A 55,793-nucleotide genomic window follows, 5' to 3' on the forward strand; every position below is an offset into this window, starting at 1 on the left:
CTCTGGAGGTTCGGGCAGGCTTCAACAACCGCCCCGATACGCCGCCTTTCTCAAACCGTCATCACCCAGTTCCCGCCATAGCTCCGACCCAACGCGACCCGACGCCCCTGCCTGGAAGGCCGTGACAGCGACCTCGGATATTCGGCTGACGCAACCATCTGACGCCGTTGCACGCATCGAGGCGCCCCCCAAAGCGTTCCAAGAGCAGCGCCCTTAAAAAAACCCAGAGCCCGGCAGAGATACCGAAACAGGAAGTGGCAGCGAACTGGCACCGAGAGGCCGTAGAACAAAGTCAGGAAGGTAGCGTCGCGACAACCCTTCCGCTCTGGCAGCAAAAACTGCGGAACATACTAGCGCTTTTTTCGGGACCGCAGAGTCGACGCGATTTCTTCGCAGAGATTCTTTCTTGTCGGCGTGGCTACGTAGGTGGACGGAAGCCCTGGAGCCAACTGCAATGACTGATTTCATCTGTGTCAGGCAAGAATCGATAACCAACACGGCTGGTGCCGCCACTGGGGCGTCGCACGGTCGCCGCGCTTCGGAGGGCCGCGACCTCGGTCATTGCGATCCGGAACGCCGCAGTCTCATGTTGGCTGGAGCACCTAGACCTGTTGATCCGGCACGGGGGGCGGATCCCTTCGATGTCCGTGCTCGTATCGACGACGCGACAATGGCCACGAATGCTCAAAGGCGGATTGGTGCAGCAATTGCCACAGAACTGCTGTTCACGGTGACAGCAGATGCGCTCAAACGTACGGATGCTGCCGCAGATGAGGACGTTGCAAGTCCGCCGGCTGAAGCCGTTGATGGAGCAGCGATTCTGCGGCGCCTGACGATTGAAAATCATTGGAAATGTGAATGGCTTGACGACCTTCCCGCCGAAAAGGGGGCATCGTCGACCTCCAACCATAAACTGCAGCACAGATGGCCGGCACTGACGCGCATCGCAGGGGAAGAAACGCGGAGGTGGCTCGAAGCGTTCGATCCACATAAAGTCATGGCGTTCGCGGGGCTTGTGCTCGAGGCTTGTGTCTTGGACAAGCGCTGGCGCGTCGCTTGTTGGCGCCTCGATCTCGATGAAAAGACGCCTCATTTGTCGGTTTTCGTCGTACCGCTCAGGCAGAGCCTTTCGAAAACGGGTGAAGCAAAAACCTGGGTCAGCGTGCGTACACATCTCGGAAAAAGGCATCAGCTCAGCGCGCTGCAAGACTGGGCCGGGAAGGTTTGCGCTCCAATTGGCCTCGTCCGCGGACGGCCGTGGTCCGAGACAGGCGCACGGCACGTCTCGCCGAGCCGCTATCGATTTCAGGCGCTGAAGGCGGCAGAAGCAGACCTCGCCCAGCGCGAAGCTGCGCTTCTGGCGAAAGAAGAAGAGTGCGAAGCCAGACAGAACGCTCTCGATGCCCGAGACGCAGCAGCCGCGGCGCGCGAAGCTGCAGATCAGAAGCGGCAAGCAGCCCAGAAGCTCGCCGAACGTGAACTTTCGCAGAAGCAATCGCTGCTGGACGACGATATGGATCGCGCCGCGAATGCGATCCACGCAGCCGCGGGGATCCTGAAACATAGTCCATCCTCGGGGGCGGCTTCCTCGCTGTATCGCGTCCTCTCTGACTATTTGCGTAAGCGGCCGGCGTCCAAGGCCGACGAAATCGACGCGGTCTTTCGAGAATGGGTGCAGCAAACGAGTAACGTGGCGCAATCGTCGCAGCACCGCACACCCGAGAAGCCGATGCTTCCGACCTTGGTCTTCGATGAACCCGAACTGTCAAATAACGCTGGGGTCGATAAGGCGCGCCCGTAGAAGCTGTAAACAGGGCCTGCGTGGGCTGTCGCGCTTGCGCGTTCCTAACCAGTGGACGCCGCTTCGATCAAGCAGTTGCGTTTAAAACCCGTCGCTTCATCGGCACGGCCAAGCGGATTCGCAAGGATCCGCGTTTCTCCGACCCCGTAGTCGCGGGCCGCATGGATATGCCCGTGGATCCAGATCCGTGGCCGCCACGTTTCGATCGCAGGCTCGAGGTCCGACGCGTAACAATGGTCCAGCGGATCGTGCGGAAGCGCCAGGGAGCGCAGGCTCGGCGCATGATGCGTCACCACGATCGTACGACGTGGATCGATGCCGCCGGCGAACGCGTCGGCGAGGAACCGGAGCGAGGCACGGTGCCAGGCAAGCGTCGTTGCGGGCGTGATCCGCCGCGAGCGCCGGGTCGACGAGGCGCGGTGAACGAAGCGGTAGTCGTTCATTCCGCGTCGTGCCGCCGCATGGGCCTGCGCGCGGCTGACGTGGGAGTCCGACCGCAGATCGGTCCAGAGCGTTGCGCCGAGGAATGTCAGGCCATTGATCGTCGCGGCCGCGTCGGACAGGAGCGTGATCCCGAACCTGGCGGCCAGGTCACGACCGGCCTGAAGCTCGTCCTCGACGGTGAAGCCATACGGCGAGCCATCGCGGTACCAGTCGTGATTGCCGGGAACATAGACCGTCGGCACCCCGGCAAACCGCTCCTCCAGCCATTTGATCGAGGCCGTCAGCCTGCCGGCGCAGTCGCCCGCAACGATGGCAATGTCGAACGGCGTGGTGATCTCGTTCGCCGGATCGAAGGAGCGGCCGCCGTCATTCTGGTGAAGGTCCGACAGTACGAGCAGCCGGGTCATGCGGGGCCTCCATGGTCAGGATCCATGAAGCCATGGCCTCTTGCGAAGTCCAGGAGTGCCGCCCGTCCGAGAACACGACGCTCGAGAGCAAGATCGGCGAGCGCTTCGATCGCGGTCCGGTGCCGTCGCACGAGAACGATCGTCTCGGCATAGAGCCGTGCCAGCCGACGGTGGACGGCCGCGCCGTCGATCTGTGCGCCATGCACGAGCGTGCCGCCGAACCCGAGGGATGTCTCCGCGTTCGCAACGATGCGGGTCACCTGGGCAAGGTCGGAACTGCCAGAGCCACCGGCACCGGCTGAGGGCGAGCCAAGAATGACCTCTTCGGCGGCACGACCCGCGAGCATGCAGACCGCCTCTTTGACGACATCACCGGGAAGGCCCTCGAACGACGCCTCGTCGACGTCGAAGACGACCGCGCCGCCGCTGTGTTCCGTCTCGACAAGAGAAAGTGACGTCGGCACCTGCCCGAAGTGCATCCGGGCAACGGCGTGGCCAGCCTCATGGATGGCAATACGCCGGCGGACAGCCGGCGCACGCTCGTCGCCGGGAACGGCAACTGCGATCACATCCTCGGTCTGGAGGGACCGACCGGCAAGGCGCGCCCGGCGCCGGGCATCGCGGGCAATGCGGACGACATCGGCCCCTGACAGCGTTCCGGCGAACAGCGTCGCGACCCGATCGATTGCGGACGGGTCGATGCCGTCGCCAAGATGGTGGCGGAAGATGCCGGCCAATGACGCTTCGTCGGGCAGGTCGATCCAGAACCGCCGGTCGAGGCGTCCCGACCGGACCAGCGCCGCATCGAGGTTTGCATCGTCATTGCAGGCCGCGATGACCACGACGCCTTCGCGCCGACCAATCCCGTCCAAACACTCCAAGAGGCAGGTAACGATCGCCGTGAACCAGGCGTCGGCGGACCTGTCGGATCCGCCGCGCCCCTGGACCGTATCGATCTCGTCGATGAAGACGATCGCCGGCAGGTTCTTCGCGGCCGCCTCGAACACGGCACGAATGGCCTTGGTGACGTCCCCCAGATGACCGGACCGGTTCGATTGCCATTGGGCATAGCTCGTTGCGATGAAGTGGACACCGGCAGAGTTTGCGATGGCCTGGGCCAGCAGGGTCTTGCCCGTCCCGGGCGGGCCGACGAACAGCGCACCGGCATCGACGTCCTCCCAGCCAATCGTGCCCTCACAATAGGCGGACATGTCGGCAACGAGTTGCAGGGCCCAGCGCCCGGCCTCACCATAGCCATGCAGGTCTTCGATGCGCGGCCGCGCTGCGCCGGTTGTGCCAGCGGGTCCTGCACCGGAGCGCGCTTCATCCGCCAACCGCAGTTCACGGATCTCCTGCAGCAGGCACAGACGCTCAGCAGGGGAGCGGCCGCGCCCGACCGCAAAGTCGAGTTCGAGCGGCCTGTAGGCCGAGCCCATCGTGCCGTCCGGCAGATGGGACAGCGCACCACCCAGACCGAGCAGGCGTTCGATATCTTCACGCACAGGATCGGCGATCTCAACGACAGCATCCGAGATGGCACGCAGCATCTCTGGCGGTTCATGGTCCGGCGGGAAGAGGCAGAGGCAGGGTGACGCCTCGGCCAGCATCTCGGGCAGACGCTGAAGCTCGAACGGATAGCCGTGCTCGAGGCGGCTCTCGGACGTTGCCGTCAAAACGGTGATCGTCAGGTATTGATCGGGCCATGCGGCGCGGATCGACGCCTTCACCGCTTGCCGCGCCGTGTCGAGCCACTCAGACGAGAACACGCTGACGGTGATAAGGAGCGTCCGCTCCCCTAGCGAGCGTGTGGCGGCCGCCACGTTGCCGTCGATGGCATCGAACAACAGGCGCGCGGACGGGCTCAGCGCCGCGACGATCCGATCCCTGTGCGAACCCGAATCCGCAATGTCGTCCAGTTCGCCTTGCATGACGTATTGTTCCCTTCGCGCGCGCTCGCGCAGCTGTTCGAAGCCTGTTCGCAGATCTGTCGGCATCGGGGCCTTCCTCGCGTCTTCGGGCCCGTCGGCACGGCACGCCGGTTGCTGTGATCGGAGAGGGAGGAGAGCGCTGATGGCAGCGCCCTCCCCTCTGGTGTGTCGGCACATCACCCAGTGCTATCCGGTGGCGCCGTTGGTCACGGCGTCTGCCTCGTCCGGATACGCCGCAACTGCTCGAGATGATCGGCCAGGACCGCGGCCGTTGGATCATCGACCTGGCGAAGCCGACCGATCAGCGATGCGATCTCGCCGCGCGCCGCACCGGCGCGGCTGCGGCGGATGGTGTAGGCCACCAGGGTGGACGCCGGCATGGCGCAGATCCGCGCCGGCACCGCAGCCGGATCGCGCCTGTCGCGCGAACCCTGCCGGTCGCATCGGGCAAACGGCACCACGGTCATGTCCGGCCCCGGTGCCGGGAGCGACTGCCGCTTCCAGACACCAGTGCCAGCCGACGGCGTTCATGCGGACCGATCAGGCGCTGCGGCAGACGGGGAGCGCAACCGACCGACCTGACGGACCTGGGTGACCTGACCGTGAGTTCCCTCGGTGCTTGACCATCGCTCTCGGTCCACTCGTCCGCGCCGCCTTGTGTCACATCCGGCGTGTCGAACACTCGGCCAACCAACCGCTGCATCTCGGCCGAGTAACCCGTTGCGATCGTCTGGTTGAACAGCTCGATCAGCGGCGTGATCGGAACATCGAAGAACGTGTTGATCTCGGCGCCGGACACGCAGCGGTCTTCGGCAAAACCGGCGGCCCCTCCAAGGTCGATGATCCCCCATGACGCCGAGGCGATCGAGACCTTCAACCGGAGAAGGGCTGCAGGCGCGGTGAGTGCACAGGCTGCCATGGCAGTGCACAGATCGAGGCGTGCCCTCGAGGAGTAGAGGGCACTGCCGCGCTTGACGTCGAGCAACGTCGCATGGCCGGTGGTCCGGTCGATGACGATGAGATCGACCGCAAGGTACCGGACGGGTCGCTCCTCATCGCCAAGGACGACATCCCTGGCCGTGTCCTGGTCGCCGATGGAGAGTGCGGTTGCTGTGATGGGCAGGCGCGTTTCCTGCAGCACCTTCAGCCGCGGATCGGCTTCAAGGCCGATGGCGATGACGCCCGGCAGCGCCTGGCCGGTGCGGGTCGTGACCGAAAGCCCGAAGGCCTGCAGCGGCGTCCATGCACCGAAGCATGGATCTTCGGGGGTGGGGCTTGCAGCGGCGGCGGCCGCCTTGGCGACGATATCGAGCGCGAGCTTTTGCACGCGCGCTTCCGGTGTCGACGCGGTGCGGGGTTCATCCTTGGCCTGCCGTGAACGGCGGCCGTCTGGTTTGCTGGTTCCAAGTTTGCTGGTTCTGGGCATAGCGGTTCCTCCGCGTCCGCGATGACGATCGGCGGACGACGTGTCTGGAATGATGAGATGAGCGTGAGCAGCGCCGACCGACACGCAACACGTGACGATCGCGCGTCGGCCACCCCGCATGGCGGGATGGTCAGCGTCGGCTGTCTAGGCGGAGGTGACGATGATGCCGAACGGACCGGCGTCGACCCTGCAGATCACGCGGATCCGCGCGAGCCTGGTCAACAGACCGCCGTCGATGACGCAGCCGGGGGCCTTGATCCCCTCGGGCGGGACCAGAAACAGCTGCTCGTCGCGCAGCGTCCTCAGCAGCCACCGTGTTGCGGTGATCTCACTGGCGGAGAACACCGGGCCGAACGGCGCGGGGACAAACGCGGCCGCTCGTGCTTCAGGGACGCGCTCGTCGGGGATAGATCGCGGAGCGGCCGCCGGCGAGCGTTCCAGTTCGCAGGGAGCGTTGGCCGGGCCCGCCCTGCCCTTCACGATGCTCGGCACCGTCGCGCCGGCAAATGCTGCCGGGACCACCGGCGGCTCATCACACGGATCGAAGGGATTGCGCTGCGCGGAAGTCGTGTCGCCGAGCGACACGGCATGGCGTGGGACGTCAGGCCTTGGCGCCAGGCTTGCCTGATGCTGAAGGGGCGAACCGATGGTGATGGGTGGGGTATTGCAAGACGCGCGGGTGCGCGGCATCACGGTGTGAGCCATTCTGATCTCCTAGTACGAGTCAGTGATGGTCAGGCTGCTGGGGGAGCGCCAACTCCTCCGGTAGCCGCTCTACGAGCTACCTGCATTCCGACCGATGTTCCGACCGCGTGATTGCGGGCGTATCAGCGATATTGGCGCGAAATCGTGGATGACAAGTAAACTTCGGAAGTATTTTTGACTCACTCCGGCAGATGTCACGCAGTTTAATAAAACTCGATCGAAATATCGATCCAGACGTATAGCGTCCAGTCGCGTAGCGATTGTCACCCATGCCCGTTGTGGACGCCACTTAAGCGCCACCCCAACAGCACGCCAGCCAGCACACAATGTGATATCGGCCCTTTAAGCCTCCGCCCGGCTTTGCGGGAAGCTCTCTTGTGTGAAATCTTCCGCAAGTCTCCTTGGCAACAGACTGCTCTTCTTTGCAAACGGACAAAGGCATCGCGTTCGACGCGAACGACGGAATTGTGCAACTCAGGTCAACAGCCTACGCGTATAAATGTTGTATTGTCGTCTATCGTTCTCGATACACCCCCACTAACCGTTGCCCAATTTATCCCGACGCAGGGCGCGGGCGAGCCGGCGGATCCGGATGGCGCGGTTGAGCTCGCCGCCGAAGATCAGCACCAGGGCGGCCAGGTACAGGAAGTACAGCGCCGCGATGATCCCGGCGAGGCCGGCATAGTAGCTGGCGTAATTGGCGAACTGGCCGATATAGACCGAGAAGGCTGCCACGAGCGCCGACCAGGCGCAGAGCGTGAACAGGATGCCCGGCCACATGTTGCTGAAGCGCGAGCGCCGCGCCGGCAGGAAGACATGGGCGACGAACAGAGCCGTCGTCAGGATCGCCGCGGTCGCGGGATAGCGCACCAAGCTGGGCGTCACTGAAGAGGGCTGGAAGCCCGGCATCAGCTGGTGCAGGAACGATCCGGCGCGCGGCGCCAGGACCAGGAGATAGCCGACGACGACGAGCACCAGCCCGGTCAGGACGACGGTCAGCACCTGCAGGAGATAGAGGACGATGGTCGAGCGGGTCTCGCGAATGTCATAGGCGCGGTTCAGGCCGACACGGACGCCGTCGACGCCGCCGATAGCAAACCAGATCGTCAGGAGAACGCCGACGCTGAGCACCCCGCCCCGCCGTATGGTGACAATGTTCATCACCTCCGACACCAGCGGCTCGGCCAGGGCCGGTGGAACGATGGCGATCAGGAAGGTGACGAGGCCGTCGGCCATTTCGCGATTGCCGATGAAGGCGGTCAGCGAACTGGCGAAGATCAGGAACGGAAAGATGGCGAGGACGGCGCGGAAGGCGATGTTGCCGGCCAGCCCCATGGCGTCGTCGTTCCAAAGGCGCAGGATCGCTTCCCGCAGCACCGCCCAGACCGCTCGCCAGCCCGAGCCGAAGAGGAGATCCTCTGGATGCTCGCTCAGGACTCCGTTTGGCCGGCGCTTGTCGCGCGCGGTTTCGTTTTCGGCCTTTGCGTCCATTCAGCCGCTCTCGCACAGGCTTGCGTCCGCCGCAATCTCTCCTGCGGGGTCGGGCGGCACAACGCGGGACGCTGCCTCTGGCTCCGCGACCGCAGACCGGTCAAAGCCCAGTGGGCGGATCAGCGCGACCAGCGGGGCAGATGGCGCTTCCAGCGTTCGCCGGCGCGCAGGCCACCGGTCCGCTGGCGACGGCGGCCCGCCGGGCGTGCCTCGGTCGCGGCCGTCTCGATCTCGGCGAGGCTGGTTTCAGCCGTCTGCAGTTCCGCCACCGGCGCCGGAGCGACCGGTGCTGCGTCGACGGCCGGGGTGCGGCTCCAGTCACGCTCGATTTGCGGTTGCGACTGGCTCTCGGCCTCGACTGCGACCGGACGCTGCTGTGTCTCGGCGACCACCTTGCGCGGCCGGCCGCGACGGCGCACCGGACGCTCGACCGGCTCCAGGTCGGCTTCCGGCTCGGCCATGACGGGTTCGCTCGGCCGGCTCTGGAGAATGCGCGGCTGGCGGGCCGGTGCCGCGTCGCTCTTGCCCGCTGACGGCTCGGCCTTTGCCGGCGCCTTGGTGGCGGCAGCGGCGGGTGCCTCTTCCTCGTCACGGGCAAGGTCGCTCTCGGCCGCGGCGATCAGATGCGAAACATCCGACCAGACGGACTTCTTCTTGCCCTCTGGCGAAAGCTTGCGCCGTTTCACGGCGACGGTGAACGGTTTCGACTGTGGTTTCATCGTGCTCGTAGCTGTGTGCATGGAGACCGGCCTCAGCCGGCGGTATATGCAAGGGATCAGGTGAATCACGGCCGCAACGACCGTGTCGCCTTATAGATATGTGCTGACAGGCGACTTGCCAATAAGGTTTGCCAGAATAAGCGCGGGAAAACTGTCGCGGCGGAGACAATTGCGTAACTTTCCTTGCCGCCATCATGCGGTGTCTTGTCCTGAGCGCGCCAGCAGACAGATCGGAATGCGTGATGGCAAGTGACGGCAAGTTTCCGCAATGAAACGCCAAATGGCAGGCGCCGCGAGATCGGCAGGACGCGCGGCGCGCCTGCCCTAGAATGGCAGGGATGGAACGGATCGCCGACGCAGGATCACCGGACATCGGCGCAACGCATCGGCGCGCGCTCATCCGCGCCTGGCCGGCGGCGCTCGGCATCGCCATTCTGGCGGGCCTGTGGCTCAGTCCGCTGGTCGAGATGAGCCGGCGGGCCTTTTCCGCCCACATGATCCTGCATCTGGGCATCGTCACCCTGGCCGCGCCGATGATCGTCATCGGGCTGCGGCGGATCGGCATCGGCCTGCACGTCATCCGCCCGGGCATCGGCTCGGCGATCGCCGCCTCCGCCTTCGACATGTTCGTCATCTGGGGCTGGCACACGCCGGTGCTGCACGAGGCCGCGGCGCGGGACGGCGGCGTCTTCGTGGTGCAGCAGGTCAGCTTTCTCGCCGCAGGCCTCCTCGTCTGGGCGGTCAGCTTCGCCGGCCGTCATTCCGGCGACGCGGCCATCGGCGCCTTCGCCATGCTGGCGACCTTCATTCACATGACCATGCTGGGCGTCCTCCTCGCGCTGGCGCCGGTCCTCGTCTACGCACCCGATGTCTGCGTCGGCGCCTTCGGCTTCGAACGCCTCGACGACCAGCGTCTCGGCGGCATCCTGATGGCGGTGTTCGGCGGCCTTCCCTGCCTTGTCGGGGGCCTTGTGCTGGTGCAGCGGTTGCTCGGGTCCGACACCGCCGCGGCGGGCAGGACGGACGGTCCCGGCCTGCGCTGACCGCGACATGATGTCAGGGTGCCGTGCCGCACTGTTTACGGCGGTTTGATAGCCGGCGACCTTTTACGCCGCGGCCGTGGCCCTATCCTGCTGACCCTCGCTGCCTGCAACGCCTGCGGTCGCGGCCAGGGAACAGGATCGAGGAGCAGGGTTTGCATCGCAGTATTGCCGACTACGCCATGATCGGGGACTGCGAAAGCGCAGCCCTCGTCTCCAAAGACGGTTCGATCGACTGGCTCTGCCTGCCGCGCTTCGATTCCCGCGCCTGCTTCGCCTCGCTGATCGGCACGCCGGAGAACGGCCGCTGGCGCATCGCGCCGAGCGATCTGGAGTTCACCTCCTCGCGGCGCTACCGCGACGGCACGCTGATCCTCGAGACAACGTTCAGGACGGCGACCGGCAGCGCCATGCTCATCGACTTCATGCCGCCCCGCGACGGCATCGCCAACGTCATGCGCATCGTTGTCGGCCTCGAAGGCAGCGTCGATCTCGATTTCGACCTCGTCATGCGTTTCGACTACGGCCGGACGGTGCCCTGGGTGACGCGCGTCGACCGCGACACGATGACGGCCGTCGCGGGACCGGAGATGCTGGTGATGCGCGCGCCGGTCAATCTGCATGGCGAGGACATGCACACCAAGGGCCGCTTCACCGTCTCGGCGGGCGAGCGGCTGGCTTTCACCCTCCTGCACCAGCCGTCCAACCAGGAGCCGCTGGCGGGCACCGACCCCGAGGCGGCCCTCGCAGACACCGAAGCGTTCTGGACCGCCTTCTCCTCCCGCTGCCCCGAGGTCGGCAACTGGACCGAGGAGGTGCGCCGCTCGCTGATCACCCTGAAGGCGCTGACCTTCCGGCCGACCGGTGGCATCGTCGCGGCCGCGACGACGTCGCTGCCCGAGGAGATCGGCGGCAGCCGCAACTGGGACTACCGTTATTGCTGGCTTCGCGACGCCACGCTGACGCTGATGGCCTTCATGGATCTCGGCTATTACGAGGAAGCTGAAGCCTGGCGCGAATGGCTGATGCGGTCGGTCGCGGGCGATCCGGCGCAGATGCAGATCATGTACGGCGTCGCCGGCGAGCGGCATCTCCTGGAATGGGAGGTGCCGTGGCTCGAAGGCTTCCGCGAGTCGCAGCCGGTGCGGGTCGGCAATGCAGCCTCCGAACAGTTCCAGCTCGACATCTATGGCGAGGTCGCCGACCTCCTGGCCCAGGCGCGCACGGGCGGCCTCGCCCCACATCCGCGCTCGGCCGCCCTCGCCCATTCGGTCATGCCCTTCTTGGAAAAAGCCTGGCGCCGGCCTGACGACGGCATCTGGGAAATCCGCGGCGAACACCGGCATTTCGTCCACTCCAAGGTCATGGCCTGGGTGGCCTTCGACCGCGCGTCGAAGATGGCCGCCGACATCGAGGGCGGCGAAAACTATGCCAAGCACTGGCGGCGGGTGGCCGACGACATCCATGAGGACGTCTGCAGGAACGGCTATGACGCGGAGCTCGGCTCCTTCGTTCAGGCCTATGGCTCGACGGCGCTGGACGCCAGCCTGCTCCATATCCCGCTGACCGGCTTCCTGCCGGCCGACGATCCGCGGGTGAAGGGCACGGTCGCGGCGATCGAGCAGCGCCTTTTGCGCGACGGTCTGGTGATCCGCTACGACAATGGCGAGACCAGCGATGGCCTCGAGGGCGAGGAAGGCGCGTTCCTGGCCTGCTCGTTCTGGCTGGCCGACGTCTACGCCCTCCTCGGACGGTTCGACGACGCGGTGGCCCTCTACGAGCGTCTCTGTAGCCTGAAGAACGATGTCGGCCTGCTGGCGGAGGAATACGATCCGGTGGGCGACGAGATGCTCGGCAATTTCCCCCAGGCCTTCAGCCATGTCGGAGTGATCATCACGGCGCTGAATCTGGCAAGGGCCAAGGGTCCGGCCAAGGAGCGCACCGATACGAATGGCCAGCCCGTCGCCTGACCGGCCCGCCGCGGGGCTGCCCGGCCTCGGGGCGGATCAGGGCGGCGCGGGCGCTCGCCAAGGTATCGGCGACGGCCGTTCATCAACCATTACGTGATCGGCCTGATCGTTCAGGAGCCATTCAGCTTCCCGGACGTTCAATGGAACAGGATGGAATCTGTCGCCCGGAGGTCGGTATGAAATTGTTCAAGTCGTTTGCGGTCAGGTCTATGGCCGTTGCTCTCGCGCTGGCGGTGGCGCCGGCCACCCTGCCGGCGGGGGCCCCGCTCGGCATCGCCCAGGCCCAGGCCGAGCCCTTTGTCGGCGCCGGCGTTCACCTGGTGGGCGGGCGCCATTACGGGCGTCGCCATTATCGCGGCGGACGGCATTATCGCGGCGGGCGCCGCCATTATCGCCGCCATCGCGGCATCGATTCCGGTGGCGCGGCCGTTCTCGGCGGCATCATCGGCCTCGGCATCGGCGCGGCCATTGCCAGCCAGCCCCGCTATTACGACGCGCCGCGCCCGCTTTACCGCGTCGCGCCGCGCGGCTACGCGCCGGCCTATGGCACCGGCGAATGGTATCGCTACTGCGCCGACAAGTACCGGTCGTTCGACCCGCGCAGCGGCACCTACCAGCCCTATCACGGCCCGCGTCGCGTCTGCCGCTGATCGGCCGCAACGACCCGGCCATCCCCGCGCGTCCCGCGGGCAAGGCCTGCAACCGGAAGACCCGCCGCAATCCCTGCGGCGGGTCTTTTTCGTCTAGGGCGCCGTCAGGCGACGATCGGCCGTCCGACCGGACGCGTCGCCGCCTCCAGCCAGTCGCGGTCGGCCGCGTCGAGCCGCTCGCCGAGCGCCGCGCGCACCCGCCGATGATAATCATCCAGCCAGGCGATCTCGTCCGCCGTCATCAGCTCCGGCGCGACCAGCCGCGTGTCGATCGGGGCGAGCGTCAGCGTCTTGAAGCCGTGCATGGCGATGTCGCCGCCGCTGATCTCCGCCGCCGGTTCGGTCAAGATGAGATTCTCGATGCGAATGCCGAAGGCGCCTTCACGGTAATAGCCCGGCTCGTTCGACAGGATCATGCCGGCCTCGATCACCGCCATGCCACGCCGCGAGATCGACTGCGGCCCCTCATGGACGGCAAGATAGGAGCCGATGCCGTGGCCGGTCCCATGGGCAAAGTCGCAGCCCGCCTTCCACAGAGCGATGCGGGCCAGTGGATCGAGGTCGACGCCGCGCGTGCCCTTGGGAAACCGCGCCGTCGCAATGGCGATCATGCCCTTGAGCACCAGCGTGAACTTGCGGCGCATTTCGCTGGTCGGCTCGCCCACCGGCAGGGTGCGGGTGACGTCCGTGGTGCCGTCCTGGTACTGGGCGCCCGAATCCAAGAGGAACAGTTCGCCCTCGCGCAGCAGCCGGTCGGAATCGCGGTTCACCCGGTAATGGACGATCGCGCCGTTCGGGCCGGAGCCGGCGATGGTGTCGAAGGAGATGTCCTTCAGCGGAAAACCGTCCTCCTGCGCATGCTCGGCGCGTATAGCTTCCAGCTTTTCGGCGGCGGCGATCTCGGTGACCGTGCCGGGCTCCTGCCGGTCAAACCAGGCGAGGAAACGCGTTATCGCGACGCCGTCGCGCAGATGCGCGGCGCGCGCGCCGGCGATCTCGCCGTCATTCTTGATCGCCCGCGGCAGTCGCGCCGGGTCCGGCATTTTGGCCACCGTGCCGCCGGCGGCCTCGACGATGGTCGACAGGCGCGCCGCGGCAAGCTGCGGATCGAGACCGATGGTGCGCCCGGAGGCCTCCCGCCGGACCGCCGGCTCGAAGGCCTCCGGCGTGTCGATGTCGGACAGCGCCGCAAGATGGTCCTGCACCGCATCGTCCAGCTTGGCCGGATCGACGAAAAGCGTCGGGCGCCCGTCGGCGCGCAGGATGGCAAAGCCCAGCATCAGCGGCGTGTGCGCCACATCCGAGCCGCGGATGTTGAAGGCCCAGGCGATGGAGGACGGGTCGGTCAGGATCGTCGCATCGGCCTTCGCATCGGCAATCATTTTCGCCAGCTCTGCGAGCTTGTCGCCCGCCGGCTTGCCGGCGAAGCTCTCCGGATGGATGACGGCGCGACCGGCCGGCGGCGCCGGACGGTCGTTCCAGATCCGGTCGATCGGATTGGCGGCCAAAGCGACGAGTTCGCCGCCGACCGATTCCAGCGCCGTGCGCAGGCGCTTCGCCTCGCCCGCCGTATGCAGCCAGGGATCGAAGCCGATGCGCTTGCCCGCGGCTTCAGTCTTCAGGAAATCGGCCAGCGAGGTCTCGGCCGAGGCGACCGGTTCGAAGACGTCGAGATCGACCTGCTGGCGCACCTGCAGCGTATAGCGGCCATCGACAAGAATCGCCGCGCTGCCGGCCAGCACGACCGCGACGCCGGCCGAGCCGGAAAAGCCGGTCAGCCATTCCAGCCGCGCCGCCGAGGGCGGGATGTATTCGCCCTGATGCTCGTCCGCGCGCGGCACGATAAAGCCGTCGACGCCGTCGGCGCGCAGGCCGTCCCGCAGGCGGGCGACCCGGGCCGCGCTCTGGGAGAAGTCGGCGATCTCGTCGAAGCTCTGGAACATCGGTTGGCTCTTGAAAAAGGAGGAGGCCGCGCTGCGGCGCGCGGCGGATTGTCTGCGGGGCCGGAACATATGCATTTGGCAAGGAAGCGCAAAGGTTACCGGATTATGTCAGGCCGGCCGATGTTGCACTGCAAAAACGGGACGGACCTATGCAGTGCGGACTCTACCTGACGGGGACACGGCAACGCATATTGAGGTCACCGGGAGGCCACGAGCCGAACAGGAGACTTTCCATGGCGACTTCCACCTATACCGACGTATCCCTGCGCAATTCCGCCCGCTCCAGGGGCTTCATGCGCAACATGCTCGACCGGGTGATCGAGGCCCGCGAGCGCGAGGCCCGTCGCTATGTCGACAACCACTTCACGATGATGGGCCGCGAGGAATTCGGCTCCAACGCACGCGAGTCGCTCTTCGAGGGTCGCGCGCCCGAGCGGGGCTGAACAGCCCGGCCGCTTCACTGCAGCCATTCCGACCGAAACAGACGCCGGCCGCAGCCCCCTGCGCGCCGGCGTTTTCGTGTCCGGTCCGGTGCTGTAGGCTCGGCCCTGTCCTGTTCGCCGCGTGAGGCCGCCATGTGCCTGCAGTGCCTGAAGCCCGATGTGGTGTTCGTCGTGCCGGACGCCGTCTGGCGCGACTACGACGCCCTGCGCGCGCGCTGCGATCCGATGACCCTCCGGTTTCACCACGCATGCGAGCGCGAGGTGCGGGCGGCCGTCCGGCAACGCGATCTGAGAACCGCCCTGCACTGGCGCGCCGTCGATCGGCTTGCCCTGGAATACGGCCGGTCGCCGGTCAGCGCGCTGGAGGTCGGCGGAATACGGTTTCGCGAGACAGAGAAGCAATCCTTCCTGCGCTATCCCGACGATGCCGATTTGCGGCCGGTTCCGATCGGTGTCGCGCCAGCCGCCTGACGCCTAGCGCAGATGCAGGGTGACCCATTCGCCGCGCACCAGCGTGGCGACATGGTAGAGCCCCTGGTTGCGGAAGGCGGCGAGAACCGCGTTGCGCTGGGTGGTCAGGATGCCCGACAGGACGATGTCGCCGCCATGGGCGAGATGCCGGTGGAACTCAGGCGCGAGCTTCATCAGCGGCCCGGCCAGAATGTTGGCGACGATCAGATCGTAGGGCGCGCGCTCGCGGATCGCCTCGGCGCCGAAGCCGATGGCCGTGGCGCAATCGACGAAATTCGCCACGCCATTGGCCTCGACATTCGCCCGCGCCACGCGGACGGCCACCGGGTCGATGTCGGTTGCCAGCACCGGCACCCGCGCGAGCTTGGCCAGCCCGATGGCCAGGACCGCGCTGCCGGTGCCCAGATCCAGCGCGTTGCGCGGCTTGCGGCGGGTCGCCAGCCGGGCGATCGTCTCCAGGCAGCCGGCCGTCGTGCCGTGATGTCCCGTGCCGAAAGCCTGTCCGGCCTCGATCTCGATCGCCAGATCGTTGGTCTTCACCTTGTCGCGGTCGTGGGCGCCATGCACCAGGAAGCGTCCGGCGCGCACCGGCTTCAGCGCCGCCAGGACATCGGCCATCCAGTCCTTGTCGGGCAGGTCCTCGCGGCAGATCTCGCCGCCACCGGCCTCGGCGATGGCGCCGGCGAACAGGCGTTCGGCCTCCTCGCCATCGGGCGCGTCGACATAGGCCGAGACCTCGAAAATCGCCCTCGCCTCGTCGATCTCGGCCAGCGACACCGGCGTGCCGAGATCCTCGAAGGCGGTCTCGACGGCGGCGTAGCAGGCGTCGGCCGCGGCCTTGTCCGCGGTGACGTAGAAACGGATCTGCGGCATTCCTGCTAGCCCTCTTTCGGCTTCACGGCTTCGCTGGTCATGCGGGCCTTCTCGGCCCGCGCCTCGCGCTCGGTGGTCGTCGCCTTGACGATCTTTTCCTGGTCGCGCTGGGGCGGCTTGGGCCCGAAGGAGATGATCGTGTCCCCTTCGCCCGGCTCGCCGGAGCCCTCGTTCGACGCAAAGAGCAGATTGCCGGAGGGCCGGATCCACAGGATCACGTGGGTGCCTTCCGGGCGCGTCGCCGAAAAGCGCTCATAGTCGAACTCCTCGGTCAGCCGGGTCGCCTGGAAGTTCCAGCCGTCGACCACCAGATCGCGCAGTTCCGTGAAGGTCTTGGGCGGCTGGAACAGTGGCTGGCCGCCGATGGTGAAGTTCATCGAGCGCCGGTCGGAGCCCTCGATCTTGCCGATCTGGAAGACCTCGGAGCGGCCGATCTCGGGACCGAAATCGGTACAGACCAGCGCATTGTAGGCGTCGTTGTCGGTGGCGGCGACCATGTGGTCGAAGCGCGACAGGTTGAGATTGTGGTGGGCCGCCTCGGAGAGGATCTCGCCGTACCACACCTCGAGTTCGGCCAGCCGCGCCTCGGAAATGCGCGACCAGTTGGCGTCGGCGATGAGCACCGGCACGTCCTGGGCCTTCAGCCGGCGCGCAAAGGCGATGGTGAAGCGCGAGGCGCCGACGAACAGGATGCCTGGCCGGTCGGCCGACCGCAGGTCCAGCGCCCGGGCAAGCGGTCCCAGCGTGAAGCCGTGCAGGAGGATGGTCACCGCCACCAAAGCGAAGGTGTAGGCGATCATGCGGTCGGCATCGGCAACCCCAAGGCCGCTGAGGGTCGCGCCGAACAGGCCGGCGACCGCCACGGCGACGATGCCGCGCGGCGCGATCCAGCCGACCAGCAGGCGCTCCCGCCAGGTCAGGCCGGCGCCGAGCGTGCTGACGAACACGGCCACCGGCCGCACCACGAAGAGCACCGCCGCGAGGAAGCCGATGACGCGCCATTCGAGGCTCGCCAACACCTCGCGCTGCAGCGAGGCGGTGAGGATGATGAACAGGCCCGAGACGAGCAGCAGCGTGATCGTCTCCTTGAACCGCCGCAGGTCGCTCAGGCTGGCGATCCGCGTGTTCGCCATGGTGATGCCCATGACGGTCACAGTCAGCAGGCCGCCCTCCTCCAGCACCAGATTGGTCAGCGAATTCATGCCGACCACGGCCACCAGCAGGATCGGCGCCTTCAGATATTCGGGCGCCTCGCCGCGGGCGAAGACCCAGCTCAGGAAGCGCCCGGCCAGGAAGCCGCCGGGAATGGCGATGATGATCGCCAGGATGACGTTGAGGATCAGATTCTCGGCCTCATGGCCGGCGTTCAGGACCAGATACGTCTCGAAGGCGATCACCGCGAAGAGCGCGCCGATCGGATCGTTGACGATCGCTTCCCAGCGCAGGATCGAGGCCGGCCGGTTCTTCAGCTTGGCGTGGCGCAGCAGCGGCGTGATCACCGTTGGGCCGGTGACCACCAGGATCGCGCCGAGGATGATCGCGGTCGGCCAGCTCAGATTGCCGATGTAATGGCCGGCGAGTGCCGTCATCACCCAGACCAGCGGCCCGCCGATGATGACCATGCGGCGCACGGCGGTCGAGGTCTCGCGGATGTCGCGGAAATTCAGCGTCATCCCGCCCTCAAACAGGATGATCGCGACGGCGGTCGAGACCAGCGGCGTATAGAGGTCGCCGAAATCCTCGCGCGGATTCATGAAGCCGGTGATCGGCCCGAACAACAGCCCGACGCCGAGCAGGAGGATAATGGCCGGCACCTGGACGCGCCACGCCAGCCACTGGGCCGCGATGCCGGCAACGCCAATGAGAGCGAGCTGAAGGGCAAGATCATGCATGAAGGAGATTCCCGGGGCCGGGCGACACGGCCAATGCGGCCTTCACGACCACGCCCGTTCCGACCAATGTTCTGCGATGAGCCGAAACTAGTCCAGCGTGCCGGATCGGAAACCCCTGCACGCCGGTATTCGCGCGGGTTGCGTCAGACGCCGACGAGGCGCTCCAGCTTGGCCAGCGCGGTATCGGGGTTCTCGCCATAGGCCAGCGTGCCAGCGAGTTCCCCGGTCTCGTCGATCAGGAAGGTCGTGGCGGTGTGGTCCATGTTGTAGTCGTCGCCCTCGCCGATCTTGGCGGAGTAGACGCCCCAGCCCTTCAGCATCGCGGCGATCTTGTCCGGTGAGCCGCTCAGCGCGGTGATGTCCGGGGAGACCGCCTCGACATAGTTCTTCATCACCTCGGGCGTGTCGCGCTCGGGATCGACGGTGACGAAGACCACCTGCAGATCGCCGCCTTTTTCCGCCAGCTGCTTCTGGTAGCCGGCCAGCTCGTAGAGCGTCGTCGGGCAGACCTCGGGGCAATGGGTGAAGCCGAAGAACACCGCCGTCGGCTTTGCCCGCAGCTCGGCCTGGGTGAAGGGCTGGCCGGTCTCGTCGATCAGCGAGAAGTCCGAGCCGTAGGGCTCGCCGCTGCGGCCGGGGCCGCCCTGGGCGTAGATCAGCGCCAGGGCCACCGCCGCGCCCGCAATCAGCCCCACGATCGTCCAGAGCGCGGCCCGGAACATCTTCACTCCACTCATGTCGTCCAGCGGGCGCCGCATGCGGCCTCGCCCGTCCCCTGCTCGTGCATCTGTCGGTCTGTATTGCAGTGCCGATAGCACGGCGGGAGGCCGCTGCGCGACAGGTACGGTGCTGATCGACGTTCACGAAGGCGCCAATCGTCGCGGCGCCCGTGCCGACCTCGTGTCCTGTCAGAAGCAGGCTGCCCAGCCGGCCTCCAGGAGATGCAGGAAGATTGCTTCGCCATGCTGCGCCCAGCCGGCGACGGCCCCGCCCGAAAGAAGCGCCAGCGCGACGACCGCCAGGGCGATCAGCAGCGCAGTCCGGCCGCCATGTGTAGCGGCGCCCTGCCGTGGTTCCTCGATCGTTGGGACATCCTGCGTCATCGGTCCGTCCTGCGCGCCTTCGCTCCGGCCATCATAGCGCCGATCGGCCCGCCACGCACCTGGCGCCCGGCAACGCGCGACGAACCGGTGCCGCCTGCGCCGCTCAGGCCGCGGCGCTCGCCCCCTCACCGCGATCGGCGGCAAGATAATAGAGGAGCGCCGCGCCCGGCATGGCGATACCGATGACGCAGATGCCGGTCCAGCCGAAGGTTTCCAGCACCGGGCTGGTCAGGGCAGAGCCCAGCGCGCCGCCGAGGAAGAAGGTCGTCATGTAGACGGCGTTCAACCGGTTCCGGATGCTGGCATCGAGCTGGTAGATCTCGCGCTGGCCGAAGACGAGATTGGCCTGGACGCCGAGGTCGATGAGGATGCCGGCCGCGACCAGCGCGACCAGCGAGGTCTCGCCGAACAGGGCGGCGACGAAGGCAATGACGACGGTGGCGATGGCCGCGATGGTGCCGATGCGGGTATAGCCGCGATCGGCCAGCCGTCCGGCGATGGGCGCGGCGAAGACGCCGAGAACGCCGGCCAGCGCGAACAGCGCGACGCCACTCGGCGAAAAGCCGTAGGGCTCGCGCAGCAGGATGATCGGCGCCGCCGTCCAGAACAGCGAGAACGCCCCGAACATCGCCGCATGGTAGAGGCCGCGCCGGCGCAGCACTTTCTGGTGCACGAAGAGCTTGCCGAGCGAGGCGATCAGCGCGCCATAGCCGCGCGTGCCCTCCGGACGCCGCTGCGGCAGCAGCGCCAGCCCGGCGACCATCAGCACCGCCACCAGCCCACCGGACAGGCCGAACACGCCCCGCCAGCCGACATAGTCGGCCAGGAAGCTCGCCGCCGGCCGGGCGAGGAGGATACCGGCCAGAAGCCCGCTCATGACATTGCCGACGACGGCGCCGCGCTCGTCCGGCGGGGCCAGATTGGCGGCCAGCGGCACCAGCATCTGCGCGGCGGTCGACGAGACGCCGACGAACAGCATCGTCGCGAACAGCGCCGTCAGGCCCGGCGCCAGCGCCAGGCCGGCCAGTGCCACGAGATTGGCCGCCATGGTGACGAGGATCAGTCGGCGGTTCTCGACGACGTCGCCAAGCGGCACCAGCAGCACGAGGCCGATGGCGTAGCCGATCTGCGCCACGGTGACGATGGCGCTCTCCGCTGCCACCGACAGGCCGGTATCCTCGCCGATCAGCGCGACGAGGGGCTGGGCGTAATAGAGATTGGCCGCCAGCGCGCCGCAGGCAAAGGCGAAAAAGACGGTCAGCACCGGGCCGAGGCCGGACGGCCGCGCGTCTGTCTCAACCATATCCTCTGGCGCGCCTGCGATGGCGGAAGCCTGTGTCATCGTCTGATCCTGTCGGTAGGGCCGCGGCGGGTTCGGCGGCATGACGGAGACCGCCGCCGTTTCGCAGTTGCGAGATAGGGCAGGCCGGACGGTGATCATCCCCGTTTGACGGTGCGTTCGGCAAAGACATCTGCTGCGGCTTGCAAGTGCCCCGCCGGCCCTTATGGTTCCCGCGATTGCGAAGACGACGAACAGGATGACGCGCATGCGCTTTACCGGGACCGACGCCTATGTGGCCGGCAAGGACCTCACCATCGCGGTCAACGCCGCGATCACGCTGGAGCGGCCGCTGCTGGTGAAGGGCGAGCCCGGCACCGGCAAGACCGAGCTCGCCTTCCAGATCGCCGAGGCGCTGGGGCTGCGGCTGATTCAGTGGACGGTGAAGTCGACGACCCGCGCGGCGCAGGGCCTTTACGAATACGACGCCGTCTCACGGCTGCGCGACAGCCAGCTCGGCGACGAGAAGGTCAACGACATCCGCAACTACATCCGCCGCGGCAAGCTCTGGGAGGCCTTCGCTTCGGAAGAGCGCGTAGTGCTTCTGATCGACGAGATCGACAAAGCCGACATCGAGTTTCCCAACGATCTGTTGCAGGAACTCGACCGGATGGAGTTCGACGTCTACGAGACCGACGAGACGATCCGCGCGAAGCACCGGCCGATCGTCATCATCACCTCCAACAACGAGAAGGAACTACCGGACGCCTTCCTGCGCCGCTGCTTCTTCCACTACATCCAGTTCCCCGACCCGGAGACGCTGGCGCGGATCGTCGACGTCCACCACCCGCACATCAAGCAGGATCTGGTGCGCGCGGCGCTGACCCAGTTCTACGAGATCCGCGAACAGCCCGGCATCAAGAAGAAGCCCTCGACCTCCGAGGCGCTGGACTGGATCCGGCTCTTGGTCGCCGAGGACATCGAGGCCAAGGATCTGCGCGAAAGCCCGACGAAGGCGCTGCCCAAGCTCGCCGGAGCGCTTCTGAAGAACGAGCAGGACGTGCACCTCTTCGAGCGGCTCGCCTTCCTGGCGCGGCGGCAGGGGTGAAGGGCGACGGCGCCCGTCGAACGGAACGAACAGGAGCCAGCATGAAGGACGCGGTGCGGATTCGCCCGATCGGACCGGACGACGAGGCCGAATGGCGCCGGCTGTGGACCGACTATCTGACCTTCTACGAGGCGAGCGTGTCGGAGGAGGTCTATGCCACGACCTTCGCGCGGCTTCTGTCCGGCGACGACAACGAGTTCCGTGGCTTGATCGCGGAAGCGGACGGCCAGCCCGTCGGCCTCGTGCATTTCCTGTTCCACCGCCATTGCTGGCGGGTCGAGAATGTCTGCTATCTGCAGGACCTCTATGCCGACCCGGAGGTGCGCGGCACCGGTGTCGGACGCAGGCTGATCGAGGCGGTCTATGCGGCGGCAGACGCGGCGGGCTCACCGACCGTCTACTGGATGACGCAGGACTTCAACACCACTGCGCGCAAGCTCTACGACCGCATTGCGGCGGTGACGCCCTTCATCAAGTACCAGCGAAAGCTCCCGTGATGACCACCCTGCCGATCTACCAGGTCGATGCCTTCACCGACCGGCTGTTCGCCGGCAATCCGGCGGCCGTCGTGCCGCTCGAAGCCTGGCTGCCGGACGCCGACATGCTGGCGATCGCGGCCGAGAACAATCTGGCCGAGACGGCCTTCTTCCTGCCGGCCGGCCCGGCGCGCTGGGAATTGCGCTGGTTCACCCCGGCGATCGAGGTGCCGCTCTGCGGCCACGCGACTTTGGCCACCGCCTTCGTCCTCGCCGAATGCCTCGACGAGAGCGCGGCGACGCTGACTTTCGTGACGCGCGAATCCGGCGAACTGACCGTGACCCGCGGCGAGGACGGCTGGTTCGTCATGCGCTTCCCGCGCCGGCACGAGGCCGGCACCGTGGATGTCGCAGAGATCGAGCAACTGGCCGAGGCCCTCGGCGCGCAGCCCAAGGCCGTGATCTCCTATGCCGTGCCGAACGACACGTCGTGGCTGGCGGTGATGGACAGCGCGGCCGAGGTCGAGGCGCTCGTTCCCGACATCCGGGCGATCGCCGCCCTGCCGCCGCGCAACGTCATCGCCACGGCACAGGGCGCGCCCGGCTCCGGCCTCGACTTCGTCTCGCGCATGTTCGCGCCCAAGGCCGGCATCGACGAGGACCCGGTCACCGGTTCGGCGCATTGCTCGCTGGTGCCCTATTGGGCGGTGGAGCTCGGCGGAAGCGCGTTCACCGCGCGGCAGGTGTCGAGGCGTGGCGGCGATCTGCGCTGCCGTCTGGAGGGCGAGACGGTCGTCGTGGCCGGTCAAGCGGTGCTCTATCTGACAGGCGAGATCGCCGTTCCCGGCTGAGAGGGCATCAAGCGGTCAGGCCGATGCGCCCTATTCCGCAGCCTCGACGGTCTGGGCGGCATCGATGGCTTCCATCACCAGTTCCGGCCGCCGGGCCAGCACGTTGAGCAGCACCCGGGCCGGGCCGGTCGGATAGCGCCGCCCCTGCTCCCAGTTGCGCAACGTCGCGATAGGCACGCCGATCTTCAGCGCGAAATCCGCCTGGGTCAGCTTCAGCTTGCGCCGCAGCCGGGCGACGTCCGGCACCTCGATCTTGTAGCGATGGACGGTGACCTGCGAATCGTCGCCCTGAAACCATTTCAGCGCCTGCTCCAGCGACTCGAGCATATGGGCGTCGGCTTCTTCCTGGGTCTTTCTTGCCTTCATCACGCGCTCACAATCCGAACAGTCGCTTGATTGCATTGATCCGGTCGATCACGGCGAACACCTGCTCCAGAGGCTGCCGCTGCCGAACCGACTGGGGCCGCAACTCGAGAAGCACCAGCTTCGAAAAATCGCCGCTGATCGCATAGATCAGGTCGAACTCGCCAAAGCTCCATTGCCAAAGCGCCGCGTTTTCCACATGGGGGCGCCCGATCGCCGGGTCGTTCCCTAAAATATCCAGCGCGCGTTCCTTGGCCGCGCCGCCGAACTGGTAAAGCGCGCAGTCGAGTTCGAAACGCCGCGTCTCGGCGATCTGGATTTCCAGGCTCGAAGCCAATTGCCCCTCATATATACGCCGCTGGCGTAGCGCATTCAACTGCGGCAATGATAGGTTGCGCTTGTCGTCCAGACAATGACTTCCCGCCCCTGCTGCCCTATTCTCGCGGCCATGTTCCTGACCTTCTTCCTCAAGCTCAAGGCCGCCGGCGTGCCGGTCACGCTGCGCGAGCATCTCGCCCTGCTCGACGCCATGCGGGCCGATCTCGTCACCTACGATGTCGAGGGCTTCTACTATCTGGCCCGCGCGACACTGGTGAAGGACGAGCGCTTCATCGACCGCTTCGACCGGGTCTTCGGCGACGTCTTCAAGGGCGTGGAGGCCGTATCCGGCGAGGCCGGCGACGGCGTCGACGCGCGCGAACTGCCGGAGGAATGGCTGCGGCGGCTGGCCGAGAAGCACCTCACCGACGAGGAGAAGAAGCTGGTCGAATCCCTTGGCGGCTTTGACAAACTCATGGAGACGCTCAAACAACGGCTGGAGGAGCAGAAGGAGCGCCACCAGGGCGGCTCGAAATGGATAGGCACCGGCGGCACCTCCCCCTTCGGCGCCTATGGCTACAATCCGGAAGGCGTGCGCATCGGCCAGAAGGAAAGCCGCCACCGGCGGGCCGTGAAGGTCTGGGACCGGCGCGAGTTCCGCGACCTCGACGACAGCATCGAGCTGGGCACCCGCAACATCAAGGTGGCGCTGAAGCGGCTGCGCCGCTGGGTGCGCGACGGCGCCGAACAGGAGTTCGACCTCTCCGGCACGATCCGCGCTACGGCCGAGCACGGCTATCTCGACGTCAAGACGCGGCCCGAGCGGCGCAACGCTGTCAAGGTGCTGCTCTTCCTCGATATCGGCGGCTCGATGGACGATCATGTCCGCGAGGTCGAGGAGCTGTTCTCCGCCGCCCGCTCGGAGCTCAAGCACCTCGAATTTTTCTACTTCCACAACTGCCCCTATGAGCGGCTGTGGCAGAGCAATCACCGCCGCCATGCCGAGGCAATCCCGACCATGGACGTCCTCAACCGCTTCGGGCCGGAATACCGCGCCGTCTTCGTCGGCGACGCCTCGATGAGCCCCTACGAGATCGCCATGCCCGGCGGCTCGGTCGAACACTGGAACGCCGAGCCCGGCGCCGTCTGGCTCGATCGCTTCACGCGGCAATGGCCGAAATCGGTCTGGCTCAACCCGGTGCCGCGCCAGCACTGGGACTGGACCCAGTCCATCGCCATGATCCGCGAGGCCATGGAGGACCGGATGTTCCCGATGACCCTGAAGGGCATCGAGGCGGCAACGAAGACGCTGTCGCGCTGAATCGGTGGCGGACTGCCCGGTTTCCGCCCGTTCTGCATGCATAATTTTCAGGCAGGCATAGCGCGGCGATCCGGCATTCCCCATATTGGGCGGGACGCAACCAGACGGGAACCGACATGGCCAACCGCCTTCGCCTCGGCTCGCTTTTCGCGAGCCTTCTCTTTGTCTTCTCCTTCGTCGCGGTCGACTATGCCGACGCGCGGCGTGGCGGCAGCTTCGGCAGCCGGGGCTTTCGCACCTATCAGAGCGCGCCGGCGACCAGGACGGCCCCAAGCGCCGCGCCCGTGCAGCGCTCGATGACGCCCGGCCAGGCTACGCAGCCTGGCGGCAGCGCCGCGCAGAGCGCCGCCGGCGCCCGGCGTCCCGGTCTCTTCGGCGGCATCGGCGGCGGCCTTCTCGGCGGCCTGATGCTGGGCGGCCTGTTCGGCATGCTGATGGGCACCGGCTTTGGCGGCATGGGTGGCTTCCTCGCCCTCCTGGTCCAGGGCCTGCTCATCGGTCTTGGCGCGATGCTGCTGATCCGCTTCTTCCGTAGCCGCAATCCGAGCCCGGTCCGTGCCAACGGCTCCAGCCCCACCGAGCGCCGCGCCTATGAGGAGCCGGCGCAACCGGCCGGCAATGGCAGCTTCCGCATTCCCTCGATCGGCTCGGGCGCAGGTCTCGGCGGTGGCGCCGCGGCGGGCGCGGCGACTGCGGCGGCCGAACCGTCCGACGAGATCGGCATCACCGACGCCGACCTCGACACCTTCGAGCAGAAGCTGCACGAGGTTCAGGCGGCGTTCTCGCGCGAGGATTACGCCGCGCTGCGGACGATCACCACGCCGGAGATCATGTCCTATCTCGCGGAGGAACTGTCGGAGAACGCCACGTCCGGCCGCAAGAACGACGTTCTCGACGTCAAGCTCGAGCAGGGCGACATCGCCGAGGCATGGCGCGAGGGCGACACCGAGTATGCAAGCCTCGCCATGCGCTATTCGTCGATCGACGTGATGCGCGACCGGACCACCGGCGAGGTCGTCGAGGGCGATCCCGACACCCCGACCGAGACGACGGAATTGTGGACCTTCGTGCGCGACAAGGGCGGCGAGTGGAAACTCTCCGCCATCCAGGAAACCTGATCTCTCACGGGCCGGCTCTGCCGGCCCGTTTTCTTGTGGGGCTTCAGAAACCGGCGGCGCGGGCGAAGGCGACCATCGCCGTGCCGATCGCCACGGTGACGATCAGCGGCAGCCGCAGCGCCAGGACTATGCAGACCAGGATGGCGATGCGCTCGGGCCAGCCGCCGGAGACCAGCGCCGGAGTGACGATGGTCGTCAGCACCGCTGCCGGCACGGCGTTCAGCGCCGCATCGAGCCGCGGTGGAATGCTGCCGATGCGCGCCAAGAGCAGGTGCCCGCCGGTGCGCGTCAGATAGGTCAGGCCGCCGGCGAGCAGGATGATCCACCAGATCTCATCCATGACGGCCCTCCCCTTGCGCGGGTGCGGCCGCCGGCTTCGGCGGCATGAGGGCGGCGACCGCAATGCCGGCGAGACCACCCAGCGTCACGTGCCAGGGCGGCCCGAGGGTCAGATAGACGACGATGGACGCCGCCGCGCTGGTCAGGGCCACCGGGTAGAAGCCGCTACGGGCGCGAAACGTCATCAGCAGCGTCAGGAAATAGACCGGCAGGATGAAATCCAGCCCATAGCGCGACGGATCGTCGATCAGCGACCCGAACACCGCGCCGAGCGCCGACGAGGCGAGCCAGCCGACATAGAGCACGCAGCCATAGGCGAAGTAGAAGGTCTTGGTCAGCGGCTGGACGCTGGCCCGCGCTTCGGCCGCGCCGAACACCGGATCGACCAGGAAGAAGAAGGCCATCGCCTTCTGCAGGCCGGAGAAGCGATGCAGGTGCCGCCCGACCGAGGCCGAATAGAGCACGTGCCGGAAGTTCAGCGCCACCACGGCCAAGAGCACCGACCAGACCGGCGCGCCGAGCCCGATGAGCTGCAGCGCCGCGAGCTGCGAGGCGCCGGCATAGACCGTCGCCGAAAAGCCCATGGTCTGGGCAAAGCTCAGCCCTTCCGCCGTCGCGATCGTGCCGTAGACCATGCCGAAGGGCACGACGGCGAGAAGCACGGGCAGAAGCTCGCGCAACGCCGCGCGGATCTCCGATCGGGTGGTCTCGGTCACTGGACACTCGGGTTTGTGGATGGGCGCGCGCCGATTACTCAGCCCGGCTTATGCTTCTTCGATGCGCCGCACACAAGCCGTGCCCGGATGAACGGCGCGTCGCGCCCGCCCCCGGCTCAGAGCGACGGGTCGAGAATCTGCGCCTCGAACTCGGCCAGCGCGATGGTCCAGCGATCGAAGGCGTCGTTCAGCTGCGTACGGGTGACCCCGCCGCGCAGCGACAGGTTCAGCTCGACCACCGGGTACTGGTCCTCGGTCTGATACGCCTTGTGAAACGGATGCGTGCGGTTCCAGGCGTTCAGCGCGTCGAGCGCCACGTCGGGCCGGTCCCAGATGGCGTAGAAATTGGCGACCTCGCAGTCCGTCCCGTCGGTGCAATCGAGGAAGAACAGCTGGTAGGCGACGCCGTTGATGATGCCGGTGATCACCGGATCGCCCGTCTCGGTCGTCACGAGCTCGGCCTCGCCATAGCCCTGCGCGATGTCGAGGATGGTGTCGGTGTCGTCGGCGCGCAGGATGTCGGCGGTCATTTCGGCCGCCTCGGTGCCCGATTTCGCCGCCAGCGACCGCGACAACAGGCCCGGCTCCTCCTCGACGGCCGGCGGCGTCGAGACGGCGGTGGCCGAGACGGCTCCCGCAGAGATGGTGATCAGGGCGACGGCAAGACCGGTGCGCAAGAGGCGCGGCGGGCAGAGGAGCATAGGGATTCCTTGTTCGGACGCCGCCAATCTCTGCCTTGTATCAAGGACCTGCAAGCCGCGATCGGCGACGTGCTGCGGTTCTGGCGGCGACCGTGGCGGGGATACATCGTGCCCGCCCGGCGGCCCCGACGTCAGTTGCCGCGCGCGGCTCCAAACGATGGCGCCCCGCCGACGCCGGCCCGGCCATCACGCCGGCGCGCGAGCCCGAACCGGAGATTGTCGCGGCGAATCGCCGTCAGGCGTCGCGGCCGATCCGCACGAACCAGGCATCCTCGTCGATCACCTCGACGCCGAGCTCGGCGGCCTTCTTCAGCTTCGAGCCGGCGCCCGGCCCGGCGACCACGAGATCTGTCTTCTTCGACACCGAGCCGGCGACCTTCGCCCCCAGCCCTTCGGCCATCGCCTTGGCCTCGTCCCGCGTCATCTTCTCCAGCGAACCGGTGAAGACGATGGTCTGGCCGGAAACGGGCGACGTTGCCGCCGGCTGTTCGGCCGGCTGCACGTCGAGCTCGGCGACGAGGTCCTCGACCAGCTTCTGATTGTGGTCCTCGGAGAAGAACCGCGCCGTCGCGGTGATGACGGCCCCGCCGATGTCGTCGAGCGCGTCCATCTCGCCACTCGCCTCCTCGTCGCCGGCCGCCACCTTCAGCGCCGCCTCATGGAAGGCCTCGAAAGTGCCATAGGCCCGCGCCAGCGTCTTCGCCGTTGTCTCCCCGACATGGCGGATGCCGAGGGAGAAGATCAGCCGGTCGAGCGGAATGGTGCGCCGCGCCTCGATCGCCGCGAAGAGGTTCTTCGCCGAGACCTCGCCGAACCCCTCCTTGTCCTTCAGCTTCTTCAGCCCCTCCTGATTGCGGCCATGCATGCGGAAGATGTCGGCCGGCGTGCGGACCTGAAAATCGGGATCGTCGTAGAACAGGTCGATCTGCTTGTCGCCGAGCCCCTCGATGTCGAAGGCCTTGCGCGAGACGAAGAGCTTCAGATGCTCGCGGCGCTGGAAGGGACAGGCGAACTCGCCGGTGCAGCGGCGCACGACGCTCTGGGCGCCCGAGGCGGTTTCCTCGCGCACCACGTCGGTCTTCAGCTCGCAGGGACAGGTCGTGGGAAAGGCGAAGGGCTCGGCGCCCTCCGGGCGCTTGTCCGCGACGATGCCGAGCACCTGCGGAATCACGTCGCCGGCCCGCTGGATCTGCACCGTGTCGCCGACCCGCACATCCAGCCGCTCGATCTCCTCGGCATTATGCAGCGTCGCGTTGGCGACCATGACGCCGCCGACATTGACCGGGTCAAGCTTGGCCACGGGCGTCAGGGCGCCGGTGCGGCCGACCTGGATCTCGATCGCGCGCAGCACCGTCGTTGCCTGCTCGGCCGGAAACTTGTGGGCGATCGCCCAGCGCGGCGAGCGCGAGACGAAGCCGAGGCGCTTCTGCAGCGCCAGGTTGTCGACCTTGTAGACCACGCCGTCAATGTCGTAGCCGAGCCCGGCCCGGTTCTCCTCGATCGCGTGGTAGTGCGCGATCAGCCCCTCGATGGTCTCGAAGCGCTTCATCCGCGCGTTCACCGGGAAGCCGAAGCCTTCGATCGCCGCGACGACCTCGGTCTGGGTCTCGCCCGGCACCTCGCTCGCCTCGCCCCAGGCATAGGCAAAGAACTGCAGCTTGCGGGCGCGGGTGATCCCGGCGTCGAGCTGGCGCAGCGAGCCGGCGGCGGCATTGCGCGGATTGGCGTAGACCGGCTTGCCCTCCTCGGCCTGGCGGGCATTGAGGTCGGTGAAGGCGGCATGGCTCATATAGACCTCGCCGCGCACCTCGAAGACCTCCGGCGCCCTGCCCTTCAGCCGGTTCGGGATGTCGTCGATGGTCCGGGCGTTGCGGGTCACGTCCTCGCCGGTGGCGCCGTCGCCGCGGGTGGCGGCCGAGACCAGTTCGCCCTTCTCGTAGCGCAGCGACAGCGACAGGCCGTCGATCTTCGGCTCGGCGGTAATGGCCAGCGGCGCGTCGTCGTCGAGCTTCAGGAAGCGGCGCACGCGCTTGGCGAAGTCGGCAACATCCTCGTCGGAAAAGGCATTGTCGAGCGACAGCATCGGCACGGCATGGCGGATCTTGCCGAACTTCTCCGACACCTCGGTCCCCACCCGCGCGGACGGGGAATCCTCGCGGATCAGCTCGGGAAAGCGGGCCTCGATGGCGGCGTTGCGCCGGCGCAGCGCGTCGTATTCGGCGTCGGTGACGGTCGGCGCATCCTCGCGGTAATAGGCCCGGTCATGTTCGGCGATCTCGCCGGCCAGCCGCTCCAGTTCGGCCGCCGCCTCGTCCCTGTCCAGCGTCTCGACCGCCTTGTCGCTCATCGCCCGTCCGAATCCCTGCTGTTTGTCCGGCCCGTCATAGCCATTCGGGCTGCGGCAGGTCGAGGCCGAGAATGCGGTCCGCGATCCGCCCGCGCAGCCCTGGGGTCCACGCCGCCAGCGGCATCAGATAGCGCATCGCCAGGAGCGCGGCTGGTGGCGGCGCCGCGATGAAGTCGGTGCCCCGGCGGGTCGCATCCATGACGGAGCGCACGGAGGGGAGCCGGCGCATCTCATATTCGGTCTCGCGGGTCTCGCTGGCCAGGAAGGCCAGGGTCGCCGCGTCCCAGATGCCGAGATTCATGCCGCGCCCGCCGACCGGCGAATGGACATGGGCGGCATCGCCGGCGAGGAACACCCGGCCCTTGGCCATGCGCTCGGCGTGGCGAAAGCTGACATGGAAGCGCGAAGCCCAGGTCACGGATTCGATGCCGGGCACATCGCCGATCAGCGCTTCCGTCGACGGCGCGATGCCGACATAGCGGCCGCGCCGGGCGCCCAGCGGCAGCATGGCGACGGCGCCGCCGGGATCGGCCGATCCGCTGCGCAGGTCGATGCGCCCGACAGCGGGATCGACCGGCTTGTCGAAGACCACGTCGGCCAGGGCGAACTCCGCCGGATAGCCCGCGCCGCTCCACGGAATGCCGACATCCTCGCGCACCGCCGAATGGGCGCCGTCGGCGCCGACGACGATGTCCGCCGGGATCGTTTCGCCGGTAGAGAGCGTGACGCGCGGGGCGTGGGTGTCAGCGACCGTCTGGAAGGCGACGCCCCATTCGACGTGCACGTCATGGGCGGCCAGCCATGCGATCATCAGGCGCTCCGTGCGCCCCTGAGGCAGGGTCAGGATGAAGGGATGCGCCGTATGGGCCGGCGCCGTGGTCATCTCGAACAGCCGCTTGCCATTGTCGGCGACGGCCATGCGCGAGATCCGGTTGCCCTCGGCCAGCAGGCGGTCGGTGATGCCGGACGCCGCGAGGATGTCGAGCGTGCGCGGCAAGACGCCGAGCGCCCGCGACTGGTCCTCCGGCGTCGGCCCCTCGCCGGCATCGACGATGCGCGGCGCAAAGCCCCGGCGGCGAAACTCCACCGCGGCGGCCAGTCCGACCGGCCCGGCGCCTGCGATCAGGACGCGGCGGGCCGTCACGGTCACGCCCCCGCGCCGATGAGCCGGGCGGCGGCGGCGCGGGCCTCGTCGGTCACCGTCTCGCCCGCCAGCATACGAGCGATCTCCTCGCGCCTTCCGTCCTCGCCGATCGGCGCGACGCGGGTGGCCACGCGGTCCTCGCCGGAGGCGGCGCTGCCCTTGGAAATCAGGAGATGGGTCGTGGCGCGCGCGGCAACCTGCGGGGCATGGGTGACGGCGAGCACCTGCACGTTGCGCCCCAGCCGGCCGAGACGGCGGCCGATGGCGTCGGCCACGGCGCCGCCAACGCCGGTGTCGATCTCGTCGAAGACCAGTGTCGGCGCCGAGCCGCGATCGGCCAGCGCCACCTTGAGCGCCAGGAGGAAGCGCGACAGCTCGCCGCCCGAGGCGACCTTCATCATCGAGCCGGCGCGGGTGCCGGGGTTGGTCTGGACGTAGAATTCGATCTGGTCGATGCCGGCGGCGGACGGGCTTTCGGGGTCGCTCGTCTGTTCGACGAGGAAGGTCGCGCGGTCGAGCTTCAGATCCGGCAGTTCGGCCATCACTGCGCCTTCCAGAAGCCGCGCGGTGGTGCGGCGCTTCTCCGACAGTTCGGCGGCGGCGCGGTCGAAAAGCCGGCGCTTTTCGGCCAGTTCGGCCTCCAGCTTGCCCATCCGCTCCTCGCCGGCATCGAGATCCGCCAGGTCGCCGATCATCCGGGCGGTCAGTTCCGGCAGATCGTCGACCGGCACCGAATATTTGCGGCCAGCCGCGCGCAGCGCGAACAGCCGTTCCTCGGTCTCTTCCAAAGCCCGCGGATCGAACTCCAGCGAGCGCAGCGCCGTCTGCAGCGCCATCTGCGCGTCGGACAGCGCGTCGAGCGCCGTGTCCAGCCGGTCGATCGGCTCGTCCAGAAGGCCGGGCAGCTCGTCGCGCTTGCGGTCGAGCCGCTTCAGGAGGCCGGCGAGCTGCGGGATCGGCGAGGACGAACCGGACAGCTCCTCATGGGCGTCGTTGACGTCGGTGGCGATCTTCTCGGACCGCATCATCACCTGCCGGCGCTCGGCCAGTTCCTCCTCCTCGCTGGCGATCGGTGCCAGGTCGGAGAGTTCGTCGACCGAAGAGCGCAGATAGTCCGCCTCGCGGGCCGCCGCCTCGACGCGGGCGCGATGGGTGCGCAGCTCGTGCTCGGTGGCGCGCCAGTCGGCATGGGCGCGGGCGACGAAGGCCGCCTCCTGCTGCAGCCCGCCATACTGGTCGAGCAGCGTGCGGTGGGCCTGCGGGTCGATCAGCGCGCGGTCGTCGTGCTGGCCGTGGATCTCGACCAGCGCCTGGCCGACGCTGCGCATCAGGGAGACGCTGGCGGGACGATCGTTGATGAAGCCGCGGGTGCGGCCGTCGGCGGTCTGGATGCGGCGCAGGATCAGGTCGCCTTCGCTGAGATCCTGCTCGTCGAAACCGTTGTCGAGGAGGATCGCCCGCACGCCGGCGCCGGACGGCAGGTCGAAGGCCGCCGTCACCTCGCCCTGCTTGGCGCCATGGCGCACCAGGCCGCCATCGCCGCGCCCGCCGAGGGCGAGCGACAGCGAGTCGAGCAGGATCGACTTGCCCGCGCCGGTCTCGCCCGTGAGCACGGAGAGACCCTCGTCGAGGGCAATGTCGAGCCGTTCGATGAGAACGATGTCGCGGATCGAAAGATGAACGAGCATGACCGGGATCGTCGGTACTGAACCGCCACCGAAATGGCAATGGCTCGTCAAGATAGTGCGGATCGGAGCCAAGCGCACCGGCAATCGGCGAAAACCGCCGGAGCCGTCACCGCGTCCGTGCGCGCGGCTGCCGCGCCTGCCCGGCGGCCTGATGACGCAGGCCCCGCAGCCCGACGTGACGCATGCCCGCCTCAAGCGTCGTCAGGAATGCTGACCGGGGACGGACCCCGGCCCGGTCTGTCTCAGGCGCCGGTGATCTTGCGCGCCGCCACGCCGAACCACGACGTCGCACTGCCTTCACGCGGCGACAGGCCGTTGGTCTGCAGGAGCTGGTAGGAATCGCGGTACCACTGCGAATCCGGGAAGTTCTGGCCGAGCACCGATGCCGCCGCCTGCGCCTCGCGGGTCAGCCCCATGGCGTAATAGGCTTCGGTCAGGCGGGCCAGCGCCTCTTCCACGTGCCGGCTGTCGGAATAGACGTCGACGACGTTCTTGAAGCGGTTGATCGCCGCGACGTATTCGCGCCGCTCCAGATAGTACCGGCCGACCTGCATCTCCTTGCCGGCGAGCTGGTCGCGGGCAATGCGCAGCTTGGCGCGCGCGTCATCGGCATATTCGGAATCGGGGTATTTCTCGAACACCTCGCGCATGGCCGCAGCCGCGCGGGCCGCTTCCTTCTGGTCGCGGGTGACGTCCGGGATCTGGCGGTAATAGGCCAGGCCCATGATGTACTGGGCGTAGGCCGCCTCCTCGCTGCCGGGATACAGCGACAGGTAACGCTTGGAGGAGTTGATCGCCGTGTCGTAGTCGCCGCTGCGATAGCTGGCGAAGGCGCTCATCACCAGCGCCTTGCGGGCCCATTCCGAATAGGGATGCTGGCGGTCGATGGCCTCGAACTTCTTGGACGCCTCGCTGAGACGGCCGCCTTCGAGATTGGCGAGCCCCTGATTGTACAGGACGTCCGGCGGATCGGTCTGGGCGGCGAGCGCAAGCGCCTCGACGTCGCTGGTGTCCGAACTCATGCAGCCCGACAGGCCGGCGGATGCGAGACCCAGCGCCAGAGCGCCGGTGAGTTTCGCCACCCGCAGTCGGCGCAAGGCCGGATGGTCGTGCGGATTGCTCATTCGTGCTGATCCCCCTGCTTTCAAAAGCCCGGCTGTCTTACGCCGCGCCTTCGTCGTCAGCAACGCTCAAGCCGGTTCAACCCGTCTTTTTTGTGACGCAGCGTCCCGATCAAGCGCACGTCATCGTGTGCGACACCGGTTTTGTCGACCGGACGCGGCGGTTGCGCAATGTCGATGTCAGAGAGTCTGCGGACCGTAGGCGGGCGCCGCGACGGCGACCAGCGGCGCATGACGGACCGGATCGACCCGGCGCGACGGTGCCTCGACGATCTCGTAGGCCCGGCGGTCGGCAAGAAGCGCCTGCAGCGCGAGACCGTTGAGCTTGTGGCCGCCGCGATAGGAGCGGTAGCAGCCGAGCACGCGGGCACCGGCCAGCGCTTGGTCACCCACCGCGTCCAGCGCCTTGTGGCGGACGAATTCGTCGTCGTAGCGCAGGCCGTCCGGATTGATCACCCGGCCGTCGTCGCCGATGACCACGGAATTGTCGAGCGAGGAGCCCAGCGCAGAGCCGGCGGCCCACAGGCGCTCGACATCCTTCATGAAGCCGAAGGTGCGGGCGCGGGACAGATCGCGGGCGAAGCGCTCGGCGGTGAGATCCGCCTTGTAGACCTGCCGGCCGATGGCCGGGGTGGCGAAGTCGATCTCGATCTCGAAGCGGGTGCCGTTGTGCGGCAGATATTCGGCGCGGGCGCCGTTCATCTCGACCGAGACGGGCTTCAGGACGCGCACATAGCGGGCCCGGGCCGACTGGCCGACGACGTCGGCCTCGCGGATGCCCTTGATGAAGGCGGCGGCGCAGCCGTCCATGATCGGCGTCTCATGCGCATCGAGCTGCACGACGACATTGTCGACGCCCATGGCGTAGAGCGCGGCCATCAGATGTTCGATCGTCGCGACATGGGCGCCGCGCGGATCGCCGACGACGGTCGCCAGATCCATCGGCGCGGCATTGCCGGTCACGGCCTTGATCTCGTGCAGGTAGCCCTGCTTGTCGCACAGGTGGAAGACGATGCCGGTGTTGACCTCGGCCGGAAGCAGGGTGAGCTGGACCGGGAGACCGCTATGGACGCCAATGCCCTCGAAATAGACCCTGGATCCAATTGTCTGCTGGAACATTCGCACTATCGGCAACCTTTCCCACCAGCATCGGCGCGGTGCTCCGCGTCTCAGATACCGGCATCCCCGCTCGGGAGCTTCGTCGTCAGTGCTGGCCCGCCCCCTCTCCCCCTTCGGAGGAATCGGGCCATCCCGCACTCTGCAATTCGTGACAAATTCCCTAGAACGAACAGGCCCTTCGACAAAATCACGGTTCGTTACCCGTTGTTACCGCCGGAACGGGGCCGAAAACACGAATGCCAGTGATTTCATACGCTTGCCGTAAAAAAGGCCCGCCGAGCGTGCCGGCGGGCCTTGTGTCAAACCTGCAACGTTGACGGTCAGTTCGCCTGACGACGCAGGAAGGCAGGGATTTCGAGTTGGTCTTCCTCGCTGACGGCGCGCGGCTGCGGGGCCGGACGGGCCGCCGATTCCGCGGCCTGACGGCGCGGGGCGTAGGGGTTCGGCTCGACCACGGCACGACGCGGCTGCTCGGCCGGCGCATGACGTGCCTCGTGCGGTGCGGCTTCGTCGTCCTCGCGGCGCGACAGGCCAGTCGTCAGGCGACGCAGCAGGCCCATCGGGCCCCGCTCGTCATGGGCGTCGGCCGCCGCACGGCTCTCGATCTCGGCCCGCACGTTCGGCGGGAAGTCCTCGACCTGGGGCATGCGCGGTGCCGCTGCACGCGGAGCCGGCTCGGCGGCCGGGCTGACCTGGGCGATCTCGGCCTCAAGGGCGGCGGTGAAGTCGTCCTCCATCTCGGCCTGGGGCGCCGGGGCTTCGGCATGGACCGAAGCTTCCTGGACGGGTGCTGCGGCCGGGGCCGGCTGCTGGGCCGCCGGACGCACGGCCGCGACCTGCGTTTCGGGCAGCGCACGCGGTGCCGGGGCCGCCGTCGGACGGATCTGGTAGGCGGCGGTGTGCTCGGCCGCTTCCATCTCGGCCTTGTCGATGCCGGTGGCCACGACCGACACGCGGATGACGCCTTCCAGGTTCTCATCAAAGGTCGCGCCGAGAATGATGTTGGCGTCGTGGTCGACTTCCTCGCGGATGCGGGTCGCCGCCTCGTCCACCTCAAACAGGGTCAGGTCACGCCCGCCAGTGATCGAGATCAAAAGGCCGCGGGCGCCCTTCATCGAGGTCTCGTCGAGCAGCGGGTTGGCGATCGCGGCCTCGGCGGCGGCCATGGCGCGGCCCTCGCCCGACGCTTCGCCGGTGCCCATCATCGCCTTGCCCATCTCGCGCATCACCGAACGCACGTCGGCGAAGTCGAGGTTGATCAGCCCTTCCTTGACCATCAGGTCGGTGATGCAGGCAACGCCCGAATACAGAACCTGGTCGGCCATGCCGAAGGCATCGGCGAAGGTGGTCTTGTCGTTGGCGATCCGGAACAGATTCTGGTTCGGAATGACGATCAGCGTGTCGACGTTCTTCTGCAGTTCCTCGATGCCCTGGTCGGCAATGCGCAGACGGCGCTGGCCCTCGAAGTGGAACGGCTTGGTGACCACGCCGACCGTGAGGATGCCCTTTTCGCGCGCCGCACGGGCAACGACGGGAGCCGCACCGGTGCCGGTGCCGCCGCCCATGCCGGCGGTGACGAAGCACATGTGCGAGCCCAAGAGGTGATCGCAGATCTCGTCGATGGATTCCTCGGCGGCGGCGCTGCCGACTTCCGGCTGCGAGCCGGCGCCCAAGCCCTCGGTGACGGCAACGCCCATCTGGATGATGCGTTCGGCGCGCGAGGAGCGCAGGGCCTGCGCGTCGGTGTTCGCGATGACGAACTCGACGCCTTCCAGCCCGGCGTTGATCATGTTGTTGACCGCGTTGCAGCCACCGCCGCCGACGCCGAAGACGGTGATGCGGGGCTTCAGCTCGGTGATGTCGGGCTTCTTCAGGGTAACGCTCATGGTTCGATCCTCTTTCACGCAGTTCTGGCCGGTTCGCCGCGCGGCCGTTCGTTGGTGACTCTTCAGCGGCGCGCGGCGCGCACCGATCTCGTTGTTCGCCCGGCCGTCCGCGCGGCCGGGGGCGTTGTCAAAGGCTGCGTCTCAGCCAGGATCCGATCCGGCCGGCGCGGGTGTTCTCGTTGAAGGCGACCGTCGCGATGGACGGCGCCGAGACGTTCTCGCGGTGGGCGACCTGCGGGTAGATCAGCAGGCCGACGGCCGTCGCGAAGGCCGGCCCCTTGCTCGACGGATTCAGTCCCGACACGCCCATCGGCCGGCCGAGCCGGACGTTGCGCTGCAGGATGGTGCGGGCCGTATCGCCGAGACCGGCCAGTTGGCTGGCACCGCCGGTCAGGACGATGCGCTTGCCGATGACGTGGCCGAGACCGGACGAGGCCAGCCGGTCGCGGACCAGCTCCAGCGTCTCCTCGACGCGCGGCCGGATGATCCGCGCGACCAGCGAGCGGGCCACGGTGACCGGCGCGTCGTGGCCGTCCTCGCCGAGGGCGGCAACCTGCACGGTCTCGCCGTCCTGCATCAGCTCGGTCAGCGTGCAGCCATGCATGACCTTCAGCCGTTCGGCGTCGGCCAGCGGAATGGACAGGCCGCGGGCCAGGTCCATGGTGATGTGCCGGCCGCCCATGGCGACCTGGTCGGCATAGACGAAGCGACCGTTCTGGAAGATCGCGATGGTGGTCGCACCGCCGCCCATGTCGATGCAGGCCGAGCCCATGGCGGCCTCGTCCTCGACGAGGGTCGACAGCGCGCTGGCATAGGGCGTGGCGACAAAGGCCTCGACCATGAGCTGGGCGCGGTTGACCACCGCCTCGAGATTGCGCAGCGGCGTTTCCTCGGCCGACAGGACATGCATCGAGGCGCCGAGCCGCGACCCGGTCATGCCGACCGGATTGTCGAGGCCGCCCTCGCCGTCCAGCGCCAGGTCGTAGGCCATGGAATGCAGCGCCACGCGGCGCTCGTCGAGCGGCACGCGGGCGGCCATGCCGAGGACGCGCTCGACGTCCATCTTGTCGATCTCGCCGGAGGTCGCGATCTCGGCCGAGCCGCTGTGGCTCTTCAGGCGCCCGGCGGTGACCGAGACGATCAGGGATTCGATGGTCAGGCCGGCCATCCGCTCGGCAGCATCGACGCACAAGCGGATCGACTGCTCGGCCGCGTCGAGGTCGACGACGACGCCGGACTTGATGCCGTGGGAACGCTGGTGACCGACGCCGATGACCTCGATCGTATGGGTGCGGCCGGGCAGCATCTCGCTGGCCAGGCGCGGCTTCAGGCGCGCGATCAGGCAGGAGATCTTTTCCGAGCCCACGTCGAGCACCGAGATGATCCGGGCGCGGCGCTTCGGCAATGCCTTGATGCGGGGCAATTCGTCCCCGCCGCGATTGAACAGACTCATACCGGCTTGTCCTTCCGGCTACGCTTGATGAGCTTCTCGCGCTCTTCGAGGGCCGCGTTCCGGCGCACCAGGGCGTCGGGGGTGAGCTTGACGACCATGCGATCGGACAGCCGCATGTCGACGGAGACGATGTCCCGCGACAGAAGTCCGTTCTCCCGATCCATTCTCGCTACCTCGGCCAATGCTTCTACCGGCTGGTCTTCGGGCAACAGAACGGACAGGCCGTTCTCCAGTCGCAGATCCCACCGGCGGTCTCCGACGCGAACATACGCCTTGACCCTTGCGCGAAGCTCGGGAAGCACTTCCATTTCATCGATCAGGGCGGCGGCATGGGTTGCGGCGCCAGCGCCCACGACGATGGGCAGCGCGGCGAAACGGCCGGGCACGAAGGGGACGATTTCCTGTCCCTCGCGATTGACCACGACGAATTCCCGGCCCTTCTGCCAGACCGCATAGGGCCGGTGCTCGGAAATGCCGATCTTGACGCGGCCGGGGAATATCTTGGCGACCGAGGCGCGGTCGATCCAGGGCATCGCCTCCAGCGTCTCGCGGGCCGCGGATGGGTCGAGCGAGATCAGGCTCTGGGAGCCGGTCTGCCACAGCGCCTGCAGAACGTCGATTTCCGAGGTCTCGGCATTGCCGACGACGTCGATGTCCTCGATCGCGAAGCCCAGCGGCTGGGCGACGGAATCGACCACGGTGACCGTATGGCCGCCCTGGACGACGCCGTAGACGACCGATGCGCCGACGACGACGGCCGCCAGGCTCCCGAAGCGCGGCAGCGGCAGATGCGCCACGTCGCCGGCGAGCGCCGAGATCCGGCGGCCGAAGCGCGCGGTGCGCAGCATCAGCCGGCCGGCGGCACCCGGCCGCGGGTCGTCGTGATGATCATGATAGGCCCCGTAGGGGCGCTGGGCGGTCATCGGCGACATGAGGCATCCTCCACCATCCAGCTGAGAAGTTCGGGGAAGCTGTGACCGGACGCGGCGGCGATGTCGGGGACCAGCGAGGTCTCGGTCATGCCCGGCTGGGTGTTGATCTCCAGCCAGACCACCTCGCCGCCCGGACCGAACCGGTCGTCATAGCGAAAGTCCGAGCGCGACACGCCGCGGCAGCCGAGCGCCGCATGGGCGGCCAGCGACCAGCCCTGGATCTTGCGCGCGACATCCTTGGGCAGGTCGGCCGGGACGATATGGCTCGAACCACCGGGCACATATTTGGAATCGTAATCGTAGAAGGCGTGGCCCTCGGTGACGATCTCGCAGACCTCCAGCGCCACGTCGCCCATCACCGCGCAGGTGAGCTCGCGACCGGCGATGAAGCGCTCGATCATCACGATGTCGCCATAGGGCCAGTCGTCGCCATAGAGCTGCTGCGGCGGATGCGGCTGGTCCTCGCGGACGATCAGCACGCCGAAGCTCGAGCCCTCGGCCACCGGCTTGATGACGTAGGGCGTCGGCAGGACATGGCTTTCGGCCGCATCGAGGCGGTGGCGGAGCTTGGCTTCGGCCACCGGCACCCCGGCCGCCTTGGCGACGATCTTGGCCCGTTCCTTGTGCATGGCCAGCGCCGAGGCCAGCACGCCGGAATGGGTGTAGGGAATTTCCAGATATTCGAGGATGCCCTGGATGGTGCCGTCCTCGCCGAAGGGCCCATGCAGCGCATTGAAGGCGACGTCCGGGCGCAGGTGGGCCAGGGTCTCCGCAACGTTCCGGTCGACATCCACTGTCGTGACGGTGTAGCCGGCGGTCTCGAGCGCAGCCGCGCAGGCCTTGCCGGAGGCAAGGCTCACAGGCCGCTCCGACGAAAACCCTCCCATCAAGACTGCTACATGCTTGCCCATAGAACCCGATCCATCCTCAAAACGAGGGTATCAGCCATTCATCGCAGCCAGATGGTTAAGCGCGGGTTAAGGCACTCGCGCTAAATCAAGAAAATCGTAACGTTGCCACAATGGGGGTGGCAGATATCGGGTCTGGGGTTCTGTTCAATTTGCGTTCGCAGACAGCCGGTCCGTTAACGAATTGTCGATCATCTCCATGGTCGTGACCGTCAGGAGACATGCGATGTCGAACGATCTGCATGATGCCGTAGAGGAAGTCGTGATCCGCGCCAAGCAGGAGCGGACGGTGCTGACGCTGGCCGACGCCGCAAGGCAGATCGCCATCGCCAGGGGTGATACCGACCGCCGCGGGGACGGCGATCTGATGCTCGCCCTGATGAAGGAATCGGCCCGCCGGGGCGTGGCCATGCGCTTCAACTGAGACGCCGCGAAAGATCGAAAGCCCGCGCGGCGCACTGAACTGGCACGTGGGCGTCAGTTGCCGAGAAACGGCTCCACCACGGCGCCGTCGCGGAAGCGGCCGAGCCGCTTGATCTCCCATTCGAGCCGGATGCCCGAATTCTCCAGCACCCGGGCGCGCACCGTCTCGCCGAGGCACTCCAGATCGTAGGCCGTGGCCGACGCGTCGTTGATCATGAAGTTGCAGTGCAGCTCGGACATATGCGCACCGCCGACGCGAAGCCCGCGGCAGCCGGCCTTGTCGACTTCCTTCCAGGCGGAAGTGCCGGCCGGGTTCTTGAAGGTCGAGCCGCCGGTCTTCTCGCGGATCGGCTGCACCGTCTCACGGTGATGCTGGACCTCGTCCATCTTCGCGCGGATCTCGGCCTCCCCGGCCGGATAGCCCTCGAAGACCGCCGAGGTGAAGATCAGGTCGCGCGATGCCGCCGAATGGCGATAGGCGTAGCCCATCTCCTCTTTGGTGAGGACATGCACCGCACCCTTGCGATCCAGCGCCCGCACCTCGACGACCCGTTCGCAGGTCTCGACGCCGTTGGCCCCGGCATTCATGCGCAGGGCGCCGCCGATGGCGCCGGGAATGCCGTGGTAGAAATGAAAGCCGCCAAGCCCCGCCTCGAGCGCCGCCGCGGCCAGCCGCTTGTCGGGCAGCGCGGTGCCGGCGCGCAGGGTGCGCTCGCCGATGCGCTCGACCTGGCCGAAGCCCTTGGCGGACAGGCGGATCACCACGCCCGGCACGCCGCCGTCGCGCACCAGGAGGTTCGAGCCGATCCCGACGACCAGCACCGGGATCTCCTCGGGCAGCGCCGCCAGGAAGGTCGCCAGATCCGCCTCGTCGGCCGGCTGGAACAACAATTCGGCCGGACCGCCGGCGCGGAACCAGGTGATCTTGTCCATGCCGGCATCCGGCGTCAGCCGTCCCCGGACCGCCTCCAGCCTGCCGCCGAGGAAGGCCAGCAGATTCGTACCCGCCATCAGGCCGAGGCCCGGCCGTTGCCGGCGGCCAGCGCTTCCAGATCCTTCGGCAGCGCATATGCCCATTGCGAGATCGAGCCGGCGCCGAGGCAGACCACCATGTCGCCGGGCTCGGCCAGATTATGGATCAGCGGGGCGAGTTCTTCCGGCCCGTCGATCAGGCGCGCGTCGCGATGACCGCCGAGCTTCAGCCGCTCGACCAGGATCTCGGAGCTGACGAAGTCGATCGGCTCCTCACCGGCCGCATAGACCGGCGCGATGATCACCGTGTCAGCGTCGTTGAAGCAGGCGGCGAAATCGGCGAACAGCGCCTGCAGACGGCTGTAGCGGTGCGGCTGGACCACCGCGATGACCCGGCCGCTGGCCGACGAGCGCGCCGCCGACAGCGCGGCCCGGATCTCCACCGGATGGTGGCCGTAATCGTCGTAGATGGCGACCTCGCCGACGACGCCGGTCAGGGTGAAGCGCCGCTTGACGCCGCCGAAGCCGGCGAGGCCCTTGCGAATGGCGTCGCCCGAGATGTTCAGGCGGTGCGCGACGGCGATCGCGGCGGTGGCGTTGGAGACGTTGTGGCGGCCCGGCATCGGCAGGACGAGGCCGTCGATGCGCTCGGTCGTGCCCTTCACCCGGTCGCGGATCGAGATGTCGAAATGCGACTTGCCGGCGGTGAAGCTGACATTCTCAAAGCGTACGTCGGCCTGCAGATTCTCGCCATAGGTGATGATGCGGCGATCCTCGATGCGCGAGACCAGCGCCTGCACTTCCGGGTGGTCGAGGCACATCACGCCGAAGCCGTAGAAGGGCACGTTCTCGACGAAGGCGCAGAACGCCTCGCGAACCTTGTCGAAGGTGCCGTAATGGTCGAGATGCTCGGGATCGATATTGGTCACGACGGCGATATCGGCCGGCAGCTTCAGGAAGGTGCCGTCGGATTCGTCGGCCTCGACGACCATCCACTCGCCCTCGCCCATGCGGGCGTTGGTGCCATAGGCGTTGATGATGCCGCCATTGACCACGGTCGGGTCGAGATCGCCGGCATCCAAGAGGGTCGCGACCATCGAGGTGGTCGTCGTCTTGCCATGGGTGCCGCCGATGGCGATGGCATGGCGGAAGCGCATCAGCTCGGCCAGCATCTCGGCGCGGCGCACGATCGGCAGCAGCCGCTCGCGGGCGGCGGCGAGCTCGGGATTGCTGCGCTTGATCGCGGTGGAGACGACGACGACCTCTGCCTGGCCGAGATTTTCGGCGGAATGGCCGACGAAGATCTTCACGCCCAGTTCGCGCAGGCGCTGGACATTGGCGTTCTCGCCCTGGTCGGAGCCCTGGACGTTATAGCCGAGATTGACCAGCACCTCGGCGATGCCGCTCATCCCGATGCCGCCGATCCCGATAAAGTGGACCGGTCCGATGTTCGGCGGCATCTTCATGACCGCATCCCCCTGATTTCATATGTGTTCAGCTTGGTTTCACGGCCTGCGGCATAGACTCAACAAGGTCAGCAAGCAACTCCGCCGCATCCGGTATCCCCGTCGCACGCGCCGCCGCGGCCATCGCCGCGGCCTTGGCCGGGTCGTCGGCGATGCCGGCGATCAGCCCGGCGAGGCGTTCTGGCGTCAGCTGCGCCTGCGGCTCGACCAGCGCCCCGCCCTCGGCCTCCAGCCGCGCCGCATTGGCGGCCTGGTCGTGGTCGAGTGCATAGGGATAGGGCACGAGGATCGCCGGCCGTCCGACCACCGCGATTTCCGACACCGTCGAGGCGCCGGAGCGGCTGATCACCAGATGCGCCGCGCCGATCCGCTCGGCCATGTCGGAGAAGAACGGCGCGACCGTCGCGGGAATGCCCTCGGCTTCGTAGAAGCGGCGCACGGTCTCCTCGTCCTCGGCCCGGGCCTGCTGGGTGACGACCAGCCGCCGGCGCAGCGCCTCGGGCAGATGGGCGATCGCCTTGGGCATGACCTGCGAGAAGAACTGGGCGCCCTGGCTGCCGCCGAAGACGACGAGGTTGAACGGCGCGTCCGCCTCGGCCGGCCTGTAGGCCTGGCGCGCCGCGAGGATCACCGCCGGGCGCACCGGATTGCCGGTGACGGTGATCTTGCTGACGATGGCCGGATCGGCCTTGCCCTGCGGGATGCCGGCGGCGATGCGGTCGACCCGCGGCGCCAGGAACTTGTTCGCCCGGCCCATCACCGCGTTCTGCTCGTGGATCATGGTGGGGCGTCCGGCGCGCTGCGCCGCCATCAGCGGCGGCACGGTCGGATAGCCGCCGAAGCCGACGACCACCGCCGGGCGGATCTCGCGGATCAGCGCGCCGGCCTCGCGGAAGCCGCGCCACAGGGTCCACAGCGCCGAGAAGACCTTGACCGGGTTCTTCGAGGCGAAGGTCGCCGAGCGGACGCGGTGGATCTCCTTGACCGGAAACCGGTCGGCGAAGCGGCCGGCGCGGTCGTCGGTGACGAGATGGACGTCGTGGCCGCGCGCGACGAGTTCGTGCGCCAGCGCCTCGGCCGGAAACAGATGGCCGCCCGTGCCGCCGGCGGAAAGCAGGATCGTGGTCATGGTCAGGCGATATCCATGCGGGCCGCCGGACGCAAGCGCGCGCCGCGACGGGCTGTCATGCTCCGACGGCCTCTCAGGGCACGGCGGCGTTTGTATGGCCGAAGCCGTGTCAGGCGGGGCTGTGCATCTGCCAGGTCCGCTCCAGAAGCCGGTCGGTATGCGAGCGGTTCTCGGGGCGCCGGCGGGTCAGCGCCAGGATGAAGCCGGCAGACACCGCCACGGCCAGCATCGACGAGCCACCGTAGGAGATGAAGGGCAGCGTCATGCCCTTGGCCGGCATCAGCTGCAGGTTCACCGCCATGTTGATGATCGACTGCAGGCCGAACAGCAGGACGAGCCCGGCGATCGCCAGCCGGTTGAAGACGTCGCGCTGGACCAGCGCCACCTGCAGGCCGCGGATCACGATGAAGGCGAAGATCGCCGCCAGCAGCGCGCAGGTGACGATGCCGAATTCCTCGGCCAGCACGGAGAAGGCGAAGTCGGTGTGGCTGTCGGGCAGCATCCGCTTGACGGTGCCCTCGCCCGGCCCCTGCCCCAGCCAGCCGCCGCGCATGATCGCCTCGCGGGCGGTGTCGGTCTGGAAGGTGTCGCCCTCGCCGGTGAGGAAGCGGTCGATGCGGCTCGCCACATGCGGGAAGGCGAGATAGGCCAAAAGCGCGCCACCGGCGCCGATGCCGCCGAGAACGGCGATCCACAGCCAGGACAGGCCGGCCATGAAGAACAGCCCGCCCCAGGCGCCGGCGACCAGGATCGTCTGGCCGAGATCGGGCTGGGCGACCAGCAGCGCCACCGCCACCAGCAGCAGGATCAGCGCAAACAGATTGCCGGGGATCTCGGCGCGGCGCTGGTTCTCGGCGAACAGCCAGGCGCAGATCACCACGAAGGCGGGCTTCATGAATTCCGACGGCTGCAGGTTGAGCGGGCCAAGGTCGATCCAGCGGCGGGCGCCCTTGATCTCGGTGCCGAAGAACAGCGCCATCACCATCAGCGCCATGGAGACGGCGAGCATGATCAGCGCGGTGCGGCGCACGCCGCGCGGGCTGAGCAGCGAACAGGCGAACATCACCAGCGCCGACGGGATCAGGAAGACCGCGTGCCGCTTGACGAAGTGGAAGGGTTCGAGCCCGATGCGCTCGGCGACGGGCGGGCTGGCCGCGAAGGACAAGACCAGGCCGCCGACCAGCAGCGTCAGGAACGCCGCCAGGAACCAGCGATCGACGCCCCACCACCAGTCACTGATCACACCACGCTTGATCCGGCTCGTCATCGTCATCCCTTCCGGATCATCGCCATGTCCGGCAGCTTGCGTACCGCGTCGCGGAAGGCATCGCCCCGAACCTCGAAATTGCGAAACTGGTCGAAGCTGGCACAGGCCGGCGACAGGAGGACGACCGCCTCCGCCCCCTCGCCCTGCGCTGCCGCGTCCGCTGCCGCATCGGCCGCCGCGCGTTCCACCGCGACCGCCAGCGTACCGGAAATTTCGTAAGGAATTCGTTTACCAAGCGTCGCGGCGAAGGACGGCGCCGCCTCGCCGATCAGATAGGCCTTGGCGATCCGCGGGAAGAACGGCGACAGCGAACCGATGCCGCCCTCCTTGGGCAGGCCGCCGGCGATCCAGTGGATGCGCGGGAAGGCCGCCAGCGCGGGCGCCGCCGCCTCGGCATTGGTCGCCTTGGAATCGTTGACGAACAGCACGGGGCCGGCCCGGCCGACCTCTTCCATGCGATGCGCCAGGCCGGGGAAGCTCTCGAGGCCGGCGACGATCTCCTCGTCGGACAGGCCGAGCGCGGTAAAGACGGCGACCGCCGCGGCGGCGTTCTGGCCGTTGTGGCGGCCGCGCAGCGAGCCGATGGCGGACAGGTCGAAGCTCGCCTCGGGACGGCCGTCCATGCGCCGGTGCAGCACCCGGCCGTCGAAGCCGACGCCGGCATCGAGCCCGTCAGTCTGCGAGATGCGAACGACCGTGTGGCCTTCCGATTCCAGTTCGTCGGCGATCTGGCGGCAATGGGGATCGTCGACGCCGACGATGGCAAGCTGCGAGCCCGCCACCAGACGTGCCTTGACGGCGGCGTAGCTGCTCATCGAGCCGTGGCGGTCGAGATGGTCCGGCGTCAGGTTGAGCAGCAGCCCGATGGACGGCTCGATCGTCGGCGCGAGGTCGATCTGGTAGGACGAGCACTCGACGACGTAGTGGCGCTCGAGCGCCGGCGGCGCGAGGGTCATCACCGCGACGCCGATATTGCCGCCAAGCTGCACGTCGCGCCCGGCATGGGCAAGGCAATGGGCAATCAGCGCCGTCGTCGTCGACTTGCCGTTGGTGCCGGTGATGGCGACGAAGGGCGCCTCGGGCGCCAGCGCCCGGCGCTCGCGGCAGAACAGTTCGATGTCGCCGATCACTTCGACGTCGGCCGCATAGGCCAGAGCGACAGTCCAGTGCGGCCGCGGATGGGTCAGCGGCACGCCCGGCGACAGCACCAGCGCGGCAAAGTGCGACCAATCCACCGAGGCCAGATCGACGGTCGGGATGCCCTCGGCGATCGCCGCCTCGACGCTGGCCGGGTTGTCGTCCCATGCCGCAACCTCGGCGCCGCCCTCCTGCAAGGCGCGTGCGGTCGCCCGGCCCGAGCCCCCCAGCCCGAACAGCGCCACCGACTTGCCAGAGAATGCGCGCGCCGGGATCATCACTTACCTCAGCTTCAGGGTCGACAGGCCGACGAAGGCTAGCATGAAGGCGATGATCCAGAAGCGGATCACGACCTGGCTCTCGGTCCAGCCGAGCTTTTCGAAATGGTGGTGGATGGGCGCCATCAGGAAGACCCGCCGCCCGGTCAGCTTGAACCAACCGACCTGGATGATCACCGACAGCGCCTCGATGACGAACAGGCCGCCGATGATGGCGAGGACGATCTCGTGCTTGGTGGCGACGGCAACCGTGCCGGTCATGCCGCCCAGCGCCAGCGAGCCGGTGTCGCCCATGAAGATGGCAGCCGGCGGAGCATTAAACCACAGGAAGCCGAGTCCCGCGCCGATCACCGCGCCGCAGATCGGCGCCAGCTCGCCGGTGCCGGCGACATAGTGGATCTGCAGGTAGTTGGCGAAGTTCACATTGCCGGCGACATAGGCGATCAGGCCGAAGGCGCCGGCGGCGATCATGATCGGCACGATCGCCAGGCCGTCGAGACCGTCGGTCAGGTTCACGGCATTGGCCGCGCCGACGACGACGAAGGCGGCGAAGCCGACATAGAACCAGCCGAGATTGAGGAGGATTTCCTTGACGAAAGGAAACGCCAGCGAGGTCGCGAAATCGCCAGTGCCCGCATAGATGATCAGCACCGCCGCGACGCCGGCGATCAGGAACTCCAGCGCCAACCGCATCTTGCCGGAAAAGCCCTTGTCGCTCTGCTTTGTTACCTTGAGATAGTCGTCGTAGAAGCCGATCGAGCCGAAGCCGAGCGTCACCAGCAGCACCGTCCAGACATAGAGATTGCGTAGGTCCGCCCACAGCAGCGTCGCCGTCAGGAAGCCGGTCAGCATCATCAGGCCGCCCATGGTCGGCGTGCCGGCCTTCTTGAAATGGGTCTGCGGTCCGTCGGCGCGGATCGGCTGGCCGCGACCCTGGCGCAGGCGCAGATTGGCGATGACGACGGGGCCGAACAGGAAGACGACGAGGAAGCCGGTGATCATCGCCGCGCCGGTGCGGAAGGTGATGTACCGGAAAACGTTGAAGAGCGGGAAATCGGCACCGAACTGGCCGAGATAGGCAATCATTAAGCGGCTCCCGCTGGGTCTGTATCGTCCGCCGGCGGCTCGGCCGGGGACATGGCGTCGCGGGAGGAGGTCTCCGGCGCGTCGGTTTCGGCCGCCTTGGGCGGATAGAGGGCGAGAAGCCTGTCGACCAGCGGCGAGAAGCCGATGCTCTTGGACGCCTTGACCATGACGACGTCGCCGGTGCGCATGGTCTTCAGGAGGCTGTCCAGCAATTCGCCGGCATTCTCGTGCCATTCGCGGCGCACGCGCGATTCCAGCACGTCGTCGAGCGCCTTCATCTCGTCGCCGGCCAGGAAGACCAGGTCGACGCCGGCCGCCTCGATGGGGTCGACGAGGCCGGCATGCAGGCCCGGGGCCTTGTCGCCGAGTTCCAGCATGTCGCCGAGGACGGCGATGCGGCGACCGCCCTCGCCCGGCTGCGCGGCGCCCAAAACGTCGAGCGCGGCGCGCATGGAGGCCGGGTTGGCGTTGTAGCTCTCGTCGATCAGCTCGACATGGCCGCCGGCCGGCATCGGCAGGAGGTCGCGCCCGCCGCGGCCCTTGACGGCACGCCAGTCCTTCAGCGCGTCGGCGACCCGGTGAAGGTCGGCATGGGCCAGCGACGCCGCGCCGAGGACGGCGAGGACGTTCTGCGCCATGTGGCGGCCGCGGGAGGTCAGCTCGACGCGCACCGTGTCGCCGCCGATCTCGGCTTCCATCACCGAATGCTCGCCGGTCGGCGCGAAGGACAGGAGCCGGAAGTCCGCGCCGGCGCTTTCGCCGAAGGTGCGGATTTCGGTGACGCCGGCCTTGCGGGCCATGGTCGCCAGCGGGCCGCATTGCGGATCGTCGGCGTTGAGGATGGCGGTGCCGTCGCTGACCAGCCCCTCGAAGATCTCGGCCTTGGCCTCGGCGATCTCGTCGAGGTCGCGGAAATGGCCGAGATGGGCCGGCGCGATCAGGGTGATGATCGCCAGATGCGGCCGCACCAGCTTGACCAGCGGCCGGATCTCGCCGGGATGGTTCATGCCGATCTCGAAGATCGCGAAGCGGGCGTCGCGCGGTAGGCGGGCGAGGCTCAGCGGCACGCCCCAGTGATTGTTGAAGGAGGCGGCGCTCGCATGGACCTTGCCCTCGGCGGCCAGGCCATGGCGCAGGGCCTCCTTGGTGGTGGTCTTGCCGACGCTGCCGGTCACGGCGACGATGGTCGCCTTGGAGCGCGCCCGCGCGGCTTCGGCCAGCCGCGACATCGCCTTCAGCACGTCGTCGACGATCAGCAGCGGCGACTGCACCCGGCCGAGCGCCGGCAGCTTCTGCTCGGAGACGACATGCAGCGCCGCCCCCGCCTTGGTCGCGGCGGTCAGGAAGTCATGGCCGTCGAAGCGGTCGCCCTGGATGGCGAAGAAGGCGTCGCCCGTTTCCAGGGTCCGCGTGTCGATGGAGATGCCGGAGATCGTCGCCGGCAGATCGCCGAGCGGACGGGCATGCATCGCCGCCGCCATGGCGTCGACGTCCCACAGTGCTTCGTTCATCGGGCCGCCTCCGTGAGTGCTGCGCGGACCTCTTCATGGTCGCTGAAATGATGGGTGATGCCGGCGACCGTCTGGCCGACCTCGTGGCCCTTGCCGGCGATCACCACGGTGTCGCCGGTGCGCGCACTGGCCACCGCCTCGCGGATCGCGGCCCGGCGGTCGCCGATCTCGCGGGCGCCGTTGGCGGCGGCCATGATCTCGGCGCGGATCGCCGCGGGCTCCTCGGAGCGGGGATTGTCGTCGGTGACGATGACGATGTCGGCGAGGCGCGCGGCGATCTCGCCCATCATCGGCCGCTTGGCCCGGTCGCGGTCGCCGCCGCAGCCGATCACCACGAGGACGCGGCCCGTCGTGAACGGGCGCACGGCCGCCAGCACGTTCTCCAGCGCCTCGGGCTTGTGGGCATAGTCGACGAAGATTGGCGCGCCGTCCGCCGTCGTGCCGGCAAGGTCGAGCCGTCCGGCGGCGCCCTTCAGATGCTCCAGCGCGGCCAGCGCGTCGGCGGTCGCAACCCCGGTCGCGATGGCGAGACCGGCGGCAACGAGGGCATTGGCCATCTGGAATTCGCCGGCCAGCGGCAGCACGACCCGGTGGATGCGGCCCTCGGCCTCGATCTCGGCGATCTGGCGCTGGCGCTCCAGTTCGAGCCGCTTCAGCGCCAGGAAATTGCCGCCGCGACCGACGGTCATCACCTTGGCGCCAACGCTCGTCGCCACTTCGATGGCGCGGCCCGACCAGCGGTCGTCGGCGAAGATCACCGCCGGCGCGCCCTTCGGCAGCAGCGTTGTGAACAGCCGCATCTTGGCGGCGAAATAGGATTCGATGTCGGGGTGATAATCGAGATGGTCGTGGCCGAGATTGCTGAAGGCCGCCGCCGCCAGCCGCACGCCGTCGAGCCGGCGCTGGTCGATGCCGTGGCTCGACGCCTCCATGGCCGCATGGGTGACACCCTCGCCGGCCAGTTCCGCCATCAGCCGCATCAGGGCAATCGGATCGGGGGTCGTCAGCGAGCCATATTCGTCGCGGCTCGGCGAGACGACGCCGGTGGTGCCGACCGAGGCGGCGGCGAGGCCGCAGCGCGCCCAGATCTGGCGGGTGAAGGTGGCGATGGAGGTCTTGCCGGCCGTCCCGGTGATGGCGACGACATGCTCCGGCTGGGCGGCGTGGAAGCGCGCGGCCATCAAGGCGATCGCCCGGCGCGGATCGGCGGCGCGCAGGACGGGCAGCGTGGTGTCGATCGCGGCCCCCTCGCCGGCGAGGATCGCGGCGGCACCGCGTGCCTCGGCATCGGCGACGAAGCGCGCCCCGTCGGCACGGCTGCCGGCCAGGGCCGCGAACAGGAAGCCGGCACCGGTCTCGCGCGAGTCGACGCACAGGCCGGCGATGTCCGGATCGGACGTCGTCTGCCCCGTGGCAAGATCCTCAGCGAGTTGGGAAAGCTTCATTAACCATGTTCCGAGCTGGACCGAAAAGCCGGCGCATCGCCCGCCGGCCCGTCGGTCTTCTATAGGCAAGCGCCCGTCCGGTGAAGCGCACATCTCGCTGCGGCCCGACGCTTCGGTCCGGCTGTGGCTTTCCTGCGGCAGCGGTCCCGGCCGTCGCAGGCGATCCCCGGTCTAGTAGGAGACCAGCAGCGACTTGCCCTCTTCGCCGAACTCGGGCCGCACGCCCAGGAGGGTCGCCGAACGCCGGATGATGTTGCCGACGGTCGGCGCGGCGTTCATGCCGGCGGTGGCGTAATACTGGCCATCCTCCGGCTGGGGCTCGTCGATGACGACGAGGACGACATAGCGCGGATTGTCCATCGGGAAGGCCGACAGGAAGGCGTTGAACTTCTTGGTGTCGGAATAGCGCCCGTTGACCACCTTGTTTGCCGTGCCGGTCTTGCCGCCGACGCGGTAGCCGGTGACGTCGGCCTTGTTGCCCGAGCCGCGCTGGTCGGCGACGTTCAGGCGGAAGAGATAGCGCATCTCGTCACTGGTCTTCTCGCTGAGGACCCGCGTGGCGACGGCCTCGGCCTCGGCGCGGCTGCGCGGCAGGAAGGTCGGCGGGATCAGCTTGCCGCCGTTCATCAGCGCGGCGGCGGCGACGGCGGTGTTCAGCGGCGTCGTGGACACGCCGTGACCGAAGGAGATGGTCACCGAGTTGATCTGCTTCCAGACCTTCGGCTGGGTCGGCGTGGCGACTTCCGGCAGCTCGGTCTTCATGCGCGACAACAGGCCGACGCGGGTCAGGAATTCCTGGTGCCCCTCGATGCCGACGGCCTCGGCTTCCTTGGCGCTGCCGATATTCGAGGAATAGATGAAGACCTCGGGCACGCTGAGCACCCGGCGCTTGCCGTGGAAGTCGGAAATGGTGAAGCCGCCCATGCGGATCGGCCGCGTCGCGTCGAAGCTGTCGGTGATCTTCACCTTGCCGGAATCCAGCGCCATCGCCGTGGTGAAGGCCTTGAAGGTCGAACCCATCTCGAACAGGCCCGCCGACATGCGGTTCATGCGGTCCTTGTCCAGCGCCTGGCTCGGCTGGTTCGGATCGTAATCCGGCAGCGAGGTCATGGCGACGACCTCGCCGGTGTGGACGTCGAGCACGACACCGCCCGCGGCGATAGCCTTGTAGCGCGCCATGGCGGCGGCCAGTTCGTCACGCACGATGTGCTGGACGCGCAGGTCGAGCGACAGCTTCACCGGCTCCAGATCGGTGCCGACGGCAAGGCCCGCATCCTGCAGGGCGCGGTAGCCCTGGTCGTCGATGTATTTCTCCATGCCGGCAGTGCCCTGATTGTCGACATTGGTATGTCCGACAATGAAGCCCGCCGTGGTGCCGCCCGGATAGAAGCGCCGCTTCTCGGTGCGGAAGCCGATGCCCGGAATGCCGAGATCGAGGACGGCCTGCTGCTGGCCCGGCGTCAGCTCGCGGCGCAGCCAGACGAAGCCGGCATTGCTGGCGAGACGGCGATAGAGCCATTTCGGGTCGAGATCCGGCATGACGCCGAGCAGCAGCTCGCTCGCCTCGTCCGGATCGATGATGCGGCGCGGCTCGGCGAAGAGCGAGGCGGTCTTGATGTCGGTGGCCAGCACCTCGCCATTGCGGTCGAGGAGGTCCGGCCGGTCCGACATGATCTTGTCGGCGGCGCCATAGGCCGCGGCGCTTTCGGTCGGCGCGACGCCCCACATGACGAGGCGGCCGCCGATGACGCCGTAGATGCCGACGAACAGGCCCATGGCGATGACGAAGCGGCTGCGGTTCTTCGGGCCGCCGCGATGGCGGCGCGGCCGGCCGAAATGATCGCAGTCCGGCAGCATGGTGCCGGCGGCGACGGGCTTCTTGCGCTTGAACGGATTGGGGACTCGCATCACCGCACCACCGTGTCAGAGCTGTCGGCATAGCCGCCGAGATTGCCGCCGGTTTCGGGCACGAGGTTCACCGGACGCCGGGGCAGCTCGTCGGGCCGCACGATCTGGTCGGGACGCATGGGCTGCAGCTGCAGCTCGTCCTGGAAGACATTGGCAATGCGCTGCAGCCGGTTCGGCTGGTCGAGCAGGCTCCAGTCGGCCTCCAGAAGCGAGATCGTCTCGCGCTCCAGCGCGATGCGGCGCTCGACCTTGGCGACCTCGGTCTCCAGCGTCTCGGCCTCATGCTTGATCTTGTAGGTCCAGGCTGCCGCAGAAATCATGACTGCAATCAAGACGATATCGAGAGTTTTCAACATGGTACTCAAACTCCGGTATCTGGGAGATCGGCGAGCGACGGCAGTCCGGCAAAGCCGAGCTCGTCGGCGTCCTGACGGGCCGGCTCGGCGGTGCGGATGCCGGCGCGCAGCTTGGCCGAGCGGGCGCGGGGATTGCGCTCCGCCTCGGTATCGGTCGCGCCGACGGCGCGGTTGCACGCCTCGAAGGTCCGGGTGGCCGGCGCCACGTCCGGCAGATGGCGCGAGCCCGACGGCGGCGAGGACCGGTCGCGCAGGAAGCGCTTGACGATGCGGTCTTCCAGCGAGTGGAAGCTGACGATCACCAGCCGGCCGCCGGGCTTCAGCACCCGCTCGGCCGCCACCAGCGCCCGGGCGAGTTCGCCGAGCTCGTCATTGACGAAGATGCGCAGCCCCTGGAAGCTACGCGTCGCCGGATCGATCTTGTCCTTGGGGCCACGCCCGACGACCTTGCCGATGACGCCGGCGAGGTCGAGGGTCCGCGTGAAGGGGTGCTCGAGACGGCGCGCCTCGATGGCCCGGGCGACCCGGCCCGCCTGCTTTTCCTCGCCGAGAATGCCGATGATCCGCAGAAGGTCGCCGACCTTCAGGCGGTTGACGACATCGGCGGCGCTCGGGCCGGCGCCGCTCATGCGCATGTCGAGCGGACCGTCCTTCTGGAAGGAAAAGCCGCGCTCGGCCTCGTCGAGCTGCATGGAGGAGACGCCGACATCGAGGACGATGCCGTCGACGCGACCACCGGCGGCCTCGGCCTGGGTCTCGACGATGCGCTGCAGGTCGCCGAAGCGCCCCTCGACCGGCGTCAGCCGACCGTCAAAGCCCTTGGCCAGCTCACGCGCCGTCGCGATGGCCGCGGGGTCGCGATCAATGGCGATGACATCGGCGCCGGCCTCGAGGATAACGCGCGTATAGCCGCCGGCCCCGAAGGTGCCGTCGACGATGATCTCGCCCGGCTTCGGTGCGAGCGCCTCGAGCACTTCTGCGAGAAGCACCGGGATGTGGCGAGCCGGTCCGCCAACCACGGGATCGTCGATCCCGTCGTGACCCGCCGTCATTCCGGTGCTCCCGCAGAAGCCTTGCCGCCCGGCGATGTCGCCAGGAGCCGTGCCCGTGCCTCGCTGCGTGCCGCCTCGAACCGCGCCGGCTCCCAGAGCTGGAAGTATTTGCGCGTTCCCACGAAGGCGACCTTGTCCGTGATGCCGGTATGCGAGCGGATGAAGTCCGTCACCACGATCCGCCCCTCCGCATCGAATTTCAGATACGCGCCGTCGCCGTAGGCGAACAGCGCAAGGTCCTGATAGGCCTCGCTGAACGGATCCTGGGTATCCATCTGGCGCTCGAAGCGCTCCAGCAGATCCGGCCCGCCCACTTCCATCACCGGCAGCGAGAGGCTGCGCATGGCGAACAGGTCGCGAATTCCACGCGCGGCGATCACCTGCCGGAACGAGGCCGGCACGGACACCCGACCCTTGGAGTCGATGTTGTTGACGTAGTTGGAGAGGAACCAGTCCATCAGCCGCAGCGCTGCCCGTCGCGACAGATTCCCATCTCATCAAGGCCCCCGCCTGCCTGCCGTGCGACTGGCGCACCATCCCCATGGCGCTGCCCGACTTGCGGCAACTCTTGCCCGCCCCGGACAGCCCGAAGCGCATCGTTTTCTGCCTGAAACGGAGCCCCGACCGGCCCCTGAATGATGGCTTATGGAATATCATGGGCACTCTTGGTCGTCAATGGGATGGCCCCACACGAAGGCGGCGCACGGCCTTCCAAGACGGTCTAGCACCCAGCCGTTAACGGCCTATTAACATTGACGTTTTCCAAACATTCCAAGGTTTCTTGGCGGCCAGGAGTTCAGGCGCAGCAAGACCTCCGACTGCCGGCTGACGGAACGGAAATTCCATAGGAATTCGGGGCGCTTGCGGCGCGAGGGGACGCCAGCCCATGGCCGAACAGAAATATCTGCCGGGACGCCTTCGACTGACAGCCGACTGGGACAATCGGCCGATCGCGGCGACGCGCCCGATGTGGGAAATGAAAGTGCCAGCCGGCCTGTAAGCCGGGTTCTGTCAGCGGCATGACCGCCGGACGACCATTCCTCTGGGACGACCCTTGCGGGCCGCCTCTAGCAACCTACCCGAACGACCGGCCCGGAGAGGGCTGGCGATCCGTCTTGCGACGGACCGACCACGTCGTTCCTATTCGGTCTTGCTCCCGGTGGGGTTTGCCGTGCCGTCGCTGTTGCCAGAGACGCGGTGGGCTCTTACCCCACCGTTTCACCCTTACCCCGCCAGCACTGCGGCTCCGTCGCGCTTCGTCGCGCAAGC

At 67.7% G+C, this 55,793-nt stretch carries 52 protein-coding genes and 1 other RNA gene (1 of these 53 running past the window's edge); 13 read left to right on the forward strand and 40 right to left on the reverse strand.

Translation table 11 applies throughout. From position 1 onward, the window contains the following. Positions 1-454 precede the first annotated feature (454 nt). Entirely contained in the window at positions 455-1,801 is a 1,347-nt protein-coding gene (locus N7I30_RS00005; RefSeq protein ID WP_498635969.1) for a plasmid recombination protein, read from the forward strand. A gap of 44 nt (positions 1,802-1,845) precedes the next feature. Here N7I30_RS00005 and N7I30_RS00010 read toward each other — a convergent pair whose 3' ends face one another. From N7I30_RS00010 to N7I30_RS00040, 7 genes are all read right to left on the reverse strand, one after another. Next, the gene (locus tag N7I30_RS00010; RefSeq protein WP_498635971.1) at positions 1,846-2,652 is read right to left on the reverse strand and encodes a metallophosphoesterase; all 807 of its coding nucleotides are present in this window, start codon (positions 2,650-2,652) and stop codon (positions 1,846-1,848) included. Next, positions 2,649-4,646, reverse strand: coding sequence for an AAA family ATPase (locus N7I30_RS00015; protein WP_498635973.1), 1,998 nt, complete (start codon positions 4,644-4,646; stop codon positions 2,649-2,651). The genes N7I30_RS00010 and N7I30_RS00015 overlap by 4 nt, the downstream gene beginning before the upstream one ends. A gap of 140 nt (positions 4,647-4,786) precedes the next feature. Then, positions 4,787-5,047, reverse strand: a complete 261-nt coding sequence (locus N7I30_RS00020; RefSeq protein WP_498635975.1) for a hypothetical protein — start codon at positions 5,045-5,047, stop codon at positions 4,787-4,789. Beyond that, positions 5,044-6,006, reverse strand: coding sequence for a hypothetical protein (locus N7I30_RS00025; protein WP_498635977.1), 963 nt, complete (start codon positions 6,004-6,006; stop codon positions 5,044-5,046). The genes N7I30_RS00020 and N7I30_RS00025 overlap by 4 nt, the downstream gene beginning before the upstream one ends. Positions 6,007-6,150: 144 nt before the next feature. Beyond that, positions 6,151-6,711 carry a hypothetical protein gene (locus N7I30_RS00030; RefSeq protein WP_498635979.1) on the reverse strand — a complete coding sequence of 187 codons (561 nt, stop codon included), beginning with the start codon at positions 6,709-6,711 and terminating at the stop codon, positions 6,151-6,153. 537 nt (positions 6,712-7,248) lie between these two features. Next, positions 7,249-8,202, reverse strand: a complete 954-nt coding sequence (locus N7I30_RS00035) for a YihY/virulence factor BrkB family protein (RefSeq protein ID WP_009210127.1) — start codon at positions 8,200-8,202, stop codon at positions 7,249-7,251. A 119-nt stretch (positions 8,203-8,321) separates the two neighbouring features. Next, positions 8,322-8,942 (reverse strand): hypothetical protein, encoded by a 621-nt coding sequence (locus tag N7I30_RS00040; RefSeq protein WP_498635982.1) that lies wholly within the window; start codon positions 8,940-8,942, stop codon positions 8,322-8,324. 317 nt (positions 8,943-9,259) lie between these two features. Between N7I30_RS00040 and N7I30_RS00045 the strand changes: the two genes are divergently transcribed. From N7I30_RS00045 to N7I30_RS00055, 3 genes are all read left to right on the forward strand, one after another. Next, on the forward strand, positions 9,260-9,964 hold the full coding sequence (locus N7I30_RS00045) for a cytochrome c oxidase assembly protein (protein ID WP_498635984.1): 705 nt from the start codon (positions 9,260-9,262) through the stop codon (positions 9,962-9,964). Between the two features lie 152 nt (positions 9,965-10,116). Then, positions 10,117-11,931, forward strand: coding sequence for a glycoside hydrolase family 15 protein (locus tag N7I30_RS00050; RefSeq protein WP_498635986.1), 1,815 nt, complete (start codon positions 10,117-10,119; stop codon positions 11,929-11,931). 209 nt (positions 11,932-12,140) lie between these two features. Then, positions 12,141-12,581 carry a BA14K family protein gene (locus tag N7I30_RS00055; RefSeq protein ID WP_040325767.1) on the forward strand — a complete coding sequence of 147 codons (441 nt, stop codon included), beginning with the start codon at positions 12,141-12,143 and terminating at the stop codon, positions 12,579-12,581. A 104-nt stretch (positions 12,582-12,685) separates the two neighbouring features. Here the strand turns inward: N7I30_RS00055 and N7I30_RS00060 are convergent, their stop codons facing one another. Then, positions 12,686-14,524, reverse strand: a complete 1,839-nt coding sequence (locus N7I30_RS00060) for an aminopeptidase P family protein (protein ID WP_498635988.1) — start codon at positions 14,522-14,524, stop codon at positions 12,686-12,688. Between the two features lie 233 nt (positions 14,525-14,757). Here N7I30_RS00060 and N7I30_RS00065 point away from each other — a divergent pair, with 233 nt between their 5' ends. Both N7I30_RS00065 and N7I30_RS00070 read left to right on the forward strand, forming a co-directional pair. Beyond that, positions 14,758-14,967 carry a hypothetical protein gene (locus N7I30_RS00065; protein WP_024351970.1) on the forward strand — a complete coding sequence of 70 codons (210 nt, stop codon included), beginning with the start codon at positions 14,758-14,760 and terminating at the stop codon, positions 14,965-14,967. A 159-nt stretch (positions 14,968-15,126) separates the two neighbouring features. After that, a complete protein-coding gene (locus N7I30_RS00070; protein WP_491391379.1) occupies positions 15,127-15,438 on the forward strand; it encodes a hypothetical protein in 312 nt (103 codons plus the stop codon). A gap of 3 nt (positions 15,439-15,441) precedes the next feature. Here the strand turns inward: N7I30_RS00070 and N7I30_RS00075 are convergent, their stop codons facing one another. The 5 genes from N7I30_RS00075 to N7I30_RS00095 form a co-directional block, all read right to left on the reverse strand. Beyond that, positions 15,442-16,311, reverse strand: coding sequence for a 50S ribosomal protein L11 methyltransferase (locus tag N7I30_RS00075; protein WP_228239853.1), 870 nt, complete (start codon positions 16,309-16,311; stop codon positions 15,442-15,444). Positions 16,312-16,316: 5 nt separating this feature from the next. Then, positions 16,317-18,203: a cation:proton antiporter gene (locus N7I30_RS00080; RefSeq protein WP_024351973.1), complete on the reverse strand. Its 1,887-nt coding sequence runs from the start codon at positions 18,201-18,203 to the stop codon at positions 16,317-16,319. A 143-nt stretch (positions 18,204-18,346) separates the two neighbouring features. Then, positions 18,347-18,961: an SCO family protein gene (locus N7I30_RS00085; protein WP_498635991.1), complete on the reverse strand. Its 615-nt coding sequence runs from the start codon at positions 18,959-18,961 to the stop codon at positions 18,347-18,349. Between the two features lie 150 nt (positions 18,962-19,111). After that, positions 19,112-19,306, reverse strand: coding sequence for a hypothetical protein (locus tag N7I30_RS00090; protein WP_491372413.1), 195 nt, complete (start codon positions 19,304-19,306; stop codon positions 19,112-19,114). Positions 19,307-19,409: 103 nt separating this feature from the next. Then, entirely contained in the window at positions 19,410-20,648 is a 1,239-nt protein-coding gene (locus N7I30_RS00095; protein ID WP_498635993.1) for an MFS transporter, read from the reverse strand. A gap of 205 nt (positions 20,649-20,853) precedes the next feature. Between N7I30_RS00095 and N7I30_RS00100 the strand changes: the two genes are divergently transcribed. The 3 genes from N7I30_RS00100 to N7I30_RS00110 are packed head-to-tail and all read left to right on the forward strand — an operon-like array spanning position 20,854 to position 23,020. Next, positions 20,854-21,693, forward strand: coding sequence for an AAA family ATPase (locus N7I30_RS00100; protein ID WP_024351977.1), 840 nt, complete (start codon positions 20,854-20,856; stop codon positions 21,691-21,693). A gap of 41 nt (positions 21,694-21,734) precedes the next feature. Continuing rightward, positions 21,735-22,190, forward strand: coding sequence for a GNAT family N-acetyltransferase (locus N7I30_RS00105; RefSeq protein WP_498635996.1), 456 nt, complete (start codon positions 21,735-21,737; stop codon positions 22,188-22,190). Next, positions 22,190-23,020 carry a PhzF family phenazine biosynthesis protein gene (locus N7I30_RS00110; RefSeq protein WP_498637080.1) on the forward strand — a complete coding sequence of 277 codons (831 nt, stop codon included), beginning with the start codon at positions 22,190-22,192 and terminating at the stop codon, positions 23,018-23,020. Before N7I30_RS00105 ends, N7I30_RS00110 begins: the two co-directional genes overlap by 1 nt. A gap of 30 nt (positions 23,021-23,050) precedes the next feature. Here N7I30_RS00110 and N7I30_RS00115 read toward each other — a convergent pair whose 3' ends face one another. Both N7I30_RS00115 and N7I30_RS00120 read right to left on the reverse strand, forming a co-directional pair. Beyond that, positions 23,051-23,386, reverse strand: coding sequence for a helix-turn-helix domain-containing protein (locus N7I30_RS00115; protein WP_024351980.1), 336 nt, complete (start codon positions 23,384-23,386; stop codon positions 23,051-23,053). Between the two features lie 7 nt (positions 23,387-23,393). After that, entirely contained in the window at positions 23,394-23,894 is a 501-nt protein-coding gene (locus tag N7I30_RS00120) for a hypothetical protein (RefSeq protein WP_475364996.1), read from the reverse strand. On the opposite strand from N7I30_RS00120, the gene N7I30_RS00125 reads away from it, so the two are divergent. Next, positions 23,832-25,022: a vWA domain-containing protein gene (locus tag N7I30_RS00125; RefSeq protein WP_498635998.1), complete on the forward strand. Its 1,191-nt coding sequence runs from the start codon at positions 23,832-23,834 to the stop codon at positions 25,020-25,022. The two genes, N7I30_RS00120 and N7I30_RS00125, sit on opposite strands and share 63 nt — an antisense overlap. Before the next feature lie 116 nt (positions 25,023-25,138). Next, positions 25,139-26,140: a Tim44 domain-containing protein gene (locus N7I30_RS00130; RefSeq protein WP_483212674.1), complete on the forward strand. Its 1,002-nt coding sequence runs from the start codon at positions 25,139-25,141 to the stop codon at positions 26,138-26,140. 43 nt (positions 26,141-26,183) lie between these two features. On the opposite strand, the gene N7I30_RS00135 is transcribed toward N7I30_RS00130, so the two are convergent. The 6 genes from N7I30_RS00135 to recN all read right to left on the reverse strand — a co-directional run bounded on the left by N7I30_RS00135 (position 26,184) and on the right by recN (position 33,075). After that, positions 26,184-26,480 (reverse strand): AzlD family protein, encoded by a 297-nt coding sequence (locus N7I30_RS00135; RefSeq protein WP_024351984.1) that lies wholly within the window; start codon positions 26,478-26,480, stop codon positions 26,184-26,186. Next, entirely contained in the window at positions 26,473-27,195 is a 723-nt protein-coding gene (locus tag N7I30_RS00140; protein WP_498636000.1) for an AzlC family ABC transporter permease, read from the reverse strand. Before N7I30_RS00140 ends, N7I30_RS00135 begins: the two co-directional genes overlap by 8 nt. Positions 27,196-27,311: 116 nt before the next feature. Next, positions 27,312-27,896 carry a YbjN domain-containing protein gene (locus N7I30_RS00145; RefSeq protein ID WP_187390560.1) on the reverse strand — a complete coding sequence of 195 codons (585 nt, stop codon included), beginning with the start codon at positions 27,894-27,896 and terminating at the stop codon, positions 27,312-27,314. Between the two features lie 235 nt (positions 27,897-28,131). Next, on the reverse strand, positions 28,132-30,243 hold the full coding sequence (gene ligA, locus N7I30_RS00150) for an NAD-dependent DNA ligase LigA (RefSeq protein ID WP_491391286.1): 2,112 nt from the start codon (positions 30,241-30,243) through the stop codon (positions 28,132-28,134). Positions 30,244-30,277: 34 nt separating this feature from the next. Beyond that, complete coding sequence (locus tag N7I30_RS00155) at positions 30,278-31,393, reverse strand: FAD-dependent oxidoreductase (RefSeq protein ID WP_498636003.1); 1,116 nt, start codon at positions 31,391-31,393, stop codon at positions 30,278-30,280. After that, the gene (gene recN / locus N7I30_RS00160; protein ID WP_491391288.1) at positions 31,390-33,075 is read right to left on the reverse strand and encodes a DNA repair protein RecN; all 1,686 of its coding nucleotides are present in this window, start codon (positions 33,073-33,075) and stop codon (positions 31,390-31,392) included. Before recN ends, N7I30_RS00155 begins: the two co-directional genes overlap by 4 nt. Between recN and N7I30_RS00165 the strand changes: the two genes are divergently transcribed. After that, positions 33,074-33,289, forward strand: coding sequence for a hypothetical protein (locus N7I30_RS00165; RefSeq protein WP_498636005.1), 216 nt, complete (start codon positions 33,074-33,076; stop codon positions 33,287-33,289). The two genes, recN and N7I30_RS00165, sit on opposite strands and share 2 nt — an antisense overlap. A gap of 28 nt (positions 33,290-33,317) precedes the next feature. Here the strand turns inward: N7I30_RS00165 and N7I30_RS00170 are convergent, their stop codons facing one another. From N7I30_RS00170 to N7I30_RS00195, 6 genes are all read right to left on the reverse strand, one after another. Next, the gene (locus N7I30_RS00170; protein ID WP_024351990.1) at positions 33,318-34,199 is read right to left on the reverse strand and encodes an outer membrane protein assembly factor BamD; all 882 of its coding nucleotides are present in this window, start codon (positions 34,197-34,199) and stop codon (positions 33,318-33,320) included. A gap of 177 nt (positions 34,200-34,376) precedes the next feature. After that, a complete protein-coding gene (gene lpxC, locus N7I30_RS00175) occupies positions 34,377-35,315 on the reverse strand; it encodes a UDP-3-O-acyl-N-acetylglucosamine deacetylase (protein WP_188076297.1) in 939 nt (312 codons plus the stop codon). Between the two features lie 320 nt (positions 35,316-35,635). Beyond that, a complete protein-coding gene (gene ftsZ / locus N7I30_RS00180; protein ID WP_498636008.1) occupies positions 35,636-37,201 on the reverse strand; it encodes a cell division protein FtsZ in 1,566 nt (521 codons plus the stop codon). Positions 37,202-37,328: 127 nt separating this feature from the next. Continuing rightward, positions 37,329-38,654 (reverse strand): cell division protein FtsA, encoded by a 1,326-nt coding sequence (gene ftsA, locus N7I30_RS00185; RefSeq protein ID WP_187390555.1) that lies wholly within the window; start codon positions 38,652-38,654, stop codon positions 37,329-37,331. Then, complete coding sequence (locus N7I30_RS00190; RefSeq protein WP_024351994.1) at positions 38,651-39,586, reverse strand: cell division protein FtsQ/DivIB; 936 nt, start codon at positions 39,584-39,586, stop codon at positions 38,651-38,653. The genes ftsA and N7I30_RS00190 overlap by 4 nt, the downstream gene beginning before the upstream one ends. Beyond that, positions 39,574-40,497, reverse strand: coding sequence for a D-alanine--D-alanine ligase (locus N7I30_RS00195; RefSeq protein ID WP_230784529.1), 924 nt, complete (start codon positions 40,495-40,497; stop codon positions 39,574-39,576). The genes N7I30_RS00190 and N7I30_RS00195 overlap by 13 nt, the downstream gene beginning before the upstream one ends. A gap of 223 nt (positions 40,498-40,720) precedes the next feature. Between N7I30_RS00195 and N7I30_RS00200 the strand changes: the two genes are divergently transcribed. After that, positions 40,721-40,918, forward strand: coding sequence for a hypothetical protein (locus N7I30_RS00200; protein ID WP_024351996.1), 198 nt, complete (start codon positions 40,721-40,723; stop codon positions 40,916-40,918). A 53-nt stretch (positions 40,919-40,971) separates the two neighbouring features. Here the strand turns inward: N7I30_RS00200 and murB are convergent, their stop codons facing one another. The 13 genes from murB to rnpB form a co-directional block, all read right to left on the reverse strand. Continuing rightward, positions 40,972-41,928: a UDP-N-acetylmuramate dehydrogenase gene (gene murB / locus N7I30_RS00205; protein ID WP_230784530.1), complete on the reverse strand. Its 957-nt coding sequence runs from the start codon at positions 41,926-41,928 to the stop codon at positions 40,972-40,974. Further along, a complete protein-coding gene (gene murC, locus N7I30_RS00210; RefSeq protein WP_230784531.1) occupies positions 41,928-43,355 on the reverse strand; it encodes a UDP-N-acetylmuramate--L-alanine ligase in 1,428 nt (475 codons plus the stop codon). The genes murB and murC overlap by 1 nt, the downstream gene beginning before the upstream one ends. 28 nt (positions 43,356-43,383) lie before the next feature. Further along, positions 43,384-44,490, reverse strand: coding sequence for an undecaprenyldiphospho-muramoylpentapeptide beta-N-acetylglucosaminyltransferase (murG, locus tag N7I30_RS00215; protein WP_491390767.1), 1,107 nt, complete (start codon positions 44,488-44,490; stop codon positions 43,384-43,386). A gap of 103 nt (positions 44,491-44,593) precedes the next feature. Further along, positions 44,594-45,751 (reverse strand): putative lipid II flippase FtsW, encoded by a 1,158-nt coding sequence (gene ftsW, locus N7I30_RS00220; RefSeq protein ID WP_024352000.1) that lies wholly within the window; start codon positions 45,749-45,751, stop codon positions 44,594-44,596. Between the two features lie 2 nt (positions 45,752-45,753). Beyond that, complete coding sequence (gene murD / locus N7I30_RS00225; RefSeq protein ID WP_491390760.1) at positions 45,754-47,166, reverse strand: UDP-N-acetylmuramoyl-L-alanine--D-glutamate ligase; 1,413 nt, start codon at positions 47,164-47,166, stop codon at positions 45,754-45,756. Between the two features lie 3 nt (positions 47,167-47,169). Beyond that, the gene (gene mraY / locus N7I30_RS00230; protein WP_491390761.1) at positions 47,170-48,252 is read right to left on the reverse strand and encodes a phospho-N-acetylmuramoyl-pentapeptide-transferase; all 1,083 of its coding nucleotides are present in this window, start codon (positions 48,250-48,252) and stop codon (positions 47,170-47,172) included. Continuing rightward, entirely contained in the window at positions 48,252-49,763 is a 1,512-nt protein-coding gene (locus N7I30_RS00235) for a UDP-N-acetylmuramoylalanyl-D-glutamyl-2,6-diaminopimelate--D-alanyl-D-alanine ligase (RefSeq protein WP_491390762.1), read from the reverse strand. Before N7I30_RS00235 ends, mraY begins: the two co-directional genes overlap by 1 nt. Continuing rightward, positions 49,760-51,208, reverse strand: coding sequence for a UDP-N-acetylmuramoyl-L-alanyl-D-glutamate--2,6-diaminopimelate ligase (locus N7I30_RS00240; protein ID WP_498636013.1), 1,449 nt, complete (start codon positions 51,206-51,208; stop codon positions 49,760-49,762). Before N7I30_RS00240 ends, N7I30_RS00235 begins: the two co-directional genes overlap by 4 nt. A gap of 171 nt (positions 51,209-51,379) precedes the next feature. Continuing rightward, positions 51,380-53,065 carry a peptidoglycan D,D-transpeptidase FtsI family protein gene (locus N7I30_RS00245; RefSeq protein WP_230784966.1) on the reverse strand — a complete coding sequence of 562 codons (1,686 nt, stop codon included), beginning with the start codon at positions 53,063-53,065 and terminating at the stop codon, positions 51,380-51,382. Between the two features lie 50 nt (positions 53,066-53,115). Continuing rightward, entirely contained in the window at positions 53,116-53,472 is a 357-nt protein-coding gene (ftsL, locus tag N7I30_RS00250) for a cell division protein FtsL (RefSeq protein ID WP_024352006.1), read from the reverse strand. A gap of 5 nt (positions 53,473-53,477) precedes the next feature. After that, entirely contained in the window at positions 53,478-54,524 is a 1,047-nt protein-coding gene (gene rsmH / locus N7I30_RS00255; protein WP_491390764.1) for a 16S rRNA (cytosine(1402)-N(4))-methyltransferase RsmH, read from the reverse strand. Then, the gene (mraZ, locus tag N7I30_RS00260) at positions 54,521-54,982 is read right to left on the reverse strand and encodes a division/cell wall cluster transcriptional repressor MraZ (RefSeq protein ID WP_024352008.1); all 462 of its coding nucleotides are present in this window, start codon (positions 54,980-54,982) and stop codon (positions 54,521-54,523) included. Before mraZ ends, rsmH begins: the two co-directional genes overlap by 4 nt. Positions 54,983-55,505: 523 nt before the next feature. Beyond that, positions 55,506-55,793, reverse strand: an RNA gene (rnpB, locus tag N7I30_RS00265) — RNase P RNA component class A (it continues 151 nt past the right edge of the window).

This window comes from Aurantimonas litoralis, assembly GCF_026153195.1.
In the GTDB taxonomy this organism is placed as follows: Bacteria; Pseudomonadota; Alphaproteobacteria; order Rhizobiales; family Rhizobiaceae; genus Aurantimonas; species Aurantimonas coralicida.

Bases quoted from the DNA above. Each gene is read 5' to 3' on its own strand.
- N7I30_RS00005 (WP_498635969.1), top strand. From the start codon at position 455: ATGACTGATTTCATCTGTGTCAGGCAAGAATCGATAACCAACACGGCT.
- N7I30_RS00010 (WP_498635971.1), bottom strand. From the start codon at position 2,652: ATGACCCGGCTGCTCGTACTGTCGGACCTTCACCAGAATGACGGCGGC.
- N7I30_RS00015 (WP_498635973.1), bottom strand. From the start codon at position 4,646: ATGCCGACAGATCTGCGAACAGGCTTCGAACAGCTGCGCGAGCGCGCG.
- N7I30_RS00020 (WP_498635975.1), bottom strand. From the start codon at position 5,047: ATGACCGTGGTGCCGTTTGCCCGATGCGACCGGCAGGGTTCGCGCGAC.
- N7I30_RS00025 (WP_498635977.1), bottom strand. From the start codon at position 6,006: ATGCCCAGAACCAGCAAACTTGGAACCAGCAAACCAGACGGCCGCCGT.
- N7I30_RS00030 (WP_498635979.1), bottom strand. From the start codon at position 6,711: ATGGCTCACACCGTGATGCCGCGCACCCGCGCGTCTTGCAATACCCCA.
- N7I30_RS00035 (WP_009210127.1), bottom strand. From the start codon at position 8,202: ATGGACGCAAAGGCCGAAAACGAAACCGCGCGCGACAAGCGCCGGCCA.
- N7I30_RS00040 (WP_498635982.1), bottom strand. From the start codon at position 8,942: ATGCACACAGCTACGAGCACGATGAAACCACAGTCGAAACCGTTCACC.
- N7I30_RS00045 (WP_498635984.1), top strand. From the start codon at position 9,260: ATGGAACGGATCGCCGACGCAGGATCACCGGACATCGGCGCAACGCAT.
- N7I30_RS00055 (WP_040325767.1), top strand. From the start codon at position 12,141: ATGGCCGTTGCTCTCGCGCTGGCGGTGGCGCCGGCCACCCTGCCGGCG.
- N7I30_RS00060 (WP_498635988.1), bottom strand. From the start codon at position 14,524: ATGTTCCAGAGCTTCGACGAGATCGCCGACTTCTCCCAGAGCGCGGCC.
- N7I30_RS00065 (WP_024351970.1), top strand. From the start codon at position 14,758: ATGGCGACTTCCACCTATACCGACGTATCCCTGCGCAATTCCGCCCGC.
- N7I30_RS00075 (WP_228239853.1), bottom strand. From the start codon at position 16,311: ATGCCGCAGATCCGTTTCTACGTCACCGCGGACAAGGCCGCGGCCGAC.
- N7I30_RS00080 (WP_024351973.1), bottom strand. From the start codon at position 18,203: ATGCATGATCTTGCCCTTCAGCTCGCTCTCATTGGCGTTGCCGGCATC.
- N7I30_RS00085 (WP_498635991.1), bottom strand. From the start codon at position 18,961: ATGCGGCGCCCGCTGGACGACATGAGTGGAGTGAAGATGTTCCGGGCC.
- N7I30_RS00090 (WP_491372413.1), bottom strand. From the start codon at position 19,306: ATGACGCAGGATGTCCCAACGATCGAGGAACCACGGCAGGGCGCCGCT.
- N7I30_RS00095 (WP_498635993.1), bottom strand. From the start codon at position 20,648: ATGACACAGGCTTCCGCCATCGCAGGCGCGCCAGAGGATATGGTTGAG.
- N7I30_RS00100 (WP_024351977.1), top strand. From the start codon at position 20,854: ATGCGCTTTACCGGGACCGACGCCTATGTGGCCGGCAAGGACCTCACC.
- N7I30_RS00105 (WP_498635996.1), top strand. From the start codon at position 21,735: ATGAAGGACGCGGTGCGGATTCGCCCGATCGGACCGGACGACGAGGCC.
- N7I30_RS00110 (WP_498637080.1), top strand. From the start codon at position 22,190: ATGACCACCCTGCCGATCTACCAGGTCGATGCCTTCACCGACCGGCTG.
- N7I30_RS00115 (WP_024351980.1), bottom strand. From the start codon at position 23,386: ATGAAGGCAAGAAAGACCCAGGAAGAAGCCGACGCCCATATGCTCGAG.
- N7I30_RS00125 (WP_498635998.1), top strand. From the start codon at position 23,832: ATGTTCCTGACCTTCTTCCTCAAGCTCAAGGCCGCCGGCGTGCCGGTC.
- N7I30_RS00120 (WP_475364996.1), bottom strand. From the start codon at position 23,894: ATGCTCGCGCAGCGTGACCGGCACGCCGGCGGCCTTGAGCTTGAGGAA.
- N7I30_RS00130 (WP_483212674.1), top strand. From the start codon at position 25,139: ATGGCCAACCGCCTTCGCCTCGGCTCGCTTTTCGCGAGCCTTCTCTTT.
- N7I30_RS00135 (WP_024351984.1), bottom strand. From the start codon at position 26,480: ATGGATGAGATCTGGTGGATCATCCTGCTCGCCGGCGGCCTGACCTAT.
- N7I30_RS00145 (WP_187390560.1), bottom strand. From the start codon at position 27,896: ATGCTCCTCTGCCCGCCGCGCCTCTTGCGCACCGGTCTTGCCGTCGCC.
- ligA (WP_491391286.1), bottom strand. From the start codon at position 30,243: ATGAGCGACAAGGCGGTCGAGACGCTGGACAGGGACGAGGCGGCGGCC.
- N7I30_RS00165 (WP_498636005.1), top strand. From the start codon at position 33,074: ATGACCGGGATCGTCGGTACTGAACCGCCACCGAAATGGCAATGGCTC.
- recN (WP_491391288.1), bottom strand. From the start codon at position 33,075: ATGCTCGTTCATCTTTCGATCCGCGACATCGTTCTCATCGAACGGCTC.
- N7I30_RS00170 (WP_024351990.1), bottom strand. From the start codon at position 34,199: ATGAGCAATCCGCACGACCATCCGGCCTTGCGCCGACTGCGGGTGGCG.
- lpxC (WP_188076297.1), bottom strand. From the start codon at position 35,315: ATGTTCCAGCAGACAATTGGATCCAGGGTCTATTTCGAGGGCATTGGC.
- ftsZ (WP_498636008.1), bottom strand. From the start codon at position 37,201: ATGAGCGTTACCCTGAAGAAGCCCGACATCACCGAGCTGAAGCCCCGC.
- ftsA (WP_187390555.1), bottom strand. From the start codon at position 38,654: ATGAGTCTGTTCAATCGCGGCGGGGACGAATTGCCCCGCATCAAGGCA.
- N7I30_RS00190 (WP_024351994.1), bottom strand. From the start codon at position 39,586: ATGTCGCCGATGACCGCCCAGCGCCCCTACGGGGCCTATCATGATCAT.
- N7I30_RS00195 (WP_230784529.1), bottom strand. From the start codon at position 40,497: ATGGGCAAGCATGTAGCAGTCTTGATGGGAGGGTTTTCGTCGGAGCGG.
- N7I30_RS00200 (WP_024351996.1), top strand. From the start codon at position 40,721: ATGTCGAACGATCTGCATGATGCCGTAGAGGAAGTCGTGATCCGCGCC.
- murB (WP_230784530.1), bottom strand. From the start codon at position 41,928: ATGGCGGGTACGAATCTGCTGGCCTTCCTCGGCGGCAGGCTGGAGGCG.
- murC (WP_230784531.1), bottom strand. From the start codon at position 43,355: ATGAAGATGCCGCCGAACATCGGACCGGTCCACTTTATCGGGATCGGC.
- ftsW (WP_024352000.1), bottom strand. From the start codon at position 45,751: ATGACGAGCCGGATCAAGCGTGGTGTGATCAGTGACTGGTGGTGGGGC.
- murD (WP_491390760.1), bottom strand. From the start codon at position 47,166: ATGATCCCGGCGCGCGCATTCTCTGGCAAGTCGGTGGCGCTGTTCGGG.
- mraY (WP_491390761.1), bottom strand. From the start codon at position 48,252: ATGATTGCCTATCTCGGCCAGTTCGGTGCCGATTTCCCGCTCTTCAAC.
- N7I30_RS00235 (WP_491390762.1), bottom strand. From the start codon at position 49,763: ATGAACGAAGCACTGTGGGACGTCGACGCCATGGCGGCGGCGATGCAT.
- N7I30_RS00240 (WP_498636013.1), bottom strand. From the start codon at position 51,208: ATGAAGCTTTCCCAACTCGCTGAGGATCTTGCCACGGGGCAGACGACG.
- N7I30_RS00245 (WP_230784966.1), bottom strand. From the start codon at position 53,065: ATGCTGCCGGACTGCGATCATTTCGGCCGGCCGCGCCGCCATCGCGGC.
- ftsL (WP_024352006.1), bottom strand. From the start codon at position 53,472: ATGTTGAAAACTCTCGATATCGTCTTGATTGCAGTCATGATTTCTGCG.
- rsmH (WP_491390764.1), bottom strand. From the start codon at position 54,524: ATGACGGCGGGTCACGACGGGATCGACGATCCCGTGGTTGGCGGACCG.
- mraZ (WP_024352008.1), bottom strand. From the start codon at position 54,982: ATGGACTGGTTCCTCTCCAACTACGTCAACAACATCGACTCCAAGGGT.